Below are 52,795 nucleotides of genomic sequence, written 5' to 3' on the forward strand. Positions count from 1 at the left end.
ATCATCTGACGACGGACAATCCTCGCCGGATGGCGGCTCCTCCGGAATGCGCCGGTCCTTCGGTGGGAGCGACCTGGCGGTGGCCCGTGGGCATTCGGACATGGCTGGCTCCGGGAACAGTGCCGGGTCCGGTGCGATCCTCGGCCACTGAAAAACGAGCCTGCGGCGTCGGCCTTGATCTGGGTCAAAAGTCGGGGAGCCCCGCACTTGGCCGGCACCGAGCCTCCATTGATCTGTCTCAAGGCCCGGTGTCGCGGTTGTCTGAGGATGTCCAATCCGACGACGGCCCTAGCGGTCATGGGCCCGGCGGCCGAGATGGAGGTCACGATGACCACGTTCGACGAACGCGAGCAGGCCTTCGAGCGCCGCTTCGCGCACGACGAGGAGGTGCGCTTCCAGGTGCGCACCCGGCGCAACCTGCTCCTGGCGACCTGGGCCTGCGAGCGGATGCGGCTGGGGAAAGACGCGGCCGCGCGCTTCGTCGAGGACTTCACCGACCGGGGCGTCCTGACCGCCGACGAGCCACTGGTCGCCGAGTTCCAGGCTGACCTCAAGGCGGCGGGCGTCGAGGAGACGCTCCCAGCCCTGCGCACGGAAATGGAGCGCTGCGCCGCCATCGCCCGGGCCGAGCAGCGCGTCGGGCTTGCGCTGGATCAAGGCCGACCCGCCTAGGGCGCCCACACTCCCACCGCTGCGACCATGCCAGCCACCGGGAGAGATGCCATGACCGACAAGGACCTGCGCCGCGACGTGCTTGACGAGCTCGACTTCGACCCCAGCCTCGACGCGGCCGAGATCGGCGTCGCCGTCTCGGACGGGGTCGTCACCCTGACGGGCCACGTCGGCAGCTACGCCGAGAAGGTCGAGGCCGAGAACGCCGTGCGCCGCGTCAAGGGCGTGCGCGCCATCGCCCAGGAGATCCAAGTCCGGTACGCTGAGGCCAAGAAGATCGAGGACGACCAGATCGCCGCCCGGGCGCTCGCCATCATCGACTGGTCGGTGCACCTGCCGAAGCAGGCCATCCAGGTGAAGGTCGCCAAGGGCTGGATCACGCTCACCGGCGCGGTGCCCTGGCAGTACCAGGCAATGGGGGCCGAGGCTGCCGTGCGCAAGCTCTCCGGCGTCGTCGGCGTATCGAACCTCATCCAGGTCAAGCCCGAGGTCAGGCCCGCCTTGGTCAAGGACAAGATCCTGGAAGCGTTCAAGCGCGGCGCGATGTTCGAGGCCGATGGAATCAAGGTTCGGGTCGAGGGCGACAAGGTCACGCTGGAAGGTGCCGTGACGGCCTGGGCCGACCGCGAGGCGGCTGAGCGCGCGGCCTGGTCGGTGCCGGGCGTGCGAGCCGTCGAGGACCGCATCGTCGCCCTGAGCTGAGGAAATCCGCCATGTCTCATGGAACGCACGGCATTGATGCCATCGCTCCCCGGTTCGCGCAGCGTGCCGGCAATCCGGACGTCACGGCCAGGCTGCGCCGGGTGACCCTGACGCTGGCACGCTGCCCGGAGCATCCGGAGGGCAGCGCGGGCCGCGGCTACGACATCGTGGCCCCGCTCGGTCCCGACGGCCGCTTGGACACGGCGCTTTGGCACGAGGCCCGCGACCACTGCCGTGCCCGCCGCTTCTGGACGGGCGAGCCGGACCGGCACGGCCGGCTCGTGCACCGCGCCGGCGGCGAGGGCGGCGCCACTTGGCTGATCGACTACGAGGACTGGACGAACGAGGACGACGAGGCAGCCTACCGGCTTGGCACGCACGCCTTCGTCGAGGGCGAGTACGTCTCGATCCGCGAGGCGGGGGAGGAGGAGTACCGCACGTTCAAGGTCGTCCGCGTCGACGCGGCAGGCGTGGGAGGCCATCCATGATCCCGATGTCCCGAACCCTGCCGGCGGGATCTCCCCGCCCGGAACTGCCCTTGCCGGAGCCGGCATGGCTCGCCTTGTGGCGCGCCTTCTGGCTCGACTTGCCGGTCGCAGATACCCACAAGATTGGCCGCATGTCGTTGCGGTGCCTGCAGCCGCCGGCGGACTGGTCGAGCAAGACGGACACGCCCTGAACGTTGCCTCCGGCGTTTGGCCACGGCAGCCGTCCCTCGAAGTCCTCGACCAGCGGACCGGGGCCGTCATGTGCGGGGTCTTCCTGCCCGGCATGCCCCCTGCTGCAGGTTCGGCGGGAGGATCTCGTGGGTCACGTCCTGCCCCGTCTCGGCCTCGCGCACGCTGATCCTGACGCCCTGACGGATGAGCCGCTCGACGTCACGCGCCGACAGGTAAGCCTGGCTCTCGGGGTCGTAGAGCCTGCAACCGCTGTACCGTCTCAGGTGGCGAATGGATGAGGGCTTCCTGCGGGTCATTCTCACAAGGGCACGGACGAAGCCCCCTTCTGACAGCTTTCTTTAGTTGGAATAATTAAATTGTGCTTGCAAGTTGCGCAACGTCTTTGCCCCTTACGCGGCGGCTTGGCCGGGATCATCATCGCCCGAACGACAAGGGGTCCCGGCCGTTGTGGTTCTTAGCCAGAAAGCCGGCCATCGATAGGGCGATCTCGCGCTCCTCGTCCGCGGGCACGATCCGGACCTCGACCGCCGCCCTCTGGACTCCGATGTGTTCCTCGCAGCGGTCGTTGGCAGCCTCGTCAAGCGTCACGTTGGCGAAGGCTAGACCGCGGCAGACGGCGGCCCGAACCTGCGCCGAGTGCTCGCCGATGCCGCCAGTGAAGACGAGGGCATCGAGCCCGCCGAGCGCCGCGATGAGGGAGCCCGCCTCGCGCACGATCCTGTAGGCGAACAGGTCGAGGGCCTCGCGCGCCTCCGGAGCCCCGCTAGCCTTAAGCACCCGCACGTCGTCGCTGATGCCGGAGACGCCAAGGAGGCCCGAGCGCTCATTCAAGAGTTCGGCCACCGCGTCGGGGGTGAGGCCATGCTCCCGGATCAGGTGCAGCACCAAGCCCGGGTCGACCGCGCCGCTGCGGGTGCCCATCATCAGTCCGTCGAGCGTCGTGAAGCCCATCGTGGTGGCGACGCTGCGCCCGTCCCGGATCGCGCACAGGCTGGCCCCGTGTCCAAGATGGGCCGCCAGGACCCGGCCATGCGGAAACGTCCGGGCGACGTGGGCGTAGGACAGGCCGTGGAAGCCGAACCGCACGAGTCCCACGTCGATGAGGGCGCGCGGCAGCGGGTAGAGCTGCGCGAGCCTGTCCTGCGTCCGATGGAAGGCCGTGTCGAAGCAGGCGACCTGTGGCAGGTGCGGCCACGTCTCCGCGACCGCCCGGATGCAGGCCAGCGCCTGCGGCTGGTGCGCCGGCGCCAGCGGCACGAGCTGCTCCAGCGCCGCCATCACCTCCGCGTCGAGGCGCACCCGCGCCGCGTGGCGCAGGCCGCCATGGACGACGCGATGCGCCGCCGCGGTCGGGGCCGCGGGCAGCCGCGCGAACAGCCAGCGGGCGACGGTCGCATGGTCGTCTTCCGGGGGACGCTCGCCCTCCTGAGAGGCGCCGTCGACGGTGAGGTTCGGCTCATGCCCGATCCCGGCCACGTGCGCCCGCCAGGCCGGTGCGTCTGCCCCTGACCGGAACAGGGCACAGCGCAGGCTGGAGGAGCCGGCGTTGAGGACGAGGATCATCGCCCGGCCTCAGGCGATGATGGTCCAGTCGTCCACGGTCTCGCCCGGCCGGAGCTCCCCCGTGCCGGCTTCGGCCGGGCCGCACTGCATGATGTCGCCCTCGATGCGGCGGCGGTCGGGATGCTCGTGGGCATACCGCTCCGGCCAAGCCCAATCCCGCACCTCCGGCAGGTCGTCACCCGTCTGGCAGACGTACTCGCGGTGGCGGGCCAACGCGTCCCGGAGTGCCTGCTCGGCATGCTCGGCCCGCGTTCGCAACCCCGCGACGGCGCGCAGGGCGGCCTGCGCGAGGTGGAAGCGGTCGAGCCGGTTCAGCACGCAAATGTCGAAGGGCGTGGTGGTCGTGCCCTCCTCGATGAAGCCATGCACGTGGAAGTTGCCGTGGTTCGTGCGCTTGTAGGTCAGCCGATGGATGAGCCAGGGATAGCCGTGGTAGGCGAACACCACCGGCCGGTCGCGGGTGAACAGGCTGTCGAAGGTCGGGTCGTCGAGCCCGTGCGGGTGTGTCTCGCGCGCCGGGAGGGTCATCAGGTCGACGACGTTCACCACCCGGACACGCAGCTCCGGGACGTGGTGGCTTAGCCAGTGGACCGCCGCGAGCGTCTCTTGGGTCGGCACGTCGCCGGCACAGGCCATCACTACGTCGGGCTCGTCCTCGCCCTCGTTCGAGGCCCAGTCCCAGATCCCGGCACCGGCCGCGCAGTGCCTCGCAGCCTCGTCCAGGTTCAGCCACTGCAGCGCCGGCTGCTTGCCGGCCACGACGACGTTGATGCGGTCGTAGGTCCGCAGGCAGTGGTCCATGGCGCAGAGCAGGGTGTTCGCGTCCGGGGGCAGGTAGATCCGGGCCGTGTCGCCGCGCTTGTTCGCGACGAAGTCGATGAAGCCGGGATCCTGGTGGCTGAAGCCGTTGTGGTCCTGCCGCCAGACGTGGGACGAGAGCAGGATGTTAAGGGACGGCACCGGCCGACGCCAGGGCAGGTCGCGCGAGGACTTCAGCCACTTGGCGTGCTGGTTCACCATCGAGTCGACCACGTGCACGAAGGCCTCGTAGGTGGCGAACAGGCCGTGCCGGCCGGTTAGGACGTATCCTTCGAGCCAGCCCTCGCAGAGGTGCTCGCTCAGGATCTCCATGACGCGCCCATCCCGGGCGAGGTGGTCGTCGCCCGGCAGTACCGCCTCCTGCCACGCGCGGCCCGTCACCTCGAACACCGCGTCGAGCCGGTTCGAGGCAGTCTCGTCGGGGCCCATGATGCGGAAGTTGCGTGCCTCCGCGTTGAGGGTGAGCGTGTCCCGCAGGTACGCCCCGAGCGCGCGGGTGGCCTCGAACTTGGTGCGGCCGGGCTCTGGCACGGCGACGGCGAAGCGCCGGAGGTCCGGCAGGCGCAAGGGAGCGCTCTGGTGCGCGTTGGCGTGCGGGTTGGCCGAGAGGCGACGCTGTCCCTTCGGCGGCAGCGCGGCGAGGTCATGCACGAGCGAGCCGTCCTCCGCGAACAGTTCTTCGGGGCGGTAGGAGCGCATCCAGGCTTCCAGGATGGCGAGATGCGCCGGGTTTTCCCGCGTGGCCGCCACGGGCACCTGATGCGAGCGCCACGTCCCCTCGACCGGATTGCCGTCGACGGTCTTCGGTCCCGTCCATCCCTTGGGGCTGCGCAGCACGATCATGGGCCAGCGCGGTCGCCCGGCCTCGCTTCGGCCGGCGCGCCTCCGGATCTCTGCGACGGCGTCGAAGGCCGCGTCGAGGGCCGTGGCCATGGCTTGGTGCATCGGGGCCGGCTCGTCCCCCTCGACGAAGGTCGGCTCGTAGCCGTAGCCGACGAGAAGGCTCCGCAGCTCCTCCGGCGGCATGCGGGCGAGGACGGTCGGGTTGGCGATCTTGTAGCCGTTGAGGTGCAGGATCGGCAGGACCGTCCCGTCATGGCGGGCGTCGAGGAACTTGTTCGAGTGCCAGGCCGCCGCGAGCGGGCCCGTCTCGGCCTCGCCGTCGCCCACGACGCAGGCGACCGTCAGGCCTGGGTTGTCGAGGGCCGCACCGAAGGCGTGCGCCAGGGAATAGCCGAGTTCCCCGCCCTCGTGGATCGAGCCGGGCAGTTCGGGCGAGGCGTGGCTCGGGATGCCGCCTGGGAACGAGAACTGCCGGAACAGTCGGCCCATCCCCTCCGCGTCGCGCGCCACGTCCGGATAGATCTCGCCGTAGGTGCCCTCCAGGTACTCGTTGGCCACGAGCCCTGGCGCGCCGTGCCCGGGCCCCCAGACCGCGATCATGTCGAGGTCGCGCTGGCTGATGACCCGGTTCAGGTGGGCATAGATGAAGTTGAGGCCGGGCGTCGTGCCCCAGTGCCCGAGGAGCCTCGGCTTGACGTGCTCGGGCTTGAGCGGCTCGCGCAGCAGCGGGTTCCCCATGAGGTAGATCTGCCCGACCGACAGGTAATTCGCGGCGCGCCAGTAGGCGTCGATGCGCTTGAGGCTGTCCGGTCCGAGCGGCCCGGGCACGAACGCCGGTGCGCGTCCGTCGCCCCGACGACCGCCTTCGTGGCGCTCCCTCGTTCCAAGCGTCGCGTCCATGTCGGCCTCCCGGCGGAGCTGGTCTCGGCGTCGACCGTGCCGGCGGACGGGGCAGGCGGCGTTGAGGTGGATCAAGGCGCCCTCGGGGCGCGCCGCCAGGATGGCTCCCGTCAGAACGGCAGGAGCGAACGATGACCCTGGTGCTTCGAACCACCTACATCCAGACGGTGCGCCGCGTGCGGGTGCCGGTCAGGCTGGCGCCGCGAAACGACGCGGGCCAACGGGTGGTCGCGGACGGCTACCGCTACCGGAGCATCGGGAGCCTGCAGGCCCTGGCCCTGGCCATCGTGGCGTCGGCGGCGACGCCGGCGCTGCTTTGGCTGGTCCTCTGAGCATCACACCCAAACGAGGAGACGGGCGATGGACGACATCACCGTGCACCGGCACGTGCTCGACGAGCTGGAATACGCCCCAATGATCGACGCGGCGCAGATCGGCGTCACCGTCGAGAACGGCATCGTGACCCTGACCGGCCATGTCCGGAACTACGCGGAGAAGAGCATCGCCGAGCGCGTCGTACTCCGGGTCCGTGGCGTCCGGGGCGTGGTCGAGCGGATCGAGGTTCGTTACCCCGACAACCCCAGCATCGGCGACGAGGCCCTGGCCGAGCGCTGCGCCCGGGTGCTCGAATGGGACGTCCGCATCCCAGAGGGCTCGGTCACGCTGAAGGTCGCGAAGGGCTGCGTCACGCTCGAAGGGTGCGTGCCGTACTACCACCAGAAGGCGGCTGTCGATAAGGCCCTGCGCCGTCTCGCCGGCGTCACCGACATCGTCAACAGCATCGCCGTGAAGCCGCCGGCCCAGGCCGCCGAGGTCAAGTCCCGCATCCTCGCGGCTCTAAGGCGGAGCGCCCGGGACCCGGACACCATCCAGGTCCTGGTCGACGGCGACAGGGTGACCCTCGACGGCTGCGTCGAAGTCTGGCGCGAGCGCGAGCTCGCCGAGCGCGCCGCCTGGGCCGCGCCGGGCGTGCGCGCCGTCGAGGACCGACTGACGCTCGCCTGCTGAGGTTCGTCGATGCTGGCGATGGTGCTGCAGGGGGTCGGCGCCCCCCTGGTGCCCGAGGAGCGGCCGGCCCCGGAGCCCGGACCCGGCGAGGTCCGGATCCGGGCTCCGGGGCCTGCGCCGTCTGCCGCACGGACCTTCACGTCATCGACGGAGACCTGCCCCAGGCTGTCTACCCCATCGTCCCGGGCCATGAGGTCGTCGGCATTGTGGAAGCGGCCGGCGCGGGCGTAACGGCGCCGCTTCCTGGCAGCCGAGTCGGCGTGCCCTGGCTGGGACACACTTGCGGCCACTGCACCTACTGCAAGACCGACCGGGAGAACCTCTGCGACGCCCCCGGCTTCACCGGCTGCACGCGCGACGGCGGCTTCGCGAGCCACCTCGTGGCCGAGGCGGCCTTCATCATTCCGCTCGACCCGAGCCTGGACCCCGTCGCGACGGCACCGCTCCTCTGCGCCGGGCTGATCGGCTGGCGCACCCTGCAGATGGCCGGGGATGCCCTGAGCATCGGGCTCTACGGCTTCGGGGCGGCCGCCCACATCGTCGCCCAGGTCGGCCGCTGGCAGGGACGGCGCGTATTCGCGCTCACCCGCCCCGGCGACCGGGAGGCGCAGGAGTTCGCCCGCTCGCTCGGGGCGGTTTGGGCCGGGGGCTCGGACGAGGCGCCGCCCGAGCGGCTCGACGCCGCCCTCGTCTTCGCGCCCGACGGGAGCTTGGTGCCGGCGGCCCTCAGGGCCGTGCGCAATGACGGCTGGGTGGTCTGCGGCGGCATCCACATGAGCGACATCCCGGCCTTCCCCTACGACCTGCTCTGGGGCGAGCGGTCCGTGCGCTCGGTGGCCAACCTCACCCGCGAGGACGCCCGTACCTTCTTCGAGACCGCGCCGCAGGCAGGCATCGTCACCCGCACGCGCACCTACCGGCTCGCGCAGGCCAACGAGGCTATTGGGGCCCACCGCTCCGGAATTCTGCATGGCGCGGCCGTGCTCGTGCCCTGATGGCCGAGGTCAGCCGGGGCCCTCGCTCGCGTCCACTCCAGGAGCCTTGGACCGGCCGTGCCGGTTCGCTCAGAGTATTCGCACCAAAGGAGGCCATGGGTTTCGGTGTTGCCCGCGTTCGCGACGAGCCCTCGGGTTGAGCCACGTCAATGCGGGCGGGTCACGGACGGCCCTCCATGCCGCGGCGTTCGCCATGGAGGGTCGGCACGATGAACCCGCTGGCGCGGAAGCTGGAGCACTTCACCCGGTTGACGGCCGCAGACAAGGCGGTCCTCGACGACCTCGCGGCCCTCCCGCATCGAACCTATGCGCCGCACACGGACATCGTTCGAGAGGGCGAGCCGCCCAGGGTCATGCGCCTGATCCTCTCGGGCTGGGCCTGCCACTACAAGATGCTGGAAGACGGCCGGCGGCAGATCGTCGGGTTCGTCCTCCCCGGCGACTTGTGCGACCTGAACGTCCCGATCCTGCGTGCCATGGACCACGCGCTCGCGGCCATCACGGCCGTGAGCTTGGTGGAGGTCTCGACGGATACGCTCGGCGCCATGACGCTGAACCATCCGCGCCTGCTTCGGGGCCTCTGGTGGGAGACGCTGGTCAGGGAGGAGATCCTGCGCGAATGGACGCTGAACCTGGGGCAGCGGGACTCGCTGGAACGCACGGCCCATCTCCTCTGCGAACTTTTCGTACGCCTGGAATGCGTCGGGTTGGCTGACGGCCCGAAGTGTCCGTGGCCGCTCACCCAAACCGAGCTCGCCGACACCCTCGGCATCTCGACCGCCCACACCAACCGGGTCCTCCAGGAGCTGCGCACGCGAGGGCTGATCATCCTGAGGAACAGGACGCTGACCATCCCGGACCTCAAGGCGCTCCAGCGCGTCGCCCTGTTCAACCCGAACTACCTGCACCTAGAGCGCGAGGTCGCGTGAGGGCGCCCGAGGTTCCCGTTCGCCCTCACCGAAGGCTGGGGACCAGCCGGTAGCTCACCCTGCGCGTGTAGTCCCCGTACCCGGCAAAGTCGTTCCTCGGCGAGGCTGGCCGGGTTGCCCATCCAACCCTTAGTCCCTGCCCGGGCGAGAGCTCCACGGTCGCGCCCGAGCCGCCCCTAGGCCGGCCCAGCGACTTGATTCCCCGGCGCGGGCGGCGCCGGGTCCGTCAGCGCCTCCAGGCCAGTATGCGGCGCAGGACCGCGTCGTGCCACAGGTAATGGTGCGCCAGCGCGGCCGCGGAATGGAAGAGGGCAAGGGCCATCAGCAGGTGGGCGGCGAGGCCGTGCCAGCGCGTCAGCGGTTTCCGCCATTCCGGATCACCGAGCTTGGGCAGGTCGACGGGTCCGATCAGGTGGACGCCGCGCACGAAGGCGTTCGCGATGCCGAGGGCAACGATGAGCAGCAGCAGCAGGTACAGCGCCGCGTGGGTGCCCTTGGCCACGCGGTGCAGCGGCCCGGCATCCTCGATGGGCAGCCTGCGGCCGCCCGTTCGGCGCCACGCCATGAACGCGACGAGCACGACGGCGAGGACAAGTCCGAGGTCGAAATGCGCCGACCATACCCCCGAGCGCAAAACTCCCTTCGGCAGGAGGTCTTCCAGGAAGGTCCCGATCAACCAGAGCACGGTCACGAGGGCGGCTGTCAGCCAGTGCAGGGTGACGGTGCCACGGTCATAGCTGGGTTCTGTCGGTCGCATCGAGCGTTTGCCTTCGTCACGGGAATGGGACCGGCTCACCGGCGGAGCCAGACGGTGACGAGGCTCGCCACGAGGGCAGCGAGCCCGCAGGTCTCCCCGACGCGGCCGAACCCTGCCGCGGAAAGGGCGGCGACGGCTCCGGCCACCACGAGGACGATCCCGAGGACAAGCAGCCGGTCGATCAGCCAGTTCATGGTCATGGACCGGTTCGAGCCTCCGCGCCGCCGGCGTCCGCCGCCGCACGGGGCAGCGCCCGCTCGCCCTTGCCGCTAAGGAACCACAGGCCGGCCGTCTCGATGTCGCTCCCGCCGCGCATCCTCGGCCTGACGAGCCCCCGCGCGAGCAACGAGCGGATGGTGCGCATTTCCCAAGGGGCGAGCGAGACCAGGGGGCCGTCGCGATGCAGGCGCAGCAACATCGCCCGTTGCCCGGGGGTCAGGGCGCGCCAGCCGGCAGGTCTCCCTCGCGCTCTCATCTTGAATTAGAATTAGTGTAATCTACTCGGATTGCGCAAGTCGTTCCCCGGACAAATGGCGAGGCGGCGGGGCGGCCACCCCCGCCCGGCCGAAGGCGATGGTGGTGCTCACATGAGGGGATTTTCGGGGCTAATCCGGAGAATGCTCGGCGGGCATCCATGGCGGCCGCGCGCCTACCGCATGGTCCGCGACAGCGAGATCGAGCCCGGTGCCACTGCGGGAACCGTGGTCTACGAGCTGGCCGGATGGGATGTCGGCTGCGCGGCCGCCGATACCCAGGCGCTGGGGACGGAATGCCTCAGCGTGACGTTGAAGCCCGACGGATCGCCCCCGTTCTTCGTCGTCCCAGTACGGGACCTGTCCGCCTGCGCGAGGCCGGCGTCCCGTTGAGATGGATCAAGGCTTTGGCCGCCGCCGCGCGCAGGATCTCTCCGGCAAGCCGGTGAGCCCGGCAGCGGGAGGCGGTCATGAAGATCTCCAACGTCATGGTCTCGGTCGACCTCGGGGCCGCGGCCGCGGACCGGGTCCAGCTGGCGGCCGGCCTCGCGGAGCGGTTCGAGGCCAGGCTGATTGGGGTCGCCGCGCGCCCGGTCCTGGCCCCCATGCCGGTCGGCGACATGCTGGAGGTCGAGCGGGTCTGGGCCATCGAGGAGCGCCTGGCGGCCGAGCAGCTCGCGGAAGCCAAGGCCCTGTTCGAGCGCGAGGCCGGGGCCGCGGAGGGGACGGCCTGGCGCTCGGCGCCGGCCCAGCCCCTGGCCTACCTCGTCGGGCAGGCGCGGGCCGCCGACGTCGTGGTGGTCGGCCGGCAGGGGCCGGCAGACGGCGACCCGGGCCCGATGGGCGTCGCGGCCGGGGCGCTCCTGATGGAGGTCGGGCGGCCGGTGCTGGTCGCGCCGCCCGGCATCGAACGCCTCGCGGCAAAGCGGGTCGTGGTGGCCTGGAAGGACACGCGCGAGGCGCGCCGCGCAGTCCACGACGCGCTGCCGTTCCTGACCCGGGCCGACGAGGTCCTCGTCGCGGTGGTTGGCCCCGATGCCGACCGGGAGGGCGCCGAGGACGTGGCCGCCTATCTCTCCGACCATTCTGTGGCTGTCACCACGCACCTGCTGCGGAGCCCGGAGGTCAGCGCCGCGGACGAGATCCTCCGGTTCGCCGGTCGCGAGGAGGCGGACCTCGTCGTGATGGGAGCCTACGGGCACAGCCGCCTACGCGAGTGGATCTTCGGGGGTGCAACCCGTGACGTCCTGCAGACCACGCCCGTCTGCTGCCTGATGAGCCACTGATGCGTCCGGCAGCCCTCAACCTGATCGGCGCCCTCACGCTTCTGTCGAACCTGATGGCCGGCCCCGCCACTGCCTGGGACCGGCAGGTGAAGCAAGGCGAGACGCTCGCCCGGACCAACTGCGCCCGGTGCCACGCGGTGGGGCGCGTCGGAGGAAGTCCACTGCTCGCGGCGCCGCCCTTCCGTGAGTTGCACATGCGCTACCCCGTCGAGGATCTCGGCGAGGCGCTCGCCGAGGGCATCCGCACCGGACACCCCAGCATGCCCGAGTTCCGGTTCGACCCGGACCAGGTCGAGGCCCTGATCGCCTACCTGAAGACCCTGGAACGCTGAGCGAGGAGATCCCCGATGTTCCTGCGCTGCCTCCTCGTCCCGACCGCGCCCGGTCTCGACGCCACGCGCCGGCTCGACGCCGCCCTGCGCCTGGGCCGGCGCCTGCGGGCCCACATCGGCGTCGCCTTCATGGCGCCGGGCCCCGAGCACGTCATGGCCAGCATGGCGAGCCTCGTGCCGATGGACTGCGCGACCATCGAGGCCATCGCGCGGGGCGTGCGCGAGGCCGCGGCCGAGGGCAAGGCAGCCCTGGAAACCTGGTGCGAGCGCGAGGGTGTGGCGTTCATGCCGGAGGGCGACCGGCTCGACGCTACTTTCGTGACCTGGACCGAGCTCTCTGGCGAGGTCGAGCCTCTGCTCACCCTCGCCGGCCGGATCAACGACCTCGTCATCGTCGACCGCCCGAACCCGGATGAGCCCTTCACCGGCCGCGCGCTCGACACTGCCCTGTTCTCGGTCGGGCGCCCGACGCTCATGGTCGGTGAGAGCGTGCCCTACGACCTGCTCGACCACGTCGTGGTCGCCTGGAACGGCAGCCTGGAGGCGACGCGCCTGATCGGCCAGTCCATCACGCTGCTGCACGAGGCCGCCAGGGTCACTGTCGTGCATGCGCGCACCGATCGCTTCGAGGAGGCGCGGGCGGCCGACCTGTGCGCCTACCTGCGCTGGCACGGCATCGTGGCGGAGGCCGCCACCCTGGAGGTCGAGGATGGGACTTCGGTCGGCGCGGCCATCCTGGCCGAGGCGGGGCTGCGGAACGCCTCGATGCTGGCGCTCGGCGCCTACACCCACAGCCGCGTGCGCGAGTTCCTGCTCGGCGGCGTCACCCGCCATGTCATCGAGCACGCGCACATCCCAATGCTCATGGCCCACTGACCGACCGTGAGTGCAAGGAGGCGGAGCCGACGGACGCTCTAGCCCAGGCCTGTGCCTCCACTCGCCGCTGCAGGTCGTGGCAGTGCATATGCGGGGGCGCCGTGCCGCAGTCCAAGCTGCAGGTCTGGTGGGGCTTGCAGAACCACCGCAGGGTTCCGCTCTTCAGGCAGGAGCCGGAGCAGTGACGATGGGGCGCGTTTGCCGGCTCAACAAAGGTTCCTCTCGAATCGGGTGAGCCCGGCCTCGACTGTGCATGGATAGCCGATGCGCTCGCCATGACCGCGGCGAGGCCCAGTTGGGCAGCGCGTGCCGCGGCTGTACGCGCGACGGCGGACATCAGTGGCTCATCAGGCAACAGATAGGGGCATATGCCAGAAGGTCGCGAGTGACGCCGCCGAAGGCCCATTCGCGGAGCCGACCGTGGCCGTAGGCACCCGCGACGAGCAGGTCGGCGGCCTGCTCGGAAGCGGCGTCCACGAGGGCCTCGGAGGCTGCGGAGCCGCAAGCGTCCTTCCGGACGGACGTGGCGTAGACGTCGTGGACCTGCAGCAACCCGACGATGTCCTGCGGATCGGCCGCGCCGTCCCCGTCGTCGACGGAGATCACGACGACCTGGGACGCCCGCTTGAGGAAGGGCAGCGCGTCCCAGACCGCCCGGCGCGCCTCACGGGTGTCCTTCCAGCCCACTGCGACACGCTTGGCGTCGAGGTGGTCGACCTCGGGCGGCACCACCAGGACCGGCTGCCCGAGACGCATGACGAGGTCCCCCGGGTCGACCGAGAACAGCATGGTCCCGGGCTCGGTCTTGCGCCCGACCACGACAAGGTCGGCGGCGGCGGCCTGCGCGACGAGGAAGGGCAGCGGGAGCTCGATGTTGGAGCGCCACTCGACGCGGCTGCGATTGCCGGCCGCCTCCTCGAAGGCGGCGTGCGCCTGCCTGAGGTCATTCAGCACGGTCTCGTTCGAGGCGGTCAGCGCGTAGGCGCTCGCCGGCGTCGGTCCCACCGGCGGCACGGCGTAGGCCGGCGTTTCGGCCGCCACGCCGATCAGGCGGGCGCGGAACTCGTCGGCGAGGTGGCCGGCCAGGCGCACGCGGTCGCGCGCCTCCGTCGTCAGGTCCATCGCCACCATGATGCTGGCAAAGGTCATGGGAGGTCTCCGGCCGGCAGGCAAAGACGGGGTTGGGAATGCTTGATGGGTATGGTCCGGGACCACACCCATCCGGCGGGGCTCAGCCCAGCGTGAGGTGGTCCTCGACGGCGCGCACGCCCGGGGCCGACCACGCGGCATTCTCGGCGAGCTCGCGCTCGTACCAGGCGTTCACCTTGCCCTCCAGGACGACCTTGGCGTCCTTCACCGTCACCTTGATGGCGTCGGCCTCAAGCTCGGCGTTGCGCTTGAGCGCCGCCATGATCTTCGAGCGCACGTCGGGCACGCTCGCCTTCGGGGTCACCTCGATGGTGTTCATGATGCCGGCGACCCCTGCGAGGCGCCGGATCGCGCGGTAGGCCTCCTCCCGCTGGTACTGCCAGTCGACCTTGCCGGAGAGCGTCACCCAGCCGTTCTGGACCTTCACCTGCACGGCGCCCTTGGGCACGGTCACCGACCAGTCGAGCATCTGCACCGCGCGCTGGGCGATGTCCTCGTCGCGCGGCGGTGTCTCGCCGCCGAAGCGGACCTGGATCTCCTCCACCACCCCGCGCACGCCGCGCACCTTCTGGGCGGCCTTCTCGGCGGCGACGCGCTCGGTGTAGCTGCCGACGTGGCCGGTGAGCGTGACGATGCCGTTTTCCACGGCGACGCCGATGTGGGCGGCGTCGATGCTCGGGTCGAAGTCGAGCTCGTCGATGACGTTCTGGCGAATCAGCTTGTCGCCCATGGTCCGTCTCCTCGATGAGGCCCAGGTCGTACCTGGCCGGAGCCGACGCTAGGCGCGGCAGGCCGTCGGACATTGATCCAGCGCAAGCTCCTCTCCGGCCGCGATCCTACCCAGCATCGGGCAAGTCCGCGGGCAGCCCGGGACGGCGCAGGAGGCGGCCACGGCCGAGACCATGTCCCGGGCATCGAACAGCCGGTCGAACACGGGCACGTCCGCGAAGGCGCCCGGCACCCGGGCGTTGCCGGCGATCAGGGCGAAGGGGATGCCGCGCCGGCGCAGTGCGCAGGCGAGCGGAAAGCCAGGACCCCAGTTGAGGTCGACGCTCACCACCGCGAAGTCCGGGGGGCTTCGGTCTAGGCTCGCAGCGGCATCCTCGCAGGTGCCGTAGGGGCCGCTGACGGCGCAGCCGGCGCCAGTGAGCACGTCCTCCAGCCACATGCCCGGCAGCGCCTGAGGCTCGGCCACCAGGACGGTGGGTTGCCTCTCTCCGCCACATGCCTGCATCGCACGATTCCCGTTCCCGGTTGCGGTGCATGAAGAATGGACCGGGCGAGCCAAGCCGCCTTGCGCTGGATCAAGGGAGCGCGGCGGTGGCCAACATGGCGAGGACGGCGAGCAGCATGCAGGCCGTGGCGGTCCAGCCGAGCAGCCTGAGCGGACCGCGCACCGCGAAGGCGCCCATGATGTCGGCGCGCGCCGCCGCCAGCATCATTACGGCCATGACGGGGACCGCGATGACGCCGTTGACGACCGCACTCCAGTAGAGCGCGCGGATCGGGTCGACGGCACCCAGGCTGATGACCATGCCCACCAGCGTGGCGAGCGCCACCGTGCCGTAGAAGGCCCGCGCCTCCAGGAGGCGGCGGCCGAAGCCCACGGGCCAGCGCCGCGCCTCGCCGACCGCGTAGGCCGCCGAGCCCGCGAGCACCGGGACCGCCAGCAGCCCGGTCCCGACGATGCCGAGGGCGAAGACCGTGGCGGAGAAGGGGCCGGCCAGCGGGCGCAGCGCTTCCGCGGCCTGCGCCGAGGTCTGGATGTCGGTGATGCCGCGCGGGTGAAGAACCGCCGCGGTCGTGACCATGATGGCGAGCGCCACCAAGTTCGAGAAGGCCATGCCGACGAGGGTATCGACCTCGATGCGGTGGAGCGCGGCTCCGCCCTGCTCGGGCGCGTGCAGGAGGTCGCGCCGGCGTGGGTAGGCGTGCAGGTCCTCGGCCTCCTCGGCTGCCTGCCAGAAGAACAAGTAGGGGCTGATCGTGGTCCCGAAGAGGGCCACCAGCGTGGTCAGGCCGCCACCGCTGAGGTCGAGCTGCGGAACGGCCAGGGCCAGCCCGAGGTCCCACCAGGAGACGCGAGCGAAGATCACCACGCCCAGATAGGCGAACAGGCTCAGCGTCAGCCACTTCAGGACGGCGACGTAGCGGGTGTACTGCAGCACGAGCTGCATGAAGGCGCAGATGCCGGCGAACAGCACGACATAGAGCCAGCGCGGGCCCGGCAGCAGCAGGTTCAGGGCGTCCGCCATGGCGCCGAGGTCGGCCCCGAGGTTGAGGATGTTGGCCACCAGCAGGAGCAGGACGACGGACTGCAGCAGGCCATTCGGGTAGTGCTCGCGCAGTACGCCCGCGATGCCGTGGCCGGTGGTGCGCCCGATCCGGGCCGAGACCATCTGCACGGCCGCCATCAGCGGCAGGGTGTAGAGCATGGTCCAGCTGAGGCCGTAGCCGAGCTGGGCCCCGGCCTGGCCGTAGGTCGCGATGCCGCTGGGGTCATCGTCCGAGGCACCCGTGATCAAGCCGGGGCCGAGGACCCTCAGCAGGCGCGGCTTCGACGGCCCGACGGCGGGGCTCGGAACCTCCGGGTCGTCGGCCTTCTCGGCCGCGGGGAGGTGAGCGGTGCTCATGCGGCCGACTTCGACGGCGCAGCCTCCGCTCCGGGCCGGACCGTGCGCGCCACTCGCAGGGCGGCGGCGAGGTCGTCGCGGTCGGTGCCGTAGCGGTGGCACAGGTCTTCCAGCCACCGGGGCGGGGCGGCATCGATGTCCGGGATGTCGGAGAACGGGACGTGGTACATCCCGTCGAGGGCCTCGATCCCGTAGCCGGTGACCGCCCATTGCCGCCCCTGCCAGTGCACGGGTTCGGTGAGTTCGTGGCTCATCCCCACCTCCTCAGGCGGCGTGCTGGCTGAGTTCGACGACCTCGCAGGTGTCGGCCCGCAGTCGCCAATCGACGACGCCGTCGGCCTCGCAGAGCATCGCCTTGGCCGCGTAAGCGGCTGCGACGTCCGAGCGGGCGTGGACCACCGCCTGCCGCTGCAGGATGCGATGGTCGTGGCCGGTGTCGTCCAGGACGGTTTTATGGAAGGTGACGAGATACTCGTGCATGGTTCGCCTCCGCTTGCTGGTTGGGGCGAAACCTGGGGCCGGCCGGGGTGGCCGGCCTTGATCCAGCGCAAGGCCACCGGCGCTCAGGTGCCGGTCGCCGGCGGGAAGAGGCGCTCGCGGCCGGGCTCGCCGTCCGCCGGACGGTGGGCCTTCGCGGCGCGGTGGGCGCGTGCCTTGCCGTGCATCGGCCAGTAGCGCTCCATGGCGAGGTAGGTGAACGAGGCCGACCAGCCGATCAGGAGCAGGCCGTTTAGCGCCTCGACGCCGGTCAACAGCCGGGCATGGCCGACCGGCGCGTGGTCGCCGTAGCCGAGCGAGGAGTAGGCCACCACCGAGACGAAGAGGCAGTCCTCGAAGCTCTCGATGGGCACGCCCGAGAAGGCACCGAGCCCGAGCCGCAGGACGAGGAGCCAGTAGGCGGCGGCGTAGATCCAGACCGCCACCGTATGCCCGACGAAGGCGGCGAGCACCACGGCGACGATGCGCCAGCGCGGCGGCACGGGCAACTCGGCGAGGTGCTCCGAGGTGAGGCGGAGCGTCTCGTAAAGCACCAGGATGGTGACCGCGACGAGCACGACGCTGGCGGCCAGGACGACGAGCATGGTTCCGGTCCGAGGAAGGAGCCTGTGGTGAACCTGCCAAAGCGTCCGGGAGCCGCCTTGACCTGCCTCAAGGCCGCGGGATGCCCGCCCGTCACGCCGTGATCCAGATCAAGGCGGACCTCCATCCGATGCCGTCCCCTGCCGGCCGGCGACCCTGTCGCGCGCCCCGAGCCAGGAGGCGGTCATGGCGGACATCCACGTAGCCGAGGGTCTCTGGACCACAGGCATGCTGCCCGAGGGCGTACTGGAGCGCTGGCTTGTCGCGGACGGAACAACTGTGCGGGCCGGCGAGGCCGTGGCCGCCGTGCGCATCGGCGAGGCGTTGCACGACATCGTCTCCCCCGCCAGCGGCCGCCTGGAGGTGCTGGCGCCGGCGAGCGAGGTGGTCGACCCCGGCTGCATCATCGCCGAGGTCCACGCCTGAGTTCCCGCGGCGGGCAAGCGCCCGTCGGCGGCCGCGACGACAATGCCAATCGAACATGGTGGAGGCAGGTCATGTCCCAGGCACGTATGCGGGTCACGCCCTCTCCGGGCTGGGGCACGGACGAGATCCTCGTCGGCGCCCTCGAACACCTGGCCGGTACCGCGCTGGTGTTGGCCGCCTGGGTCCTGGTCTTCGCCGACCAAGGCCCGGCCGCCTTCTCGGCGCTGCTGCCGGGCTTGGTGATCCTCTCGCTCACGGGGATCAACCAATTTCGTTTCCGCCCGTCCTTCGAGCGCGCGGTCGCGCTCGCCGGGGCATGGACGGTCCTGGCGCCGTGGCTCCTCGGGTTCGCAGTTAACGACGCCGCGACCTGGGCGCACGTTACCGCGGGGGCCGTCGCCATAGGCGCCGCCCTGACCCGCCTCAGGATCGCGAGGGCTTCATGACCGCTCCCTCGCCACGGCGGTCCGGAACCCTCGCACTGGGCAGCCTGCTCGCTGCCTTCGTCGGCTCCCCGGTCATGGCCGGTGGGATCGAGGACCGCCGCGTTCGTGGCTGGACCATTGCCACGCAGCTCTGCAGCCAGTGCCACGTCATCGGCCGCGGGTCGCAGGCGGGCGAGTTTTCCGGCCCCGCCTTCCTGCGGGTCGCCAACATGCCTTCAACGACGGGGCCGGCCCTCGCGGTTTTCCTGCAGAGCCACCACGAACGGATGCCGAGCCTGCGCCCCGACCGCGATGAGATGGACGCGGTCATCGACTACATCCTCAGCCTGAAAGGGCCTTAGCCTCACGTCCGTGAGCCTGGGATATTTACGGAGCGGCCGTGATGAACGAGATGACGGTTCAGCCCACGGTCACGCTTCCGGCCCTGCAGGTATCCCTGGACGGCCTCGGGGCCGGGCAGGCCCTGCGCCTGACGAACGCGGATTGCGACCGCCTGTTCGGCGTCGACGACGCGCTCCTCGGCCGGGTACGGAACTTCGCGCTGGGCCACGGCTGCATCGTGGTCTGGGACGAGGAAGGTCTGACCTTCTGCCGGCAGCCTCATGCCACCTGCTGCAAGCCCCTCGGCTAGGCCACCGCGCCCATAGCGGAGACCCGTCGGCATGCTGCCCTATCCCGTGCTCCTGGCCGACATCGGCGGCACCTACGCCCGCTTCGCCATGCTCCCCGCGCCGGGAGCATGCCCCGGCCCGATCCGGAAGGTGCCGACAGCCGGCTTCCCCGGGCCCATCGCGGCCCTGCAAGCCTACCTCGACGGTCCGGGGACGCCGCGGCCGCGCTCCGCCTTCCTCGCCGTCGCGGGGCGCGTCGACGGGTACGCCACGCGCATGACCAACGCGCCCTGGCTGTTCGACCTCGGCGACATCGGCGTCGCCCTCGGGCTGGAGGCGGCGCGGCTGGTCAACGATTACGTGCCGCAGGCGGCCGCCTTGCACGTGCTCGACGAGGCGAACGCGGCCGACCTGGCGCGGATCGGGCCCGTCGCGGCCGGAAGGGGGCCCCGCCTCGTCCTCGGGGCAGGCACCGGCCTCGGCGCCGCGGCCCTGGTGCCGGCGGGCGACCGCCTCCTGGTCCAGACGACCGAGGCCGGCCATGTCGGCTTCGGCCCGTGCGAGCGCGACGAACTGCCGTGGCAGGCCCTGATGCCGGCGGAGGGGAGGCTTACCGCCGAAGCCCTGCTGTCCGGTCCCGGCCTCGCCAAGCTCGCGCGGGCGCTGGCGGCGGGGCGCGGCGTGGCCGCCTGGCAATCGCCGCCGAAGGTGCTCGAAGCGGCCAATGTCGGCGACCCGCTCGCGCGGGAGGCCGTCCGTCAGTTCGCGCGCCTGCTGGGCCGGTTCGCCGGCGACCTCGCCCTGATGTTCTCGGCGACGGGCGGGGTCTACCTGGCCGGCGGGATCGCGCCGCGTATCGTCGAGGCCCTGAAGGGGGAGGCGTTCCGGGACGCCTTCGAGGACAAGCCCCCGTTCAGCGAGGTGATGCAGGCCATCCCCCGCTTCGTGATCACGAGGCCCGAGCCGGCCATCGACGGCCTGGCGGCGCTCCTGCGCGCGGCGGACCGATTCCTGTTCCCCGGCCAGGACTGGCGGGCTTGAGGCAGATCAACGCCGACCGGCACGGGCGCTCGCATCCTGTTGTTGCCCGTTCCGGGTCGAGGGAGGCTCCCGTGTCAATTGCCAGCATCATGGTCGCGGTCGACGACGGGCGCCACGCCAGGACGCGGGTCCGTCTCGCCGCGGACCTGGCTCACCGCCTCGGCGCCCGCCTCGTCGGGGCCGCCGCCTGCATGCCCGACTACCCGCAGGGCTACGGCGAGACCGCCGTGCCCATGGGCATGGTCATCGAGGAGATCCGCCAAGCCGCCCTCGACAGGTGCGCAGCCGCCGAACAGGTCTTCCGCCATGGCTCCTGCCTGAACGACTGCGTCGAGTGGCGCTCCGACATCGCCGGTCCGGTCCCGTTCCTGGCAGGGCAGTCCCGGGCCGCGGACCTCGTCGTGGTCGGTCGCTACGCCGAGGACGAGGGCGTCAGGCCGGGCATGGCCGTCGACCTCGGCGACGCGCTCATGGGCCTGGGCCGCCCCGTCCTCGTGGTTTCGGCCGGCATCGAGCACCTGGAGGCTAGGCGCATCGTCGTCGGCTGGAAGAACACGCCGCAGACCCGCCGGGCGCTCTCGGACGCCTTGCCCCTGCTCAGGCGCGCGGAGGCGGTCCAGGTGCTTCGAATGACGGACGACGGGGACCGGGCGGAGGTGGACGACGTCGTCCGCTACCTCGCCCTGCACGACGTCAACGCCAGCGGGCATCTGGCGGCGCGCTCGGGCTGGAGCGTCGCCGAGGACCTGCAGAAGGCCGTCCGCGCGATCGACGGGGACCTTATCGTAACGGGCGGCTACGGCTACAGCCGCCTACGCGAGTGGTTCTTCGGCGGGGTCACGCGCGACCTGCTGAGCGAGACGACCGTCTGTTGCCTGATGTCCCACTGAGGAGGTCGCTACAGTCGTGACCACCCGGTCCTATAGGCGCGCGTCTGCTCTCGGTCGATGACCAGCCCTTCGAATGGCTGACGGCAAAGGTCAGCTCATGGCGCATTACTGACTGGTGCGTGTCGGGCGCACTCAGGCCGCCCGCCGCGGCGCCTCGGATTTCCGTTACAGATCCCCGAAGTAACGGGGGGGCTATCCGGCCAGGGTCGAGAAGGAGCCCGGACGCGTCCCGAGCATTCGACGCCCAGGGATCCAGTAACCCTCTCGCCAAGCGCAGCTGGACAGGGAGCCTGGACCCTGAATCTATAGGCCTCCTGAGAGAGGGAGGCGGACATGAGCCACGGGCATGCAGTGACGGGCGAGGTCGGTACCGGCCTGCTCAACGCCCTGCTCGCCGCCGACGGGGCCGCCAAGGCTGCCCTTGAGCGGGCCGCGTGGGACCGTGCCGAGGCCCGGTCGGAGGCAGCCGTCCACCGCCTCGGCCAGGCCCTCCTGGCCTCCCGCGCCCGTGAGGCCGAGCTCGCCCGCCAGCTCGCCGCCGCCCGCGCTGAGGTGGCCGGCCTGAGGATCCGGGCGTCCAAGGCGGAGGCCCGCCGGCCTGCCAGGCGCGCCTGAGAAATCGTCGGCGCCCCTCGCTTTTTCGCTTGCGGCTTTCCCGGTGCGCCTACGCGGGGCCGCAGAGAGACGCACATGGAACGCACGTCGGCCCCGCGCGGGCGCACGTCGGACAACCAAAAGGCCCGCAGGTCACCCCGGCGGGCCTCGTTGCTTTCGGGGGCTGGGGCGGCCTAGGCGACCCTGGCCTGCCTCGCCCTGACGCCCTCGACGTGCGCGAGCAGGTCGGCCATCGCGCGGTCCGCGGGCGTCCCCCGGTAGGGCCAGTGGAATGCGGGCGCGGACGCGTCCACATCGGCCGCCTGGGGATGTGTCACGGGCTCCGCGGACACGTCCGCGTCGTGGGAGCCAGGCAGCCCGGGGACGCGTCCGCGCCCGGCGGCGAGGGCCTCGGCCTGATGGGGGAGCGTCCGGGCGAGGACGGTCAGCTCGTCCGGCGAGAGGGAGTGCAGCCACGTCGCGACCGGCACCGGCAGGCCGGACAGGTCGACAGGGTCGCCGCCGGCGGTCAGGTGCCGGGCGTGCATGACGAGCGCGACGCCGACCGGGTGCGTCGCAGGGACGCCGGCGACAGTCGGCAGCCTCGGCGCGGGGACGGCCGCGGCAGCGTCGAGATATTCCTCGGCCGCGACGGCGGTGGGCAAGACGGGATCCGGCCGGACGCCCGCGACAGTCCGGAGGACCCAGCGGCCGCCCTCCCACACGAAGACCAGGGGCGCGAGGGCGACGGCGGCGAGGGCGGCGAACAGGCGGGCAAGGGAACGCATTGGAGATCTCCTGTCGGGGGCGACGCTTTGATGATCGCCTCGCCCCCGCAACCCACAATCACGCCGCCGCGGCCGCCGCGAGCAGGTCGGGCAGGTCGAGGCCGAACACCCTGAGCGCCAGCTCCGGGGGGAGCTGCTTGCGGTGCGTCCGGAGCGCCCGCAGCGCGTGCGAGGCGAGCACGGCATTCAGCGCCGGGAGGCCGGCGAGGATGTGCCCCCGGACCGTGCTGTTCCGGCCCCATCCGGACTTGTTGACGACCGAGGCCCGGTCCGCGTCGCGGGCGGTCAGGAGCCGGCAGCCCTCATGCGCCGCGGCCTGCACCTCCGGCAGGGCGGCCCGCTCGGCCTCGGGCTCGTACGGGATCTCCATCGCGCGCATCGCGCGGTCGATGTTGGCCTGCGCGCGCACGACGAGGTCGAGCAGGTGCTCGCTCTGGTAGCGCTCCAAGCCAGCCGGTCCCCTGGCGATGCGACGCTCCGCGAGCTCGACGTCGTCGCGCACGGCCCACGCCCACCCCTGCGTCCGCAGCGACTCGCGCGTGGCGGCGATGGCGCGCTCCGCGAGGGCGAGGTCCTCGGCCCTCCGGCGCTCCGCCGCGGCGGCCGCCTGGGCGCGCTCGCGAGCGACCCGCTCTCGGTGGGCGGCCAACCCCCGGGCGGCCGTGTTGAGGAGGACGGCCGCCTGCTCGCGGTCGTAGTCCGGCCCTTCCCAGAGGCAGGGCAGGCCGGACCTCATGCGATCGTGCGAGAACCCGATGGCCTTCAGGTGGCGCCCCTCGGGGCCGGCGAGCGCGTCGTCGTAGTCCTGCGACGGGGCCTCAGCCGTCCAGAGGCACTTCAGGACGCCCGACACGCGCAGCTCGCGCGGCGGCTGCCACTCCAGGCCCAGGCCCTCCGGCGGCCCCTGCCAGTCCCGCGTCGTCCTGTACAGCTCCGGCATCGCGTCCTCCCTGTGCTGTGCCGCGACTACGGCACATGACGAATGCTAGCACTCGCGGGGGCAGCCGCAAGATCTCGTTCAGTCCTGGTGTCAATTTTGGACCCCAACCGGATGCTCATTAAATGAGTAAATTCTGAGTGCTCCATGCTCATCCAGTCGTCCGCGTTAAGTTTGTGCCCTCAACTCCCCTTTCGTCATCTGACGAACGTGCTTGAATGCTTGGGCGCGGCGTCGCGCGTCGATTCGTGGAGGGGTCTATGCGGGTGTGGAGGGAGGTCGGCTCGGGCGTGACGGCGGCGCAAGTCCGCCGTGTCGTCGCGAGCACGGTGGGCGTCGGCGCCGTCGCGCGCCGGCTGGGCGTCGCGGAGTGCACGGCGCATCGCTGGGCCGGCCTGGCGGGCGTGAGCATCGTACCGCGGCCCCGAACGGAGCGCATGCCCGGGCGCCAGCTCGTGTCCGACGCCGCCGTGCGGGACGCCATGCTCGGCCCACTCTCGCTCCGCGCCGCCGTCGAGCGCGCGCCCTCCGCCGCCCGCTGGGCCCGGCGCCACGGCGTCGGACCCGGCTACCTCGCAGACGTGCTTTCGGGCCGCCGCCCGCCGGGCGCGAAGATCCTGTCGGCGCTCGGCATCGGCCGGGCCTACGTGAGGGGGCGCCCGTGACCGACCGCGACGCCGCCGTCCTGGCCGCCCTGCGCGCCGTCCCCGCGGGCGCGCTCCCGATGCACCTGGCGCCCGGCCTCGGGCTCGGGGTCAAGCAGGTCTCGACCGTCCTGCAGCGCCTGCGCATCGCCGGCCTCGTCCGGTTCGAGGCGCCCCGCTGGACCGCCATCGAGGAGCCCCGCCCGTGAGCCCTCCCCTGCTCGACGGCCTCGACGCTCTCGTCGGCGCCGCCCTGCGTGAGCGCCTCGTCGCCGCCCTGGCGGCCGCCCTGGCCGCCGCCGCCGGCGACCCCGCGCACCCCCTCGTCGCCCGCGTCCGCGCTGCCGGGCGAGGCGGCCGCCCCGGCGCCGCGCACCCCGATCCGCCGCGTCCCCGCACCCGCCCCGAGGTCCCATGACGACGCCCCCGCCGGACCCGCCGCGCCTGAGGCTCGTGCCGGGGCCGCCCCCGGGATCCCCGCCGCCGGCGCGGCCGCGGCCCCGCCCGCCATCATCGATCCTCGGGCCGGCCTCGTGCGAGCGCCGGTGGCGGCCGGCGGACCGGCGTCCGTGGCCGGACGCGGAGCGCTGGCCGCGCTGAGGCGAACGTCGGCGGCCGCGGCGGACGGCCCGCCCGAGACGCCGGAGCGGACCGTCCCAGCGAGGCCGGGCGTCCCGCCGTCCCGCCCGCAGGCCCGTCGGCCGGTGCCGCAGCTCGCGCCGCCGCCCCCTCGCCGTCGCCCTGGCGGCCGCCGAGGCGCGCGCTGCCCGCCGTCCCGCCGCCGTCCCGGGCGAGATGACCGCCGAGGACATCGCGTGGCTGCACGCGCTCCCCGACTACGAGCCCCCGGCCGCCCCGGCGCCGGCGCGCCGCCCCACGGACGGCGCTTGGCTCCGCGACCTGCTCATGCAGGCGAGGTGAGCATGGCCGCCGTCACCGCCCCCGCCTTCACCCGGCCGATCCGCCGCCGCATCCGGTGGGGCTACGGCCGCACGGTCATCCGGCCGGGCCACAGCGACCTGGCCGGGCTGCGCCGGTTCCCGGTCGAGACGTGGCACCCGATGAACGTCATCCTCGCGCCGCTCCCGGACCCGTGGCGCGAGGACCTCTACCTCTCCTCGCCCCTCCGCGACGCCACGCCGGCATGGGCCGCGCGCGTCACGGACGACGAGACCGGCGACCTCGTCGGCCTGCTCGTCGAGACGCCGCCCGGCGCCTGGCCCGCCCACGCCTGGCACCGGGGCGAGCTCGCCGCCGACGGCCACGCCGCGGGAGCCGGGGGCGGCCGCTACGCCGCCGTCGACCGGGAAGCGCGCCTCATCGTCGGCGAGTGCGCGGTGAGCCTGGACTCGGCCCTCGACGCGCTGTGCCGGACCGTGCGCCGCCGGCGCGAGACCCCCGAGGACCTCGCCGCGCTGGAGGGACTGCAATGACGCCCGCCGACCTCGCCCCCGCCGGCCGCCTGCTCTCGGGCAGCGACGAAGAGTGGAAGCGCCCGCTCGCCCGGATGCTCGGCGCCATGCACCCCGACGGCCCCCGCGAGAGCCTGGATCCCCGCGGCGTCGACCGCTGGGCGTCGGGCGCCCGCGAGATCCCCGGATGGGTCGGGCCCGCCGTCGCGCGCCTGCTCACGGACCTAGCGGACAGCCTGGAATTCGAGGCGGCCGCCGCTCGCGCCGTGGCGGTTAGGGTTGCCGCGGGTTGAACGAGCCTCATCGCATTTGACGCGATTCCCGACGGGTCGATTCACGCGCGCCTGCTACGCCGTCCCCGTCGAGAGCGAGGAGGGCGGCATGCCTGAGGATTACACGGTCGAATGGCCGAAGGTGCCCGGGGCTAAGTATATGCACCTCGCCGACATCGGCTGGGGCTGGTGGCGGCCCATGCCGGTCGTGCTCGAAGAACACAGCGATCCTTGGGCGCACCGGCTCTACGCGCAGAGCCGACTGCCACAGGCAGTGCATCCCGAGCGCCGCCCACGGCAGGGCCTCCTCGTCCTCAACCCGGACCCGGCCCTCGACCAGAGGGAGCGTGAGCTCGCGCTCATCCTCCGCATGCCCCGAGACCCGCCGGGTGAAGAGCACCGGCTCCGATACCGTTGCCTGTACCTCGACGACCGCCATCCCGACCCGGGGATGCCGTGGGAGGACTGGCTCGTCGATAACCGGCGTTGGATCGCCATACGGTCGGACTGGCGGGTCGTTCGCGCGACGACGACCCGCGCCGAGGCCATCCGACATGCCCTCCAACCGCACCGGAAGTGGGTGTCATCGCCGGCCCCGGAGCGGGAGGCCGAGCCCGAGGGCGAGGACCTGGTCGAGCTCGGGATCGTCGCCGAGGCTCATCTCGGGCGGGGCTAGCCCCTGTTCCGCGCCCGGGCGACCTCCTCCGGCACGGTGTCGCTCAGGGCCATCGCATCCACGATGTTCGAGAGCGACACCGGCCGGTAGCTCCAGACGTCGACGCCTACGTCGCAGGACTGCGTCGTGCCCGGCAGCGTGCCGTGCACGTGCCCGTACAGGTGCAGGCTGCCCCGGAACGCCCGCGGCCAGCTACGCATGGGATAGTGGCACAGCACCAGGTGCCGCCCCTCGACCGAGATCTCGCGGATCCCGTCGTGCTGCTCCGCCCAGGGGAGCTTGCGCGACCGCTTGTCGTGGTTGCCAGCGACGAGGCACTTGCGCCCGTGCAGCCGGCGGAAGATGCGCTCGGCCGCCTCGGCCGGGCCCAAGGCGAAGTCGCCCACGTGGTAGACGGTGTCGGCGGGCCGGACGGTCGCGTTCCAGGCCTCGACCAGCGACGCGTCGTGCTCGGCGATGGACGAGAACGGGCGCCGGCAGGCCGGGATGACCCCGGCGTGCAGGAAATGCGTGTCGGCGGTGAACCAGGTGTCGGGCACGGAGGCCTCCAAAAATCGGAGGCCGGCGTCGCGCGCTCAGGGCCTCCGGGATGTCGGGACGGGCGGCGGGGCCCAGGGTTTTCGGGACATCGGGAAGGTCTCAGGCGGGGCAGGAATCGTGACGATCGCAGCTCGCGGCGTGGCGGTCCAGCGCGGGCTCGCGGCAGGGTGAACGAATGCCTGGCCGGGGCGGTCTGGTGGGACAAACCTAAGGCGGATCCGGGATTCTGCCTTAGGTTTGTACCGTGGGCTCCCTCCCCTTCTGCCTAGCGCGTGCAGCCAGGAACCCGGCCCGCACCTCGTCGAGGTCGAACTTCGCCTTGCCGGCGTGCTCCTCGACTAGGTCCCACCACGCCCTCATCGCGGGCCGCTTCAGGTCCATGCGGTCGTCGTCGACGTAGTGCCGCTCGGACACGTTGCCCGACGCGACGCCCTCGGCGTGGTCGATGATCATGTCCAGGACCGACGGCGCCAGGCCCAGGGCCCGGCGGCCATGCGAGCGCAGGGCGCGGCGCAGGTCGTGCGGGCTAGTGTCGACCGGGAGCGCCGCGAGCAGGTGCGTCAGCGCCGATTCGGACAGGTAGCCGACCGGCGCGCCGGCGCGGCGCGGCCGCATCCCCGGGAACAGCCACGGCCCCTCCCCGAACTGCCCCCGGACCGCCGCCCAGACCGGCGGCGGCAGCGGCACCGCGTGGTGCGCCTGCGCCCGGCCCGTCTCGCCCGTCTTGCGCCGCACGGGCGGCAGGCGCCACACGCCCCAGCCATCGCCGGCATCGGAGAACTCGTCGAGCCGGGCGGACACGATGGCGTGCCGGCGCTGGACCGTCGCGACCAGGAGCAGCACCGCGGCGGCCAGGCGAGGGTCGAGCAGGTCGGTGCGGGCGAGCGCCACGAGCAGCCCGACGCGCTCCATCGTCGGCCAGCGCACCTGCTGCCGCGGCGCCTCGCCCTCGCGCGCCTTCGGGCGCTTGGGCCGCTGCAGGTCGTCGAGGTGGCCCTTGGCGACGCCGCTGTCCCGCCTCGGCCCCGGCGTCGCAAGCCAGCCGTAGAAGTGGCGCAGCCGCACGAACAGGGCCTCGGCCTGGCGGTGGTGCGAGCGGTTCTTCGCGGCCAGCACCGTCGCCAGGTCGTCGGGCGTGACGGCCGCCACCGGCATGCCGGCGAACCGCTTGAGGACGGGGTGGCGCAGGTTCTTGCGCGCGTCTTCGTGGGCGGCCTTGCGCCACTCGGGCTCGTGGGCGGCGAGGTAGGCGGCGACGGCCTGATCGTACGTCCAGCCCCGGGGCCGCGGCGGGGGCGCGGGCGTCGGGTGGTGGTAGACGTTCTTCGGGAACACCTCCTCGATCCGCATGAGGCCGAGCTCGGCCAGGCGCCGGTTGAGCCAGAGCAGGGTCGGCCAGCCGTTGCCGGAGCGAAGCAGGTCCATGGCCTCCCCGGCGACCTGGCGGGCCTGGGCGACGGTCAGCCGCTCCACCGGCCCGAGGTCAAGGCGTACCGTCCTCTTGAGGCGCTCCGCCTTCCAGCCCCACGATATCGTCCGGGGCGAGACCCGCAGCAGCAGGCCCGGGGCGCGCAGGTCGCGGACGTCGACGGCCGGCACGCCGGGGCGCTGCTCCTCCCGGCACCGGGTGATGAATGTCCCCGTGATGTCGACCGGCCCGCGGGGCGGCCAGTCGATCCGGGCGCGGGCCGGTGCGGCCTTCTTCGCAGCGGGCTTGGCGCGGGCCATTTGGGCGGGATTCCTTGGGCGGCTTTGGGCGGGGCCGCGAAAATCACCCGGCCGGGGCCCGCCGTCGAGGGAAAACCGCCGCCGCTGGCTAAGTCCCTGTGGATGCTCGCGGAAGTTAACGCCCGTTAGCTACACGTTCCTGGCACCAGAAGCCGCCCAAAACCGGTCGGGAAGCTGACTCTTAATCAGCGGGTCCTAGGTTCGAACCCTAGTGCGCCCACCAATCCTTCTCATTCCAAGGACATTCCGGTGTGGGCTCCGCGGTGACGCGGCTGCGCGCCGGTCGGCCCAGTCCCCTGCGCAAGCCGGTCGCTCCGGCGTAGGGCCGGTCGGCTCGCCCCTTGGGACGAGCCACAGTCGTCTCAGTAGCGAGCGCCGTCGCCGCCGCTCACCCGCCACACGGTCTTGCCGACGTCGTCGGAGACCAGGAGCGCGCCGGTCTTGTCGAGGATGACGCCCACGGGGCGCCCCTGCGCCTTCTCGTCGGCGTTGAGGAAGCCGGTGAGCACGTCGACCGGCTGGCCCGCGGGCTTGCCGTCCTTGAAGGGCACGTAGATCACCTTGTAGCCGCTCTTCGGCCGGCGGTTCCAGGAGCCGTGCTGGGCGACGAACAGGCCGCTGCGCCAGGTCTCCGGCAGCTTGGAATCCATCGAGAAGGCGATGCCGAGCGAGGCGGTGTGGGTGCCGACGGCGTAGTCCGGCGCGATCGCCTTCGCCACGAGGTCGGGGCGGGGCGGCTGCACCCGCTCGTCGACGTGTTGGCCCCAGTAGCTCCAGGGCCAGCCGTAGAAGGCCCCGTCCTGCACGGAGGTGATGTAATCGGGCACGAGGTCGCTTCCGATCTCGTCGCGCTCGTTGACCGCCGTCCAGAGCTTGCCCGTCACCGGCTCGAAGGCGAGGCCGTTCGGGTTGCGCAGGCCCGTCGCGTACTCGCGCATCGCCTTGGTAGCGATCGTGTACTCCCAGATCGCGGCCCGGCCCTTCTCCTTGTCGAGTCCGTTCTCGGCGACGTTGCTGTTCGAGCCGACGGTGACGAAGAGCTTCGCGCCGTCGGGGCTGGCGATGACGTTCTTCGTCCAGTGGTGGTTGATGCCCGCGGGCAGGTCGACGACCTTCTCCGGCTTCGCCGTGATCTCGGTCTGGCCTGCGGCGTAGGGCACCTTCACCAGGGCGTCGGCGTTGGCGACGTAGAGGTCGCTGCCGACGAGCGCCATGCCGAAGGGCGAGTGCAGGTCCTTCAGGAAGACGTGGCGCTCCTCGGCGACGCCGTCGCCGTCCTTGTCGCGCAGGAGCACGATGCGCTCGGGGCTCTTCACGCCGGCCCCGGCGGAGGCCTTCACCTTGTCGGCCACCCAGTCGGCGATGCCCGTCGAGGGGTCGCCGGTCTCGGGCTTGTTGGCCTCGGCCACGAGCACGTCGCCGTTCGGCAGGAGGTAGAGCCAGCGGGGGTGGTCGAAGCCCTCGGCGTAGGCCGCGACCTGAAGGCCCGCCGCGGGCTGGGGCTTGGCGCCCTTCTCCCAGCGGGCAACGCGGGCGATGTTGACGGTCGGCATCAGGGTCGGGTTCGGCGCGGGGAGCTGCGGGTTCGCGCCCTCGCCGGCGGCCGCGCTCAGCGTCGCCTTCTCCGGATAGACGATGAAGCGTACGAAGGCCGCGCCGCCTGCGAGGATCAGCGCGAGGGCCGCGAGGCCGAGTTTCGATCGGGTCCGCATGGTGTCCTGTCCGGCTTGGAGCGTCTTGCCGGGTCAAGCGCCGAGGACGCCTTTGGCTCCCCCGCCCGCGAGGGACAGAGCGCCGCGCCGCGGGACCGTCAGGCCAGCGGCACGCCGAGCCTGCGCGCCGCCGCCTCCAGCCGCGCGCGGGCGACCTCGCTCGCCGGCGCGACCATGTAGCCGGAGGCGAGGTCGCCGAGCATGAGCGACGCCTCCCGGGGACCCGTGCGCCAGCGCAGGCCGACCAGCGCGCAGAGTACCGCGTCGAGCCTGTCCTGATCGGGTTTTCGCGGGACGGGGAGGGCGGCGAGCGCCTCCGCCCACTCGGGGAGCCCCTCTACGGCCTCCTCCCGGCCGATCCGCGCGACCGCGCCCGCCACCGCCCGCCAGCCGGCCATCGCGAAGGTCTTGCGCCGGGCCGGGTTGTAGCGGGGGCCGAGCCGACGCCCGCAGAAGGCGGGATCGAGGGAGGGCAGCGCCAGCGCCGGGAACACCTCCATCAGGTAGAGGCCGGATGCCGCGGAGCGCGAAGCCTCCGGGTCCTCCACGGCGCCGAGCGCATCGCGAAACCGCCAGATCGGCGCACCGTCGCCGAACATCGCGGCCTTGCCGCGGTTGGCCGGCTGCACGCCGCCGCCGAGCCAGGAGATCAGCGAGGCCGCCGCCCGGTCCGCCGGCCGCGTGCCCGTCGCGTTCGGCACGATCGTCGGCTGGTCGATGGCCACGATCCGGAGCGGCGCCGTCTCGGCGGCGATCGAAGCGAGCGCCCCCTCGAAGGAGGCCGGTGCCGGCGGCACGAGGCGGCGCCGTCCCCGCGTATCGACGCGGATCGCGCAGAGGGCGCCCGGCGCGCGGGGGTTGTCGACCCAGGCCGAGTCGAAGCCGAGGATGCTGAGCGCCGGGTCGTCCTGCGCCGTCATCGGAGGCTTCAGGCCGCCGGTTCCTCGTCGTGATGGTGGCGCAGCTCCGGCGCGCCCTTGTCGGGCTCCATCTCGGCGGGGGGCGTGCGCTGGCTGGCCTGCCGGCTCGAATCGACGAAGAGGCGGGCCTCGCCCTCCTTCAGGCCGAGGCTGCGCAGGGCGTAGAAGGTCATGCCGAGGGCGAGCTCCCGCTCGCCCATCAGCACCAGCCCGACGCCCTGCTCCTCCAGGCGCAGGCGCTCAGCCTCGCTGTGGGTGCGCACAAGGGTGTCGATGCCGGGGTTCGCCTCCCGCGCCTTCTCGATGATGCGGCCGGTGTTGTGGGAATCGGGCGTGGCGATCACCAGGAGGCCGGCGTTTGCGATGTCGGCGGCCTCGAGGATGCCCGGCGCCGCCGCGTCCCCGAAGATCGCGTCGCGCCCCTGCTTGCGCAGGTCGACGATGCGGCGGCGGTCCCGGTCGATGACCACGGTCGGCAGGTTCCAGGTCGCCAGCGCCTCGCCGATGCTGCTCCCGACCCGGCCGTGGCCGATCAGCACCGCGTGGCCGCGGCGGTCGTGCACCCCTTCCGTGACGCTGAGCGCCTCGGCGCCGCTGCGCTCGAAGCGGGCGGCGAGCCGCGGATTGTCCGCCACCGCCCGCTCCAGGCGCGCGGCGAGCGCGAAGATCAGCGGGTTGAGGGTGATCGAGAGCAGGGCGCCTCCGAGGATGAGGTCGCGGCCCTCCTCCGGCAGCAGCTTCAGGGAGAGGCCGAGCCCGACGAGGATGAAGGAGAACTCGCCGATCTGCGCGAGGCTCGCGGCGATGGTGAGCGCGGTGCCGAGCGGATGCTTGAACACGAGCACGATCGCGATGGCGGCGAGCGACTTGCCGATCAGGATGACGCCCAGCACCGCGAGGACGGCCAGCGGCTCGCGGATCAGGATGCCGGGGTCGAACAGCATGCCGACCGACACGAAGAACAGCACCGCGAAGGCGTCCTGCAGGGGCAGGGAATCGGCCGCCGCCTGATGGCTGAGGTCGGATTCGGCGAGCACCATGCCCGCGAAGAAGGCGCCGAGCGCGAAGGAGACGCCGAACAGCTCCGCCGAGCCGAAGGCGATGCCGAGCGCGAGCGCCAGCACCGCCAGGGTGAAAAGCTCCCGCGAGCCCGTGCGCGCCGCCTGATCGAGGATCCAGGGCACGACGCGGCGCCCGCCCACCAGCATCACGAAGGTGAAGACGCCGACCTTGGCGAGCGTCAGCCCCAGGGTGAGCCAGATGCTGCCGCCGCCGGCGGCCTGGGCGGCGCCCTGGCCGGGCTGTCCCCCGAGGCTCGGGGCGAGCGCCGGCAGCAGCACGAGGGCCAGCACCATGGCGAGGTCCTCGACGATCAGCCAGCCGACGGCGATGCGGCCGCGGTCGCTGTCGAGAAGATTGCGCTCCTCCAGCGCCCGGAGCAGCACCACGGTGCTCGCCACCGACAGCGCGAGCCCGAAGACGAGCCCTGCGCCGATTCCCCAGCCCCAGAGCAGCGCCAGGCCCCCGCCCATGGCGGTCGCCACCGCGATCTGCACCACGGCGCCGGGCAGCGCGATGGTGCGCACCGCCATCAGGTCCTTGATCGAGAAGTGGAGGCCGACGCCGAACATCAGCAGGATGACGCCGATCTCGGCGAGCTGCCCGGCGAGCTCGCTGTTGCCGACGAAGCCCGGCGTGTAGGGGCCGACGAGCACGCCCGCCAGAAGGTAGCCGACCAACGGCGGCAGCCGCAGGCGCTGCGCGACCATGCCGCCGATGAAGGCCAGCACCAGGCCGAGGGCGACGATGGCGATCAGCTCGGTGGCATGCGGCACGGGTGTCGGCTCTCCTGCTCGGTCGCGCGGGCGCGGCACCCCTCGCGGACGGGTCGTCGGCATGCGCCCCGAACGACCGCCCGGCGGGGACGGAGGACGGACGCGCGTCGCGACGAGGCTCTATGTGGCAAGGTCTTGCCACCCGCTGACCGTTCCCCCGAAAGGAGACGCGACGCGGGCTTGGGACGCGACGCTCAGATGAGGGAGGAAGGGCAGGGGCTGCAAGTCTTTCGCACGGCCTTGATGACGCCCGCGTGCGTTTCCGCGCCTCGCGAGCCCTTTCCGGTACGGTTTCGGCCGTCGGCCGCCCGAATTTTCACGCGTCGGCAACCGGGATTCCCCGAACTCACCCTCCCGTGACGGGGTATCGCGCCCCTGGCGGTGGCACGCTGCCGCGGTTCGGGCTATGGGGCGTGGAAGTCCCTCGTCTGCCGCGAATGCCGATCGCCACGCCCTCAGCCGTCAGCGATCCAGCCCGCCTCGCCGCGCTGGATGCGTACGCGATCCTCGATACCCCTCCCGAGGCGGGATTCGACGACATCGTACATCTGGCCTGCCGGCTCTGCGACGTGCCGGTCGCCCTGGTCAGCTTCGTGGCCGCCGATCGGCAATGGTTCAAGGCGCGGGCCGGCTTCCCCGACTGCGAGACCAATCTCGGCAGCTCGGTCTGCGCCCACGCGCTGACCCATCCCGACCGGGTTCTGGTGATTCCCGACCTGACCGCCGACCCGCGCACCGCCGGCAACCCGCTCGTGACGGGCGAGCCCTTCATCCGCTTCTACGCCGGGGCCCCGCTGGTCTCACCGGAAGGCCACGTCCTCGGCAGCCTCTGCGTCATCGACCACCGGCCCCGCCCCGATGGGCTGAGCGAGACCCAGACCGAGGATCTCGTCCTCCTCGCCCGGCAGGTGATGGCGCAGCTCGCCCTGCGCCGGGCGGTGCTGGCGCGGGACTTCCTCCAGATGGAGGAACTGCGCGCCTTCACCGTCCGCGAGGCGCTGCGTGACACCCAGACCGCGCTGGCCGACGCCGACGGCGACCTCGACGGCGTGCTGCGCGCGGTGGTGGACGGCGCGATGCGGGCCGTCCCGGCGGCCGAGGGCTGCGTGGTCGAGCTCATCGACGGCGACCATCTGGAGTATCGGGCCGTGGCCGGCTCGCTCGAGCCGCACCGGGGCCTTCGCGTGCCGCTGGGCGGCAGCCTCGCCGGGCAGTGCGCGACGAGCCGCACCCCCCTGCGCATGGCCGACGCCTATACCGACCCCTACGTGCGGCGCGATCTCGTCAAGCGTCTCGGGCTGCGCTCCGCCGTGGTCGCGCCGATCCTGCGCGGCGACGTCGCGCTCGGTGTCCTGAAGCTGCAATCCTCGCGGGTCGACGCCTTCACCGACAGCGATCTCGTCCAGGTCGGGATGTTCGCGAGCGCCGCGACGACCGGCCTCGGCGCGGCCGGGACGCGCCGGCAGATGCGGGCGCAGGACGCCTACTGGCGCAGCCTGTTCGACCGTCTCGTCGAGGGCTTCGTGGTCGGCGAGATCGTGCGCGACGCGGGCGGCCGCGCCGTGGACTGGCGCTACGTCGAGGTCAATCCGGCCTGGGGCAACCTCGTCGGGATCGAGGCCGCCGCCGCGGTCGGACGCACCGTGCGCGAGGTGCTGCCGGGGATCGAGGAGGCGTGGATCACCGACTTCGCGCAGGTGGTCGAGACCGGCGAGCCCGCCACCTTCACGCGCCCGGTCGGCGTCCTGCGGCGCTGGTACGACGGCCGCGCCTTCAGGCTCGAGGGCGACCGCTTCGGCGTGATCTTCATGGAGGCGACCGGGCGCGTCCAGGCGGAGGGGCGCCGCAACGCGCTCCTGGCGCTCGGCGACGAGCTGCGCGACCTCAACAGCATCCCGCACATGACCCGGATCGCCGCCGAGATCGTCGGGCGCGCCCTCGACGCGACCCGCGCCGGCTTCGGCCGCATCGTCGGCGACGTCGAGCACATCGACATCGAGCCCGACTGGACGGCGCCGGGCACGGCCAGCATCGCCGGCCGCCACCGCTTCGAGGATTACGGCGACATCCGCGGCCATCTCCGGCGCGGCGAGCCCCTCGTGATCGACGATGTCGCCACGGACCCGCGCACGCGGGACGGGGCCGCGGCCTGGGAGGCGGTGGGGATCAGGTCGCTCGTCAACATGCCGGTGCGCGAACGCGGCCGCACGGTGGCTGTGTTCATCGTCCACGACATGCATCCGCGGGTCTGGGCGCCCGAGGAGCTGGTGTTCCTGCGCAACGTCGCCGACCGCGTCGAGGCCGGCGTCGCGCGGGTGCGGGCCGAGGAGAACCAGTCGGTCCTGAACCGGGAGCTCGCCCACCGGCTGAAGAACACGCTGACCGTCGTCCAGTCCATCGCGTCCCAGACCCTGCGGGGCGTCACCGAGCGCGACCGCGTCGAGACCTTCGAGCGCCGGGTGCTGGCCCTGTCGCGCGCCCACGACGTGCTTCTCGAGAGGAACTGGTCGACCGCGCGGCTGCGCGCCGTCACGGAGAACGTGCTGGCCATGCAGGCCGATCTCGGCCGCTTCGCGTTGGAGGGACCGGACATGGAGGTCGGCCCGCAGGCGGCGCTCTCGCTCTCGCTGCTGCTGCACGAACTGGCGACGAACGCGCTGAAATACGGCGCCCTCTCGGCGGAGAGCGGCCGGGTCCGCATCAGCTGGCGGACCGAGGACGCCCGCGAGCCGGTGCTGATCCTCGGCTGGGTCGAGAGCGGGGGACCGCCCGTGACCCCTCCCGGCGGCCGGGGCGGCTTCGGGTCGCGCCTCATCCGGATGGGGTTGCTCGGAACGCGCGACGCCCGCCTCGGTTTCGAACCCGAGGGACTGCGCGCGGAGTTCCGCGCGCCGCTGGCGGACGTCCAGGGACAGGTTCACTGATCACGCATGGCCCAACCGCGACCGCCCGACCCGCCCGCCGTGCTCGTCGTCCAGGACGAGCCCATCCTGATGCTGGCCATGGCCGGCTACGTGGAGGAGGCCGGCTGCGAGCCCGTCGAGGCGACGACCGTCGCCGAGGCGATCCGCCTCCTCGAGACGCGCTCCGACATCCGCACGGTCTTCACCGATCTCGACATGCGCGGCTCGACGGCCGGCATGAACCTCGCCCTGGCGATCCGGGATCGCTGGCCGCCGATCGAGCTGCTGCTGCTCTCCTCCCAGCCCTGGAAGACCGAGGAGCTGCCCGAGCGCGGCATCGTGCTCGGCAAGCCGTTCGACCCGCGCAAGATCATCGCCGCGATCCGGAAGTTCGCTCCCTGACGGCGGCGGCCGGTCCGCGTTCGCGGCCGAGATTGCCCGCCGCCCTTCGGGTGCCATATGCCGGGCGCGGAGGCGCCGCCTCGGCTCCAGGCAATCGGGATCGGACAGGATGCAGATCGCCACGCCCTACCTGATGTTCCTCGGCGACGTGCCGGACACGCTCGCGGCCAAGACCGCCTACGGCATCGTCGACTGGCGGCCGGAATGGTGCGTCGGGCAGCTCCGCATGCCGGGCTGCGCAGCCGATCTCGGGATTCCCGACCTCACCCTGCCGCAAGCCGTCGAGCGGGGCTGCCGCACCCTCGTCGTCGGGGTCGTCAACGCCGGCGGCGTGCTGCCGGATCACTGGATCGCCGAGATCGTCGCGGCCCTGGAGGCCGGGCTCGACGTGGCGAGCGGCCTGCACGTGGCGCTCTCCTCCGTCGAGCCGATCGCCAAGGCGGCCGCGGCGAACGGCCGGGCGCTCCACGACGTGCGCCTCTCGGCCGAGCGCTTTCCCACCGGCAAGGGCACCCGCCGTCCGGGGCGCCGGCTCCTCACCGTCGGGACGGACTGCTCGGTGGGCAAGAAGTACACGGTGCTGGCGCTCGAGCGGGCGATGCGCGAGCGCGGGCTCGACGCGGATTTCCGCGCTACGGGACAGACCGGCGTGTTCATCTCCGGAAAGGGCGTGGCCATCGACGCGGTGGTGGCCGACTTCATCTCCGGGGCCGTCGAGTCGATCTCGCCCGCCGCCGATCCTGGGCACTGGGACCTGATCGAGGGGCAGGGCTCGCTGTTCCATCCCTCCTTCGCCGGCGTCAGCCTCGGGCTCCTGCACGGGGCGCAACCCGACGCCTTCGTGGTCTGTCACGAGCCGACCCGCACCCGGATGCGGGGCGTCGAGCATCCGCTGCCGACGATCCGGGAGGTGATCGACCTGACGGTGCGGCTCGGCCGGCTCACCAATCCCGGCATCCGCGCAGTCGGCATCGCCGTGAACACGCAGGCGCTGGAGGAGGACGAGGCCCGCAAGCTTCTTTCCGCCCTCGCCGACGAGCACGGCCTGCCCGCGACCGATCCGGTCCGCTTCGGCGTCGACGAAATCGTCGAGCGGCTGACCGCGGAGTATCCGGAGCCGCGCCCGTGAGGCGGCTGACGGTCGCCGTCGAGCGCTTCCCCATTGCCGGCGCCTTCACCATCGCCCGCGGCAGCCGCACCGAGGCGGTGGTGGTCTGCGCGCAGGTCGAGGAGGGGGGCGTCACGGGCCGGGGCGAGTGCGTACCCTATCCCCGCTACGGCGAGAGCGTCGAGGGTGTCGCGGCGGCCATCGAGGCGCAGGCCGAGGCGGTGGCCGGCGGCCTCACCCGCACCGAGCTTCTGGAGCGCATGAAGGCGGGCGCGGCCCGCAACGCCCTCGACTGCGCGCTCCTCGATCTCGAAGCGAAGCGATCCGGCCGGCGGGCCTGGGAGGTGCTCGGCCTCGGCGCGCCGGTGCCGGCGACCACCGCCTACACGCTGAGCCTCGGCGATCCGGCGAGCATGGAGGACGCGGCGCGCAAGGCGGCGCACCGGCCGCTCCTCAAGGTGAAGCTCGGCGGCGAGGGCGACCCGGAGCGAATCGCCGCCGTCCGCCGGGGCGCGCCGGAGGCCCGCCTCATCGTCGACGCCAACGAAGCCTGGCGGCCGGAGACCCTTGCAGCGAACCTCGCGGCCTGCGCGGCGGCCGGCGTCGGGCTCATTGAGCAGCCGCTGCCCGCGGGCGAGGACGCGCTTCTCGCCACCATCGACCGCACCATCCCGATCTGCGCCGACGAGAGCCTGCACGACCGCGCCGGCCTCGACGCGCTCGCCGACCGCTACGACGCCATCAACATCAAGCTCGACAAGGCCGGCGGTCTGACCGAGGCAGTGATGCTCGCCCACGAGGCCCGCGCCCGCGGGCTCGCGCTGATGGTCGGCTGCATGGTCGGCACCTCGCTCGCCATGGCGCCGGCCATGCTGATCGCCCACCACGCGGCCTACGTGGACCTCGACGGCCCGCTGCTGCTGGCCCGCGACCGGGAGCCGGGCCTGCGCTTTGAGGGCAGCACCATCCACCCGCCCGAGGCGGCGCTGTGGGGGTAGGCCCTACTCCGCAAGGTCGAGGCAGTGCCGGCCCTCGCGGTCGTCGATCTCGATGACCCAGAGATCCGGGTCGAAGCGCACCTCCTTGGCGAGCCGCTCCTCGGCATCGAGGGGCGAGACTTGCGCGAGGAGGCGCGCGAACAGGCGGTCGCCGCTGTCCGCCTCGGTGAAGAGGGCCTGCGGGGCCGGGCCGTAGAGATCGGCGCTGCCGTCGAGACGGTCGACCTTGGCGAAGATCGCGCCGGCCTCCGCCGCGCCCCGGCGGCGCAGCACCGCCGGAATTCCGGCGTCGTTCAGGCGGCGCAGATGCGCGGAGACGAAGAAATCGGAGCGCAGGCGGGGCATGGCGCCTCGATGGCGCGCCAGCGCGCGCCTGTCCACCGCGCCCGCACCTATCCGGTGACGCCGGAGCGGGCGGCGAGCTCGCGGAGCGTCCGGCCGGCGGCCTCGCCGCGCACCGGCAGCTTGCGGTCGCGCTCGAACTTCTCGATCGCCGCGCGGGTGGCCGAGCCCATCACGCCGTCGGGCTTGAGCGGGCCGTAGCCGAGCTTGGCCAGAGCCTTCTGGGCTTGAATCACCGCCCGGTCGGGCTGCGGATTGACCGAGGCGGTGGTGTCCTCGCCCCGGATGATCTCGGCGATCGGGTCGGGCTTGCGCGGCGGCTCCTTCACGACCGGGGCCGGCTCTGCCGGGACTTGGCGCGGGACGGGCGCCGCCGGGGGCGCCTCGGCGAGGCGCGGGCGCGCCGTCTCCTTCGGCGCGTCCTTGATCACCATCTTCGGCAGGATCGGCGCCGGGTGGCGGCCGTTCTGCGAGCCCAGCGCGTTGACGGCGACCGCCGCGGTGGCGGCGAGGGCGGCGAGCGATCCCACCACCTCGCCCGGATGGCGGCGGCACAGGCGCGCGAAGCCGGCGAGGGCGGCGAGCCCCGTCCGGAGCGAGGTTCTGAACGCGCCGGAGGCCGGCGGGCGGGACGTCCGCTTCGGCCGGCCGGAGGCGCGCATGTCGCCGGGGACGGCGATGTCGCGGGGGTCGCGGGGTCTCGTCTGCTCGCGCATGGAGGCTCCTGTGCTCAGCCGGCCCGGAGGAGGGCGGCGGGGACCGGGCCGCCCGCCTCGGAGGCCGGCCGGACGGGGATCGGATCGGCGTCGAACAGGCCGAGCGGCCGGCGCGCGAGGCGCTCCACCCGGGCCGGCGCGTGCCGCACGGCGGTGGTGATCGGCGCGGGCGCGGCCGGAGCGTCGGCGGTCCGCGCCTCCGCCGGCAGGCTCACCGTGACGGTGGTGCCGGCGCCGGCCCCGCTTTCGAAGGCGATGGCGCCCCCGTGCAGGCCGATGAGCCCGCGGACCACGGAGAGGCCGAGGCCGGTGCCCTCCTGGGTGCGGGCATAGCCGCCGCCGGCCTGGAAGAACGGCGTGCCGACGCGGGCGAGGTCCGCCTCGCCGATGCCGGCGCCGGTGTCGGCAACGACGATGTCGAGACCGGTGCGGGTGCGCCGCAGGCTGACCTCGACCTGGCCGCCGGCGGGGGTGAATTTCACGGCGTTGGAGACGAGGTTGATGAGCACCTGCCGGCAGGCGCGGGGATCGGCGACGATCTCCACGGGGCGCTCGTCGAGGGGGCGCACCAGGCGCACGCCCGCGGCTTCCGCCTTGAGGCGCATGAGGTCGCAGCAGGCCCGCACCAGGGCGGCGGCGTCGACCGTCTCCGGCGCGTACTCGAAGTTGCCGCTCTGGATGCGGCTCATGTCGAGGAGGGTGTTGACGACCTCGAGCAGGTGCTGGCCCGACTCGCCGATGATGCCGGCGTATTCCCGCGCCCGCTCCGGCCCGATCGCCATGGCGCCCTCGCCGGCGAGCAGCTGCGAGAAGCCGATGATGGCGTTGAGCGGCGTGCGCAGCTCGTGGCTGACATTGGCGAGGAAGCGGCTCTTCACCTCGTCGGCCCGCTCGGCCTCGGCGCGGGCGCGCTCCAACTCCTCGGCCCGGTGGTGGCGCTCGCTGACGTCGCGGGTCACGGCGACGACGCGGGCCTCGCCGGCGCCCTCGACCCGGTGGGCGCGCATCTCGACATGGACGAGGGCGGCGGCCTCGCCCCGCGTTCCGGGCTCGACCTGGAGGCGAAGGCTCACCGTGGCGGGCTGGCCGCTCGCCGCGACGCCGCTGATCGCCTGGAGATAGGCAGGGCGGTCGGCGACGTTCACCCGCTGCATCAGGCCGTGGCCGCGCAGGGCCTCCGCCGGGGCGCCGGTGAGGCGGCTCGCCGAAGGGCTCGCCTCGACGACGCGGCCGTTCAGGTCGTGCCAGGTCACGAGGTCGTCGATGGCCGAGAGGAGCAGGTTCGCGCGGCGCTCCGCGTCCCGGCGCCCGGCGCGGCAGGCGGCCTCGTGGCGCTGGTGCTGCAGCGCCTGGGCGAGGAGATGCGCCACGGCGCCCAGCGCGAAGACCGGCATCGCGACGAGCGGAGACAGGGGGAGGCCGGCCCCCGCGACGCCCTGCGGGGCGCCGAGCGCCAGGGCGAGGATCGCGGCGGCGACCGCGGCGCAGGTGGCGAACGTCGCCCGGCGCGAGCCCGAGAGCACCGCCTCGAGGGGGATCACCGCCATCCAGACCAGAACCGCGGAGCCGAGGCCTCCGGAGAGGGCGGCCAGGCAGGCGACGAGGCCGGCGAGCCCGGTCGCGGACACGGCATGCGCCAGCGGCAGGCGGCCGGTGCGGGAGAGAAGGGCGGCGGCGCAGATCGGCAGGAACAGGCAGCCCGCGGCCACCGCTTCCACGAGGGAGGGCACGCCCCGCCAGAGCAGGTAGGGCGGCAGGCAGGCGAGGACGCCGGCCCCGGCGACGAGACGCGTCGCCAGGAAGCGCTCGTGACGGTGGCGGCGGGCAGCGTCGTCGCCGACGGAGTCGTGGACCAGACCCGCGGAGCGGCGGTCGAGAAGTGCGACGAGGGCTGTATCAATACGCAAGACTGGCACGCGCAGCGCGTCGAGACCGTGGTCGATCCGTCGGCGCCCCTCGAGAACGACTTCGAAAGACGGCTATGACCCTCGCAGAGCCCACTTAAGCGAATGTTGCGTCGCGGGCCCCGCCGCCCCGGATGCTTTCCGCAACGTTATCGGTGCGCGCCGCTGATCTTTCCAAAGACATTTCCTCAACCATGTCGCGCGATGTCTCGACCGCCGTTGACACTCGCTTCACGCAAGCTCGCGAGCCTGCCGGCCGAACGCGTCCCGTCCGAAGAAACCCGTCCGCGAGGCCGGCCCATGTCCTTTCTCCTGCGTGCCGCCCTGGTGATCGGGGCGCTGTCCTACTGCGCGATGCTGCGCTCCGGCACGGAGCCGCGCCTGCCGCACGCGCCGGACGTCGCCGCCGCGTTGCCCGCGGCGGGCGCGCTGCCGAGCCTGTGGGAGGCGCTGCCGCCGACCGAGCGCGAGCGGCTGGTGCGGGCGGGGGCGGCCTCGCTCCTCCCCGCGTCGCAGGCGCAACCGGAGACCACGGCGGTGCTCGCCCCCTCGCGGGACACGCTCGCCGAGGCGGACCGACGGCCGGCGTGGCGCGGCGCCGTCCGCTGAGGTCCTCAAGCCGTCCCGGAAAGCGCTAGGAGGCCGGCTGGCGAAGGCGGCCGGGCAGGGCGGGACGCGCGGGGGCCGCCCGCTCCGGCTGGCGGGGCTTGGCCTCCGGGGCGTGGTAGGGCCGGTGCGTCTCGGGCCGGGCCGGGCGCTCGGAGACCGGCCGGTCGCAGATCGCCGAGACGAGGTCGCGGGCGGCGGGCCGGCTCGTGGTCCGGAACAGCTTCACGAGGTCGAAGACGCGGCCCGCCGAACGGGCGACGGTCTCATTGAGGGTCAGGAAGACGTAGACCGCCTCCTCCTCGTCGAGCCCCGCCGCCCTGAGCGCCAGGGTGAGGAGGTCGTAGCGCGTCCCGGCGTCGGGCGCCGCCCGGAGGAAGCCCGTGGGCAGGCCGAGGGCCTCGGCGAGGGCGCCGACGAAGCCGGTCACATCGCGGGCGGCCGAGAACTGGGTAAGGACGCGGCCGAGGTCGCGGGGCGCGGGCGCGGTCGGCCGCAGCGCCGCCACCGCCTCGACCGCCTGCACGATGCCGGCGCGCCGCTCGGCATCGGCGAGAAGGAACAGGGGCGCGAGGGTCGCCGCGGGCAGATCGGTCCGGGCGAGGAGGGCGCGGGCGAGCTCGGCGTTGCCGCGGGCGCGGGCCACGAGGCTCTCCGCTGTGTCTGAGGCCAGCGCCAGCCCGGCGTTGCGGGCGAGCGTCAGGTCGATCGAGACGTCGCCCTCGGCGGTGAGCGCGGCCTGCGCACTGCGGCCGAGATCGGTGCGGCGGGCCAGCGCTCCTTCGAGGGGCGTGCCGTCCCGATGCGCGGCGGCGAGCAGGGTCTCGCTGAGGTTCGGGGTAAGCGCCACGACGGCGTCGCGCACCGGGCCACCGCGCTCGGCGAGCCGGGCCAGCACCGCCTGCGGCGTCTCGGGGCAGGGCGCCAGCTTCTGCGCGACGATGAGCGCGGTGTCCTCGTCGACCGTCGGGATCAGCCCGCAGGCCAGGGCCTCGAAGGCCTCGACCGCGGCGCGATCGCGCGCCGCCGCCTGCAGGAAGAGGTCCGCCTGGACGCGCAGGATGACCGGCTTGAGGTCGAGATGCTCGACCCGCGACAGTTCGATGAGGCCGGACAGGTCCGGCGCATCCTCGGCGGATGGGGGCATGGCACTCGGGTACGCAAGGGACGCTTTGGGTAAGCGAAGGGTTATCCCGTTTGCGTGAACCCACCCTTAAGCCGCCCATCCGGCGGCCGTCCTGACCTGCCCCAGGCCGGGACTCCGAGGCGTCAGGCGGAGGCCGCGGCCATCTTCGCCGGGATGTCGGCAGGCTTGTCGCCGGCCGCGGGCGGCACGGGCTCCGCCGAGGCCGGACCGACCAGGACCGGTCCCGCGGGCACGACCGGAGATTCCTCGACCGGCATCGTCTTGGAAAAGTCGTCCTCGGGCCCGGCGATCAGGTTCGGCGGCGCCTTCCACTCGAATGCGTCGAGGCGACCGCTCACCGGGGAGACCGGCGCCCAGGTCTCCGAGGCGACGCCGTCGGCGATCCAGAGCGGGTCGCGGGGTGCGCGCACGGCGCGGGCCAGCCACTCGCGGGTGCGTCCGGAGCCGGCACCGTGCTCGGCCTCCTCGATACGAGCCATCATCAGGCAGGTGCGCACGGTGGGATGGTCGGCGATGAGCGGCTGGAGCACGTCGCGGGCCTGGCCGAACTCGCGGGCGTCGAGGGCGGCGCCGGCCACCGCGAGCCGCGCCTCGGGGTTCCAGGAGCTGAGCTTGGCGAGCGTCTCGGCGCGGCCGAGGCGGTCGCGCACGGAATCGCCGGTGCGCAGGCCGAGATAGGTGCGGGCGAGGTCGGGATGAGGGTTCGCCTTCCAGGCCCCTTCGACGATTTTGGCGGCCTTCTTGAGGTCGCCCCGGCGGGCGAGGAGCCGCCCGGCGATGCAGGCGGCGGGCACGAGATCGGGGGCGAGCTTGACCGCGGAGAGCGCCCGCTCCGCCGCGACCTCGGGGTCGCCCGCCTCGAGGCGTTGGGCGGAGGCCGTGAGCAGCACCGCCCGCTGGCGACGGGCGACGGTGCGCTCGGTGAGGCCGAGGGAGCCGCGCCGCTCCACCGTCTCCAGGGCCCCGCTCCAGTCGCCGTCGGCGCATTGTGCCTCCAGCATCGCCTCGTTCGCCCAGGTGACGCTCGGCGCCAGCCGCGCGGCCTCGGCGGCGTAGGCGCGGGCGGCGGCCTCGTCGTCCCGGCGGCGGGCCTCCACGAACAGGCCGCGCAGGCCGAGCACGCGGGTCTCGGGCTCGTCGGCCATGCGGCGGAAGGCCAGCTCCGCGCCCTCGCGGTCGCCGGAGATCTGCGCGGCCTGCGCGCTGAGGAGCAGGGTGAGGGGCTCGGGCCCGAGCAGCCGCTCGGCGTCGTTGGCATGGCGGCGGGCGGCGAGCGGGTCGCCGGAGCCGACGGCGACCATGCCGCGCGACAGCGCCGCGAAGCCCTTGGCCCGGCGCCGCTCGCGGGAGCCGCGCACCAGGGTCTCCGGCAGCACGATCACGCCCTTCACCACCGCCCAGATCAGGCCGATGGCGACGGCGACGATCAGCACCCCGACGAGGGCGATGCCGAGGCTGGTGGCGATCTCGTAGCCGTTCCAGACCACGGTGACGGTGCCGGGCCGGTCGGCGATCCAGACGGCGCCGAAGGCGGCGATGGCCAGCAGGGCCAGGAAGGCGAGGGCGCGCCACATGGTGTCAGGAACTCCTGTCGGCCGCGCCGAAGCGGCGTGCGGCCGTGGGGGAGGGGTCGGTAGGAAGCGTCGTCGGGAGCTTGCGTTCCCGGGCGCCGTGCGAAACGTCGGGAACGCCGCCCGGCGGCGCCCCCGTGGAGGCGGGATCGAGCGCGTCCATCGGCCCTAGCGGCCGGCCTCGGCGGGGGCGCCGATGGCCTTGAACGCGTCGGCCGAGAGGCCGGCGGCGGCGCTGGCGGCGGCGGCGCGCGCCTTGAGCCTGGCCCCAAAGGCGGCGGCTTCCGTGCGGGCGGCTTCGGGCAAGGCGTCGAAGGCGGTAGCCGCCTCGGCGAGCGCGCCGCGGTCGAGGGCGGACTGGACGCGGGCGGCCGGGTCCGGCTCCGAGCCCGATTCCGTGGCCGGCGCGTCGACCTTGCGGATCTGCACGATCGATTCCGCCATGCTGTAGAGGCGCTGCGTAATGTCGCCGGTCTCGGCCACGGTGCGGGCCTGCTCGGCCTTGCGGCGGTTGGCGATGCGCTCGGCGATCGGCCGGAACTCCGCCGCCAGCGCCGCCGAGGTCGGGGCGCCGGACGTGGCGAAGGGCGCGAGCGCGTCGAGACGGCCCGCATCCGCGTCGCCGAGGCCGCGCAGCGCCGTCAGGCTGTCGGCGTAGGGCAGGCCGGCGCGCAGCGCCACGCCGATCCGGTCGGCGGCCACGACCCGCAGGGCGGCGCGCAGGCTCGCCGCGTCGGGACGCTGGGACACCGCCTTATCGAGGGCGGCGAGGCGCGTGCCCTGCTCCTCGATGCGGCGGTCGGCGGCGCGGGCCGCCTCCTGCGCCTCCGCCTTGCCGGCATCGGCCGCTTGGCGCGCCGCCGCGGTGGCGGCCTGGACGGACTCGGTCGCCGCCTTCACGCGGGAATCGAGGGATTGCTGGAGCGCGTCGAGGCGCTGCCCGAGGGCCTCGTCGGCCTTGGCGGCGCGGTCGGTCTCGCCCTGGAGCGCCGCGAGACGGGCGGGCAGATCGGCGACCTCGGGGCTTGGCCTCGGCGCGGATTCCAGGGCCTTCAGGCGGTCCTCCAGCGCGGCGACGGCGCCGGACTGTACGGCGGTGACGGGCGCGTTCGCCGGCTGCTCGCGGCCGGGCTCCTCCTGAAGGGCGGAGACCCGCTGGTCGAGGCTGTCGAGCCGCGCGGCGAGATCGGAGGGGAGGGCGGCCGGCGCGCCGCCGCCGGATTCGTTGCCAGCGCGCGCCAGGGCCTGCTTGGCGCTCGCCTCGGCGGCGCGCACGGCCTCCGGCAGCGGCTTCAACGCGGATTCGTTAGCCGCGACGCGCTTGTCGATCGCGCCGAGCCGCTGCTCGACCTGCGCGAGGCGCGGGTCCTCGCCCGGTCCGCGGGCCTGTTCGAGCCCGTAGAGCAGGCCGGCGCCGAGGACGCCGCCGAGGAGCGCCGCCGCCGCGACGCTGCCGAAGCCGGCACCCGAGCGCACCGGGGCCGCCTCCGCCGTGGCGGCGACGGGGGTCTCCGGGGGCGTCTCCGCCGCGTGCGATGCCGCGTGCGCCTTGCCGTCCTCGCTCTTCGCGGTGGGGGCATCCGGCACGCGCTTGGCGCGCAGGTCGATGATCGGGCCGTCGTCGCCGCGGGCGCTGCCGGCCGGCGTGCTGCCGGCGAAGCCACTGCGTGGGGCGTCCGGCTTCGCGCCGGGCTTCGCCTCGGACGTCCTTGCCGCAGAGGCGGACGCGGCGCCCGACTTGGTCGGTCCGATCCCGAGCTTCTCCGAGGGCGAGGCGCCCGGCGGCATGCCCCGCCCGGTGGCGCCCGGATAGCTGGGTTTGCCACCCGCGTTGGAAGTCGCTGCGGTCGCCGTCTTCGGGCCGGCTGCAGAGGCGCTAGCTGCGGAAGAAGCACTGTTCTGGACGTTGGGGGCGGCCGCCTTCGGCGATCCCGCGCCGGCGGACGGTGCCGACGAGGCCGCGCCGGCTGCTGCCTGGCTGCCGGCCGACGCGTTCCGGCTCCCGCCGGGCTGGGTGTTCTGGTTCGAGGGCTTGCCCGGGCCGCTGCCCTTGCCGGAACCGTCCTTGTCCTGGCCCTTGCGGTCGGCGTCGCGCGGCGGTGCTGTCACGGCCCATCTCTCCCTTCTCGGCATCGTCCGGCGGGACGATGCCGGCGGCGGCTCCGGCGGCGCCGCGCCTCTCCTAGCACCGGCGGCCTCGCGGGAGCGAGGGCCAGCGCGCGATTGTCGTCACGCGAGGCCTGCGAGGAGGTCGTCCTCGCTTGGCCGTGCCGGCACGAAATGGATCGGAAGGCCCGCCGCTTCCAGTGGGGCGGCGACATCCGCCGACAGGCAGACATGCCGGAGCCTCGCGAAGCTGTGTTCGAGGCCTGCGTCCCGCGACAGTCTCAGGGCCGTCCCGGCGCTGCGGCGGGAGTAGTGGAGCGCCGCGTCGACCTCGCCCCGGCGGAGCGCCGTGGCGGCGGGTTCCGGCAGCACCGGAACGGCCGCGGCCTCGTAGACGATCCAGGCCGTGAGGGTGTGGCCGGAGGCAGCGAGGCTCGCCGCCGGCTCCGCCTTGCGCTCCCGCCCGGCGGCGTGGAGAAGCCGCGCGCCCGGGGGCATCCGTTCAGCGATCAGGGCGGCGAGGGCGGCGGCGTCGCCCTCCGCCGTCTCGACGGGGCCGAGGCCCGCACGGCGGGCGCGCTCCGCCGTGCGGCGTCCCACCGCGTAGACCGGCAGGCCGGCGAGCCGGGCGGCATCGGCCTCCGTCAGGGCATCGGCGGCGTTGGCGCTGGTGATGACGAGGGCATCGAACCAGCCGTCCGGCAGAGGCGCCCCGGTCGGCCGCACCGCGAGGACCGGGGCGACGAGGGGCGCGTGGCCGAGCTCGCCGAGCCGGGCGGCGGTGCGCGCGGCGGCGGGCTCGGCGCGGGCCACCCAGACGCGCAAGGGGCTCAGTCCGTGAGACGCAGGGACACGCGGTGCCCGGCGCTTCCGCCCGGCGCCAGCAGGCGCTGCGAGGTGCGCTCCGACAGCTCGCCGGAGAAGCCGGCCCGATCGGCGTGACCCGTCCAGCATTCGAGGGAGAGGAAGGGCGCGGATGGCTTCGTCCAGACGGCGAGATGAGGGAAGTCCTCGGCCTCCAGGGCGATCGCCCGGCCCCCCGGCGCCTCGAAGCGCATCGTGCGGCTGCGGGCATCGAGGAAGACTAGGGCCTCCTTGAACAGGTCCGGATCGAGCGGCAGGCGGGCGCCCTCCATGGGGATCGGCCGCGTCTCGGCGGCGATCAGGCCGCCGGGCGCGATCTCGGGCACCCGCGGGGTCTCGGGATGCTCGAAGACGACCGCGTAGCCGCCGCCCGCGCGACCTTCGCCTTCGGCGAAGGGCCCGGGAAACGGCCAAGGGAAGGCCGGGTGGAAGCCGACCGCGTAGGGCAGGGGCCGCGCGTCGCGGTTCTCGACGCGCAGCGTGAAGTCGAGCCCGCTCGGGCGCACGCGGGCCGCGATGTCGAGGCGGAAGGCGAAGGGATAGTGCGGGCGGGTCTCCGGCCCGTCCTCCAGGCGCAGCGTCACGGAATCCGCAGCCTGCGCCACCACCGCGAAGGGCAGGTCGCGGGCGAAGCCGTGCTGGGCCATCGGGTAGGCGATGCCGTCGACCCTCACCGCGCCGTTCGCGGAGGCGCCGACCACGGGGAAGAGCCAGGGGGCGTGCCGGTTCCAGTGGGCCGGGTCGCCGCTCCAGAGATACTCCGTCCCGCCGACGCGCCAGGAGACCGGCTCGGCGCCGGTGAGCGCGATGCGCGCGGTCGTGCCGTCCGAGGCGGCGAGGTCGATGGTTCCGCTCATGCTGCTCTCGCCCCCCGGTATCGGCGCCACGCCTCGAAGGTCACGAGGGGCCAGAGGCCGACCGCGTGGTTATGGGTACCGGCAAGGTGCGCGTCGAGCATCGCTCGCACGCGGGCCCTGTCGAGGAGCCCGCCGCCGGTGTCGGACGAGCCGAGGAGATCGCCGGCGTAACTCCGCAGCGGCCCGCGCAGCCAAGCGGCGAGCGGCGGCGCGAAGCCCTGCTTGCGCCGCTCGAACAGGTCGCGTGGCACGTGGCGGGCGAGCACGTCCCGCAGGGGACGCTTCGGCGCGCCGTTCACGAGCATCGTCTCGGGCAGGCGCCAGGCGAACTCGACCACGCTGCGATCGAGGAGGGGCACGCGGGCCTCGAGGCCGACGGCCATGCTCGCCCGGTCGACCTTCGCAAGCACGTCGTCGGGCAGGTAGGCGAGGCCGTCGAGCCGCCGCATCCGCGAGAGCAGCGGCAGAGCCTGCGGCTCAGGTGGCGCGGCGAGGCCGGGCACGCCCAGCGCCAGGGCCTGCGCATCCGGATTGAGGGTGAGAAGCCGCCGGTAGAGGTCGAAGCCGGTGCCTGGAAGCTGATGCGCGGCCTTGCGCAGGCGGTCGGCGGCGTCCGGCCCGCCCCAGGGCGGCGGCAGGGCGCGGGCGAGGTTTCTTGCGACGGGGCTCGGCAGCGCGAGGATCGCAGCCGACGCCGCCTGCCGCAGCGGGCGCGGCACGGGCTCGATCCGCCGGGCGAAGCGGGTCGCCAAGCTGTAGCGATCGTAGCCGGCAAACAGCTCGTCGCCGCCGTCGCCGGAGAGGGCGACGGTGATGCCGGCGGCCCGCGTCGCCGCGCAGAGGAGATGCGTCGGCAGGCCGGAGGGGTCGGCGAGCGGCTCGTCGAAGATCTTCGGCAGGCGTTCGACCAGGGCCAGGGCCTGCGCCTCGCCCACCGGCACCGTGGTGTGCTCCGTGCCGAGATGGCGCGCGACGAGCGCCGCGTGCGGGCTCTCGTCGAAGCGCGGGTCCTCCGTGAAGCCCGCCGCGAAGGTCTTCGGCCGCCCGCCGCCCGCCGCCATCAGCGCCACGATGGTCGAGGAATCGATGCCGCCGGAGAGGAAGGCGCCGAGCGGCACGTCGCTCAGCATCTGCCGGCGTACGGCGGCCCCGAGGAGCCGCTCCAGCTCGTCGGCGGCCTCCTCCTGCGTGCCGGCGAAGGGATCGGCGCGGCCCGCTTCGATCGCGTCGTCGAGGCGCCAGTAGGCGCTCTCGGCCGGCACCTCGCCGGGCCGCCAGGAGAGGAGGTGACCGGGACGGAGCTTGCGCACGCCGGAAAAGATCGCGCCGGGGGCGGGGACATAGCCGTGGGCGAGCAGGCTCGACAGGGCGGCCGGGTCGACCGTGGCGGAGAAGCCGGGGCAGGCTTCGAGCGCGGAGAGCTGCGAACCGAAGAGCAGGCGCGGACCCTCGGCCGCGTAGAACAGCGGCTTCACGCCCATGCGGTCGCGGGCGAGCCAGAGCCGGCCCTCCGCCCTATCCCAGGCCGCTAGCCCGAAGATGCCCTCGACGCGCTCCAGGGCGCCGCCGACCCCGTGGCGGGCGATCAGCTCGACCAGCACCTCCGTGTCGGAGGTGCTGCGGAAGGCGTGGCCGTCCGCGGCGAGCGCCGGGCGGTGGAAGGCGGCATCGTAGAGCTCGCCATTGTAGGAGAGCGCCCAGCGCCCGTCGCCCGAGAGCATCGGCTGGGCGCCGGCCTCGCTGAGGTCGAGGATCGACAGGCGCCGGTGCCCGAGGGCGACAGGACCCTCCGTCCAGACGCCGCGCCCGTCCGGGCCCCGGTGCGCGAGGGCGTCGGCCATGCGGCCGGCGGCCTCGGCCAGCGCCTCCGGCGAGCGCTGCGGGTCGACCAGCCCGGCGATCCCGCACATCTCAGGCGCTCTCCGCTCGCGCCAGCCCCGGCAGGATCGCGCCCGGCGGGCCGGAGGCGACGAGGCGGCCGGCCTCCAGCACGTGCACGGTGTCGGCGCGGGCGAGGCTCGCGAGGCGGTGGGCGACGAGGATCAGGGTGCGGCTGCCGGACAGTTCGGACAGGGCTTCCATCAGCGCGGCCTCGGTCTCGCCGTCGAGAGCCGAGGTCGCCTCGTCGAACACGATCACGTCGGGCTCGTGGTAGAGGGCGCGGGCGATGCCGATGCGCTGGCGCTGGCCGCCGGAGAGCCGCGCCCCGCGCTCGCCGACGCCCGCGTCGTAGCCTCCGGGAAGCGCCGCGACGAAGGCATGGGCGCCGGCGAGCCGCGCGGCCCGCTCGACGGCGGCCCGGTCCGGCGCCTCGACGCCGAGCGCGATGTTCTCGGCGACGCTGCCGTCGACCAGCACGATCTCCTGGGGCACGTAGCCGATGCGGTTCTGCCAGGCGGGGAGCGCGGCGGGATCGAGGGGACGGCCGTCGACGAGCATGCGTCCGCGCGTCGGGGTGAGCACGCCGAGGACGAGGCTCGCCAGCGTCGACTTGCCCGAGCCCGTGCGCCCGACGAGCCCGACCGTCGAGCGGGCGGGGATGGTGAGGTCGATCCCAACGAGGGCCGCCCGGCCGGGCTCGTAGTCGAAGCCCACCCCCTCCAGGCGGATGTCCCGCGCGAAGGGCAGGCGCTCCGGCGTGCGGGGCGCCGGTGGGGCCTCGCCGGAAAGCTCGTCCACCACGAGGCGCACCGCCGGCAGGTAGAAGCGCAGGAGCGAGACCGAGGTGAAGATGTTCTGGAAGGCCGGCAGCATCCGGTAGCCCGCAAAGGCGAAGAGGCCGAGAAGCGGCAGGATGCCCGCGGTGTCGAGCCCCTGCGAGAGGGCGAAGAGGACCACGACCACGACGCCGCCGAAGGCCAGCGCCTCGATGACGAAGCGCGGCATCTGCCCGGTGAGCAGGCTCGCGGCGGTGGCGCTCGCATAGGCCTCGGCAGGCGGGTCGAAGCGGGTGGCAAAGGTCTCGGCGCGCCCGTAGAGCTTCAGCTCGGTCAGCGTTGCGAGCGTCTCCTGCACGATCCGGTGGCGGCGCTCGTTGTCCGCGACCGCTCTGCTCCCAAGCCGGCCGAGGCGGGCGCGCATCCCGAGATAGAGCGCCACGTAGAGCCCGCCGAAGCCGGCCCCCAGGATCAGCGCGAGGCGCGGCGCGTAGGCGACCAGGAAGGCGGTCACCGCCAGCGCGGAGACGGCGCGGCTCGCGATGACGGTCGCCGGCGTCAGCACACCGACGACGAGGCGGTCGGTCTCGCTGAGCACGTTCTTGGCGAGCTCGGCGCTGTTGGCGCGGGCGAGGAACAGCCGGTCGCGGGCGATGTAGCGGCCGAGCAGCCGCCGCGAGAGCCCGTAGCCGACCCGGTGAGTGAACAGCAGCTGCCGGTAGGTAAGCCAGGCGTTGGCGACGCTCGTCGTCAGGATCGCGGCGAGCGCCCCCCCGCCCGCGGCGAGCAGGAAGACGCGGTCGTCGGCGAGCCCCAGCCATTGCCGGGCGGCGGCGAGGTAGGGCACGCGCTCGGCCGCGCGTGGGTCGCCGACGAGGGTCAGGAACGGCACCACCGAGGCGACGCCGACCACCTCCAGCAGCGCGGCGAGCGCCAGCCCGACGACGATCAGCCAGAGCTGGCGCCGCTCGTCGGCGCGCAGCGCCTGCACGAGGTCTCTCAGGGCCTGCATAGGAGGGGGCTAAGCGTGGTCATCGGGCAGGGAGCCGCATAGGCCGCCGCCGGGCGTGTGTCCATGAAGCGGATCAGCCGGCGTCCGCCCAGCCTGTCCCGGTCCAGAGGCGCACGGTGACGGTGGCGAGGCCGTCCTCGATGCGGATGCGGTTGTAGGCGTTGGGCTCGTTGCCGCGCAGCCGCGTCGAGGTGGCCGAGCCCGCCTGCACGGCCAGCAGCCGGCCGCGGCCCCCCTGCATGCGGGCGGCGTCGACCGCGACCCGCTCCGTCCCTTCGCCGTCGGCTTCCGCGAAGCGTGCGTAGTGGCGGTGAAGGTGGCCGGCGAGCGTCAGGCCGACCCCGTGGCGGCGGAAGGCGGCGAGCGCCTTGTCGGCGCGGCCGACGAGGCGGGCCTCCTCGTCCCAGGGCGGCGGCATGAAGGGATGGTGGCC

The 52,795-nt window shown here is 73.1% G+C and carries 61 protein-coding genes and 1 pseudogene (1 of these 62 cut by a window edge); 31 read left to right on the top strand and 31 right to left on the bottom strand.

Features of this window, described 5'->3' with window-relative positions:
* Nucleotides 1-327 precede the first annotated feature (327 nt).
* From MFF04_RS18910 to MFF04_RS18925, 4 genes are read left to right on the top strand one after another with little or no spacing between them, the layout of a single operon-like run.
* Nucleotides 328-672 (top strand): DUF1476 domain-containing protein, encoded by a 345-nt coding sequence (locus MFF04_RS18910; RefSeq protein ID WP_026105329.1) that lies wholly within the window; start codon nt 328-330, stop codon nt 670-672.
* A 51-nt stretch (nt 673-723) separates the two neighbouring features.
* Nucleotides 724-1,374, top strand: coding sequence for a BON domain-containing protein (locus tag MFF04_RS18915; protein WP_183666367.1), 651 nt, complete (start codon nt 724-726; stop codon nt 1,372-1,374).
* An 11-nt stretch (nt 1,375-1,385) separates the two neighbouring features.
* The gene (locus MFF04_RS18920) at nt 1,386-1,862 is read left to right on the top strand and encodes a hypothetical protein (RefSeq protein ID WP_017483122.1); all 477 of its coding nucleotides are present in this window, start codon (nt 1,386-1,388) and stop codon (nt 1,860-1,862) included.
* Nucleotides 1,859-2,053 carry a hypothetical protein gene (locus tag MFF04_RS18925; RefSeq protein ID WP_043376513.1) on the top strand — a complete coding sequence of 65 codons (195 nt, stop codon included), beginning with the start codon at nt 1,859-1,861 and terminating at the stop codon, nt 2,051-2,053. The genes MFF04_RS18920 and MFF04_RS18925 overlap by 4 nt, the downstream gene beginning before the upstream one ends.
* Nucleotides 2,054-2,119: 66 nt before the next feature.
* On the opposite strand, the gene MFF04_RS18930 is transcribed toward MFF04_RS18925, so the two are convergent.
* The 3 genes from MFF04_RS18930 to MFF04_RS18940 all read right to left on the bottom strand — a co-directional run bounded on the left by MFF04_RS18930 (nt 2,120) and on the right by MFF04_RS18940 (nt 6,179).
* Nucleotides 2,120-2,350 (bottom strand): polyhydroxyalkanoate synthesis regulator DNA-binding domain-containing protein, encoded by a 231-nt coding sequence (locus MFF04_RS18930; RefSeq protein ID WP_017483120.1) that lies wholly within the window; start codon nt 2,348-2,350, stop codon nt 2,120-2,122.
* A gap of 118 nt (nt 2,351-2,468) precedes the next feature.
* Nucleotides 2,469-3,617: an acetate/propionate family kinase gene (locus tag MFF04_RS18935; RefSeq protein WP_183666366.1), complete on the bottom strand. Its 1,149-nt coding sequence runs from the start codon at nt 3,615-3,617 to the stop codon at nt 2,469-2,471.
* 9 nt (nt 3,618-3,626) lie between these two features.
* Nucleotides 3,627-6,179 (bottom strand): phosphoketolase family protein, encoded by a 2,553-nt coding sequence (locus MFF04_RS18940; RefSeq protein ID WP_017483118.1) that lies wholly within the window; start codon nt 6,177-6,179, stop codon nt 3,627-3,629.
* A gap of 131 nt (nt 6,180-6,310) precedes the next feature.
* Here MFF04_RS18940 and MFF04_RS18945 point away from each other — a divergent pair, with 131 nt between their 5' ends.
* From MFF04_RS18945 to MFF04_RS18960, 4 genes and pseudogenes are all read left to right on the top strand, one after another.
* Nucleotides 6,311-6,511, top strand: coding sequence for a hypothetical protein (locus MFF04_RS18945; RefSeq protein ID WP_017483117.1), 201 nt, complete (start codon nt 6,311-6,313; stop codon nt 6,509-6,511).
* A 28-nt stretch (nt 6,512-6,539) separates the two neighbouring features.
* On the top strand, nt 6,540-7,187 hold the full coding sequence (locus MFF04_RS18950) for a BON domain-containing protein (RefSeq protein ID WP_017483116.1): 648 nt from the start codon (nt 6,540-6,542) through the stop codon (nt 7,185-7,187).
* Nucleotides 7,188-7,196: 9 nt separating this feature from the next.
* Nucleotides 7,197-8,182 (top strand): annotated as a pseudogene (locus MFF04_RS18955) (zinc-dependent alcohol dehydrogenase family protein).
* 209 nt (nt 8,183-8,391) lie between these two features.
* Complete coding sequence (locus tag MFF04_RS18960; protein ID WP_017483115.1) at nt 8,392-9,111, top strand: Crp/Fnr family transcriptional regulator; 720 nt, start codon at nt 8,392-8,394, stop codon at nt 9,109-9,111.
* A 226-nt stretch (nt 9,112-9,337) separates the two neighbouring features.
* Here the strand turns inward: MFF04_RS18960 and MFF04_RS18965 are convergent, their stop codons facing one another.
* The 3 genes from MFF04_RS18965 to MFF04_RS18975 are packed head-to-tail and all read right to left on the bottom strand — an operon-like array spanning nt 9,338 to nt 10,286.
* Nucleotides 9,338-9,868: a cytochrome b gene (locus MFF04_RS18965; RefSeq protein ID WP_017483114.1), complete on the bottom strand. Its 531-nt coding sequence runs from the start codon at nt 9,866-9,868 to the stop codon at nt 9,338-9,340.
* Between the two features lie 35 nt (nt 9,869-9,903).
* Entirely contained in the window at nt 9,904-10,068 is a 165-nt protein-coding gene (locus MFF04_RS18970) for a hypothetical protein (protein WP_017483113.1), read from the bottom strand.
* Nucleotides 10,065-10,286, bottom strand: a complete 222-nt coding sequence (locus MFF04_RS18975) for a hypothetical protein (RefSeq protein WP_017483112.1) — start codon at nt 10,284-10,286, stop codon at nt 10,065-10,067. Before MFF04_RS18975 ends, MFF04_RS18970 begins: the two co-directional genes overlap by 4 nt.
* A gap of 238 nt (nt 10,287-10,524) precedes the next feature.
* On the opposite strand from MFF04_RS18975, the gene MFF04_RS18980 reads away from it, so the two are divergent.
* From MFF04_RS18980 to MFF04_RS18995, 4 genes are all read left to right on the top strand, one after another.
* Entirely contained in the window at nt 10,525-10,734 is a 210-nt protein-coding gene (locus tag MFF04_RS18980) for a hypothetical protein (protein WP_157228087.1), read from the top strand.
* A 77-nt stretch (nt 10,735-10,811) separates the two neighbouring features.
* Nucleotides 10,812-11,627, top strand: a complete 816-nt coding sequence (locus MFF04_RS18985) for a universal stress protein (RefSeq protein ID WP_017483110.1) — start codon at nt 10,812-10,814, stop codon at nt 11,625-11,627.
* The gene (locus tag MFF04_RS18990) at nt 11,627-11,959 is read left to right on the top strand and encodes a c-type cytochrome (protein ID WP_017483109.1); all 333 of its coding nucleotides are present in this window, start codon (nt 11,627-11,629) and stop codon (nt 11,957-11,959) included. The genes MFF04_RS18985 and MFF04_RS18990 overlap by 1 nt, the downstream gene beginning before the upstream one ends.
* Nucleotides 11,960-11,974: 15 nt before the next feature.
* Nucleotides 11,975-12,835 (top strand): universal stress protein, encoded by an 861-nt coding sequence (locus tag MFF04_RS18995; RefSeq protein ID WP_017483108.1) that lies wholly within the window; start codon nt 11,975-11,977, stop codon nt 12,833-12,835.
* 336 nt (nt 12,836-13,171) lie between these two features.
* Here MFF04_RS18995 and MFF04_RS19005 read toward each other — a convergent pair whose 3' ends face one another.
* The 7 genes from MFF04_RS19005 to MFF04_RS19035 all read right to left on the bottom strand — a co-directional run bounded on the left by MFF04_RS19005 (nt 13,172) and on the right by MFF04_RS19035 (nt 17,699).
* Complete coding sequence (locus tag MFF04_RS19005) at nt 13,172-13,984, bottom strand: universal stress protein (RefSeq protein WP_017483107.1); 813 nt, start codon at nt 13,982-13,984, stop codon at nt 13,172-13,174.
* Nucleotides 13,985-14,066: 82 nt separating this feature from the next.
* Nucleotides 14,067-14,714, bottom strand: a complete 648-nt coding sequence (locus tag MFF04_RS19010; protein ID WP_017483106.1) for a BON domain-containing protein — start codon at nt 14,712-14,714, stop codon at nt 14,067-14,069.
* Nucleotides 14,715-14,762: 48 nt separating this feature from the next.
* A complete protein-coding gene (locus tag MFF04_RS19015; RefSeq protein ID WP_026105328.1) occupies nt 14,763-15,218 on the bottom strand; it encodes a response regulator in 456 nt (151 codons plus the stop codon).
* 70 nt (nt 15,219-15,288) lie between these two features.
* Nucleotides 15,289-16,617 (bottom strand): NRAMP family divalent metal transporter, encoded by a 1,329-nt coding sequence (locus MFF04_RS19020; protein WP_183666364.1) that lies wholly within the window; start codon nt 16,615-16,617, stop codon nt 15,289-15,291.
* Nucleotides 16,614-16,871, bottom strand: a complete 258-nt coding sequence (locus MFF04_RS19025) for a hypothetical protein (protein ID WP_017483103.1) — start codon at nt 16,869-16,871, stop codon at nt 16,614-16,616. The genes MFF04_RS19020 and MFF04_RS19025 overlap by 4 nt, the downstream gene beginning before the upstream one ends.
* Before the next feature lie 10 nt (nt 16,872-16,881).
* Complete coding sequence (locus tag MFF04_RS19030; RefSeq protein ID WP_017483102.1) at nt 16,882-17,097, bottom strand: hypothetical protein; 216 nt, start codon at nt 17,095-17,097, stop codon at nt 16,882-16,884.
* 83 nt (nt 17,098-17,180) lie between these two features.
* Entirely contained in the window at nt 17,181-17,699 is a 519-nt protein-coding gene (locus MFF04_RS19035; protein WP_017483101.1) for an ion channel, read from the bottom strand.
* 184 nt (nt 17,700-17,883) lie between these two features.
* On the opposite strand from MFF04_RS19035, the gene MFF04_RS19040 reads away from it, so the two are divergent.
* The 7 genes from MFF04_RS19040 (at nt 17,884) to MFF04_RS19070 (ending at nt 21,726) form a co-directional block, all read left to right on the top strand.
* Entirely contained in the window at nt 17,884-18,123 is a 240-nt protein-coding gene (locus MFF04_RS19040; RefSeq protein WP_017483100.1) for a biotin/lipoyl-containing protein, read from the top strand.
* A gap of 71 nt (nt 18,124-18,194) precedes the next feature.
* Nucleotides 18,195-18,569, top strand: a complete 375-nt coding sequence (locus MFF04_RS19045) for an SPW repeat protein (protein WP_017483099.1) — start codon at nt 18,195-18,197, stop codon at nt 18,567-18,569.
* A complete protein-coding gene (locus MFF04_RS19050) occupies nt 18,566-18,910 on the top strand; it encodes a c-type cytochrome (RefSeq protein ID WP_017483098.1) in 345 nt (114 codons plus the stop codon). Before MFF04_RS19045 ends, MFF04_RS19050 begins: the two co-directional genes overlap by 4 nt.
* Before the next feature lie 41 nt (nt 18,911-18,951).
* Nucleotides 18,952-19,200, top strand: coding sequence for a hypothetical protein (locus MFF04_RS19055; RefSeq protein WP_017483097.1), 249 nt, complete (start codon nt 18,952-18,954; stop codon nt 19,198-19,200).
* Nucleotides 19,201-19,231: 31 nt separating this feature from the next.
* Nucleotides 19,232-20,221: a glucokinase gene (locus tag MFF04_RS19060; protein ID WP_017483096.1), complete on the top strand. Its 990-nt coding sequence runs from the start codon at nt 19,232-19,234 to the stop codon at nt 20,219-20,221.
* Nucleotides 20,222-20,292: 71 nt separating this feature from the next.
* Nucleotides 20,293-21,111, top strand: coding sequence for a universal stress protein (locus tag MFF04_RS19065; protein ID WP_026105327.1), 819 nt, complete (start codon nt 20,293-20,295; stop codon nt 21,109-21,111).
* A 333-nt stretch (nt 21,112-21,444) separates the two neighbouring features.
* Nucleotides 21,445-21,726, top strand: a complete 282-nt coding sequence (locus MFF04_RS19070; RefSeq protein ID WP_017483094.1) for a hypothetical protein — start codon at nt 21,445-21,447, stop codon at nt 21,724-21,726.
* A 173-nt stretch (nt 21,727-21,899) separates the two neighbouring features.
* Here the strand turns inward: MFF04_RS19070 and MFF04_RS19075 are convergent, their stop codons facing one another.
* The gene (locus MFF04_RS19075; RefSeq protein ID WP_017483093.1) at nt 21,900-22,493 is read right to left on the bottom strand and encodes a hypothetical protein; all 594 of its coding nucleotides are present in this window, start codon (nt 22,491-22,493) and stop codon (nt 21,900-21,902) included.
* 58 nt (nt 22,494-22,551) lie between these two features.
* Nucleotides 22,552-23,433: a hypothetical protein gene (locus MFF04_RS19080; RefSeq protein ID WP_017483092.1), complete on the bottom strand. Its 882-nt coding sequence runs from the start codon at nt 23,431-23,433 to the stop codon at nt 22,552-22,554.
* Nucleotides 23,434-23,690: 257 nt separating this feature from the next.
* Here MFF04_RS19080 and MFF04_RS19085 point away from each other — a divergent pair, with 257 nt between their 5' ends.
* The 7 genes from MFF04_RS19085 to MFF04_RS19110 all read left to right on the top strand — a co-directional run bounded on the left by MFF04_RS19085 (nt 23,691) and on the right by MFF04_RS19110 (nt 26,434).
* Nucleotides 23,691-24,095, top strand: a complete 405-nt coding sequence (locus MFF04_RS19085; protein WP_017483091.1) for a hypothetical protein — start codon at nt 23,691-23,693, stop codon at nt 24,093-24,095.
* Complete coding sequence (locus MFF04_RS19090) at nt 24,092-24,283, top strand: hypothetical protein (RefSeq protein WP_017483090.1); 192 nt, start codon at nt 24,092-24,094, stop codon at nt 24,281-24,283. The genes MFF04_RS19085 and MFF04_RS19090 overlap by 4 nt, the downstream gene beginning before the upstream one ends.
* On the top strand, nt 24,280-24,492 hold the full coding sequence (locus MFF04_RS19095; protein ID WP_017483089.1) for a hypothetical protein: 213 nt from the start codon (nt 24,280-24,282) through the stop codon (nt 24,490-24,492). The genes MFF04_RS19090 and MFF04_RS19095 overlap by 4 nt, the downstream gene beginning before the upstream one ends.
* A gap of 377 nt (nt 24,493-24,869) precedes the next feature.
* A complete protein-coding gene (locus MFF04_RS21960; protein WP_017483088.1) occupies nt 24,870-24,995 on the top strand; it encodes a hypothetical protein in 126 nt (41 codons plus the stop codon).
* 2 nt (nt 24,996-24,997) lie between these two features.
* Entirely contained in the window at nt 24,998-25,507 is a 510-nt protein-coding gene (locus MFF04_RS19100) for a hypothetical protein (protein ID WP_017483087.1), read from the top strand.
* Nucleotides 25,504-25,779 (top strand): hypothetical protein, encoded by a 276-nt coding sequence (locus MFF04_RS19105; protein ID WP_017483086.1) that lies wholly within the window; start codon nt 25,504-25,506, stop codon nt 25,777-25,779. The genes MFF04_RS19100 and MFF04_RS19105 overlap by 4 nt, the downstream gene beginning before the upstream one ends.
* Nucleotides 25,780-25,867: 88 nt before the next feature.
* Nucleotides 25,868-26,434 carry a hypothetical protein gene (locus MFF04_RS19110; RefSeq protein WP_157228086.1) on the top strand — a complete coding sequence of 189 codons (567 nt, stop codon included), beginning with the start codon at nt 25,868-25,870 and terminating at the stop codon, nt 26,432-26,434.
* On the opposite strand, the gene MFF04_RS19115 is transcribed toward MFF04_RS19110, so the two are convergent.
* From MFF04_RS19115 to MFF04_RS19135, 5 genes are all read right to left on the bottom strand, one after another.
* Nucleotides 26,431-26,973 carry a metallophosphoesterase family protein gene (locus MFF04_RS19115; RefSeq protein ID WP_238254715.1) on the bottom strand — a complete coding sequence of 181 codons (543 nt, stop codon included), beginning with the start codon at nt 26,971-26,973 and terminating at the stop codon, nt 26,431-26,433. The two genes, MFF04_RS19110 and MFF04_RS19115, sit on opposite strands and share 4 nt — an antisense overlap.
* Before the next feature lie 232 nt (nt 26,974-27,205).
* The gene (locus tag MFF04_RS19120) at nt 27,206-28,702 is read right to left on the bottom strand and encodes a tyrosine-type recombinase/integrase (RefSeq protein WP_017483083.1); all 1,497 of its coding nucleotides are present in this window, start codon (nt 28,700-28,702) and stop codon (nt 27,206-27,208) included.
* Nucleotides 28,703-29,064: 362 nt separating this feature from the next.
* Complete coding sequence (locus MFF04_RS19125) at nt 29,065-30,414, bottom strand: PQQ-dependent sugar dehydrogenase (protein WP_238278144.1); 1,350 nt, start codon at nt 30,412-30,414, stop codon at nt 29,065-29,067.
* Between the two features lie 98 nt (nt 30,415-30,512).
* Complete coding sequence (locus MFF04_RS19130) at nt 30,513-31,334, bottom strand: DUF429 domain-containing protein (RefSeq protein WP_238278146.1); 822 nt, start codon at nt 31,332-31,334, stop codon at nt 30,513-30,515.
* Nucleotides 31,335-31,342: 8 nt separating this feature from the next.
* Nucleotides 31,343-33,169: a monovalent cation:proton antiporter-2 (CPA2) family protein gene (locus MFF04_RS19135; protein ID WP_238278148.1), complete on the bottom strand. Its 1,827-nt coding sequence runs from the start codon at nt 33,167-33,169 to the stop codon at nt 31,343-31,345.
* 413 nt (nt 33,170-33,582) lie between these two features.
* Here MFF04_RS19135 and MFF04_RS19140 point away from each other — a divergent pair, with 413 nt between their 5' ends.
* From MFF04_RS19140 to dgcA, 4 genes are all read left to right on the top strand, one after another.
* A complete protein-coding gene (locus MFF04_RS19140; protein ID WP_373320125.1) occupies nt 33,583-36,093 on the top strand; it encodes a GAF domain-containing protein in 2,511 nt (836 codons plus the stop codon).
* 6 nt (nt 36,094-36,099) lie between these two features.
* The gene (locus MFF04_RS19145; RefSeq protein WP_238278150.1) at nt 36,100-36,474 is read left to right on the top strand and encodes a response regulator; all 375 of its coding nucleotides are present in this window, start codon (nt 36,100-36,102) and stop codon (nt 36,472-36,474) included.
* Nucleotides 36,475-36,583: 109 nt separating this feature from the next.
* The gene (gene dgcN, locus MFF04_RS19150; RefSeq protein WP_238278152.1) at nt 36,584-37,603 is read left to right on the top strand and encodes an N-acetyltransferase DgcN; all 1,020 of its coding nucleotides are present in this window, start codon (nt 36,584-36,586) and stop codon (nt 37,601-37,603) included.
* Nucleotides 37,600-38,580 carry an N-acetyl-D-Glu racemase DgcA gene (dgcA, locus tag MFF04_RS19155; protein WP_238278154.1) on the top strand — a complete coding sequence of 327 codons (981 nt, stop codon included), beginning with the start codon at nt 37,600-37,602 and terminating at the stop codon, nt 38,578-38,580. Before dgcN ends, dgcA begins: the two co-directional genes overlap by 4 nt.
* Before the next feature lie 3 nt (nt 38,581-38,583).
* Here dgcA and MFF04_RS19160 read toward each other — a convergent pair whose 3' ends face one another.
* From MFF04_RS19160 to MFF04_RS19170, 3 genes are read right to left on the bottom strand one after another with little or no spacing between them, the layout of a single operon-like run.
* A complete protein-coding gene (locus tag MFF04_RS19160) occupies nt 38,584-38,925 on the bottom strand; it encodes a DUF1491 family protein (RefSeq protein ID WP_238278156.1) in 342 nt (113 codons plus the stop codon).
* Nucleotides 38,926-38,972: 47 nt separating this feature from the next.
* Nucleotides 38,973-39,638: a peptidoglycan-binding domain-containing protein gene (locus MFF04_RS19165; protein ID WP_238278158.1), complete on the bottom strand. Its 666-nt coding sequence runs from the start codon at nt 39,636-39,638 to the stop codon at nt 38,973-38,975.
* 14 nt (nt 39,639-39,652) lie between these two features.
* Nucleotides 39,653-41,554 carry a PAS domain-containing sensor histidine kinase gene (locus MFF04_RS19170; protein ID WP_238278160.1) on the bottom strand — a complete coding sequence of 634 codons (1,902 nt, stop codon included), beginning with the start codon at nt 41,552-41,554 and terminating at the stop codon, nt 39,653-39,655.
* Between the two features lie 288 nt (nt 41,555-41,842).
* On the opposite strand from MFF04_RS19170, the gene MFF04_RS19175 reads away from it, so the two are divergent.
* The gene (locus MFF04_RS19175) at nt 41,843-42,151 is read left to right on the top strand and encodes a hypothetical protein (protein ID WP_238278162.1); all 309 of its coding nucleotides are present in this window, start codon (nt 41,843-41,845) and stop codon (nt 42,149-42,151) included.
* Between the two features lie 25 nt (nt 42,152-42,176).
* Here MFF04_RS19175 and MFF04_RS19180 read toward each other — a convergent pair whose 3' ends face one another.
* The 8 genes from MFF04_RS19180 to MFF04_RS19215 form a co-directional block, all read right to left on the bottom strand.
* On the bottom strand, nt 42,177-43,295 hold the full coding sequence (locus MFF04_RS19180) for a DUF2336 domain-containing protein (RefSeq protein WP_238278164.1): 1,119 nt from the start codon (nt 43,293-43,295) through the stop codon (nt 42,177-42,179).
* Between the two features lie 122 nt (nt 43,296-43,417).
* A complete protein-coding gene (locus tag MFF04_RS19185; RefSeq protein ID WP_238278167.1) occupies nt 43,418-44,869 on the bottom strand; it encodes a heme biosynthesis protein HemY in 1,452 nt (483 codons plus the stop codon).
* Nucleotides 44,870-45,034: 165 nt separating this feature from the next.
* Nucleotides 45,035-46,975, bottom strand: a complete 1,941-nt coding sequence (locus tag MFF04_RS19190; protein ID WP_238278169.1) for a COG4223 family protein — start codon at nt 46,973-46,975, stop codon at nt 45,035-45,037.
* Between the two features lie 120 nt (nt 46,976-47,095).
* Complete coding sequence (locus tag MFF04_RS19195; protein ID WP_238278171.1) at nt 47,096-47,797, bottom strand: uroporphyrinogen-III synthase; 702 nt, start codon at nt 47,795-47,797, stop codon at nt 47,096-47,098.
* 5 nt (nt 47,798-47,802) lie between these two features.
* Nucleotides 47,803-48,693: an aldose 1-epimerase family protein gene (locus MFF04_RS19200; protein ID WP_238278173.1), complete on the bottom strand. Its 891-nt coding sequence runs from the start codon at nt 48,691-48,693 to the stop codon at nt 47,803-47,805.
* Entirely contained in the window at nt 48,690-50,603 is a 1,914-nt protein-coding gene (asnB, locus tag MFF04_RS19205) for an asparagine synthase (glutamine-hydrolyzing) (protein ID WP_238278175.1), read from the bottom strand. Before asnB ends, MFF04_RS19200 begins: the two co-directional genes overlap by 4 nt.
* Nucleotide 50,604: 1 nt before the next feature.
* Nucleotides 50,605-52,362 carry an ABC transporter ATP-binding protein gene (locus MFF04_RS19210; protein WP_238278177.1) on the bottom strand — a complete coding sequence of 586 codons (1,758 nt, stop codon included), beginning with the start codon at nt 52,360-52,362 and terminating at the stop codon, nt 50,605-50,607.
* A 73-nt stretch (nt 52,363-52,435) separates the two neighbouring features.
* Nucleotides 52,436-52,795, bottom strand: the final stretch of a protein-coding gene (locus tag MFF04_RS19215) for a metallophosphoesterase family protein (protein WP_238278179.1). It continues 456 nt past the right edge of the window; the window shows 360 of its 816 coding nt (coding positions 457-816); the start codon falls outside the window, past its right edge; the stop codon is at nt 52,436-52,438.

The organism is Methylobacterium jeotgali (genome assembly GCF_022179345.1).
In the GTDB taxonomy this organism is placed as follows: domain Bacteria; phylum Pseudomonadota; class Alphaproteobacteria; order Rhizobiales; family Beijerinckiaceae; genus Methylobacterium; species Methylobacterium jeotgali.

Bases quoted from the DNA above. Each gene is read 5' to 3' on its own strand.
- MFF04_RS18910 (WP_026105329.1), top strand. From the start codon at position 328: ATGACCACGTTCGACGAACGCGAGCAGGCCTTCGAGCGCCGCTTCGCG.
- MFF04_RS18915 (WP_183666367.1), top strand. From the start codon at position 724: ATGACCGACAAGGACCTGCGCCGCGACGTGCTTGACGAGCTCGACTTC.
- MFF04_RS18920 (WP_017483122.1), top strand. From the start codon at position 1,386: ATGTCTCATGGAACGCACGGCATTGATGCCATCGCTCCCCGGTTCGCG.
- MFF04_RS18925 (WP_043376513.1), top strand. From the start codon at position 1,859: ATGATCCCGATGTCCCGAACCCTGCCGGCGGGATCTCCCCGCCCGGAA.
- MFF04_RS18930 (WP_017483120.1), bottom strand. From the start codon at position 2,350: ATGACCCGCAGGAAGCCCTCATCCATTCGCCACCTGAGACGGTACAGC.
- MFF04_RS18935 (WP_183666366.1), bottom strand. From the start codon at position 3,617: ATGATCCTCGTCCTCAACGCCGGCTCCTCCAGCCTGCGCTGTGCCCTG.
- MFF04_RS18940 (WP_017483118.1), bottom strand. From the start codon at position 6,179: ATGGACGCGACGCTTGGAACGAGGGAGCGCCACGAAGGCGGTCGTCGG.
- MFF04_RS18945 (WP_017483117.1), top strand. From the start codon at position 6,311: ATGACCCTGGTGCTTCGAACCACCTACATCCAGACGGTGCGCCGCGTG.
- MFF04_RS18950 (WP_017483116.1), top strand. From the start codon at position 6,540: ATGGACGACATCACCGTGCACCGGCACGTGCTCGACGAGCTGGAATAC.
- MFF04_RS18960 (WP_017483115.1), top strand. From the start codon at position 8,392: ATGAACCCGCTGGCGCGGAAGCTGGAGCACTTCACCCGGTTGACGGCC.
- MFF04_RS18965 (WP_017483114.1), bottom strand. From the start codon at position 9,868: ATGCGACCGACAGAACCCAGCTATGACCGTGGCACCGTCACCCTGCAC.
- MFF04_RS18970 (WP_017483113.1), bottom strand. From the start codon at position 10,068: ATGACCATGAACTGGCTGATCGACCGGCTGCTTGTCCTCGGGATCGTC.
- MFF04_RS18975 (WP_017483112.1), bottom strand. From the start codon at position 10,286: ATGTTGCTGCGCCTGCATCGCGACGGCCCCCTGGTCTCGCTCGCCCCT.
- MFF04_RS18980 (WP_157228087.1), top strand. From the start codon at position 10,525: ATGGTCCGCGACAGCGAGATCGAGCCCGGTGCCACTGCGGGAACCGTG.
- MFF04_RS18985 (WP_017483110.1), top strand. From the start codon at position 10,812: ATGAAGATCTCCAACGTCATGGTCTCGGTCGACCTCGGGGCCGCGGCC.
- MFF04_RS18990 (WP_017483109.1), top strand. From the start codon at position 11,627: ATGCGTCCGGCAGCCCTCAACCTGATCGGCGCCCTCACGCTTCTGTCG.
- MFF04_RS18995 (WP_017483108.1), top strand. From the start codon at position 11,975: ATGTTCCTGCGCTGCCTCCTCGTCCCGACCGCGCCCGGTCTCGACGCC.
- MFF04_RS19005 (WP_017483107.1), bottom strand. From the start codon at position 13,984: ATGACCTTTGCCAGCATCATGGTGGCGATGGACCTGACGACGGAGGCG.
- MFF04_RS19010 (WP_017483106.1), bottom strand. From the start codon at position 14,714: ATGGGCGACAAGCTGATTCGCCAGAACGTCATCGACGAGCTCGACTTC.
- MFF04_RS19015 (WP_026105328.1), bottom strand. From the start codon at position 15,218: ATGCAGGCATGTGGCGGAGAGAGGCAACCCACCGTCCTGGTGGCCGAG.
- MFF04_RS19020 (WP_183666364.1), bottom strand. From the start codon at position 16,617: ATGAGCACCGCTCACCTCCCCGCGGCCGAGAAGGCCGACGACCCGGAG.
- MFF04_RS19025 (WP_017483103.1), bottom strand. From the start codon at position 16,871: ATGAGCCACGAACTCACCGAACCCGTGCACTGGCAGGGGCGGCAATGG.
- MFF04_RS19030 (WP_017483102.1), bottom strand. From the start codon at position 17,097: ATGCACGAGTATCTCGTCACCTTCCATAAAACCGTCCTGGACGACACC.
- MFF04_RS19035 (WP_017483101.1), bottom strand. From the start codon at position 17,699: ATGCTCGTCGTCCTGGCCGCCAGCGTCGTGCTCGTCGCGGTCACCATC.
- MFF04_RS19040 (WP_017483100.1), top strand. From the start codon at position 17,884: ATGGCGGACATCCACGTAGCCGAGGGTCTCTGGACCACAGGCATGCTG.
- MFF04_RS19045 (WP_017483099.1), top strand. From the start codon at position 18,195: ATGTCCCAGGCACGTATGCGGGTCACGCCCTCTCCGGGCTGGGGCACG.
- MFF04_RS19050 (WP_017483098.1), top strand. From the start codon at position 18,566: ATGACCGCTCCCTCGCCACGGCGGTCCGGAACCCTCGCACTGGGCAGC.
- MFF04_RS19055 (WP_017483097.1), top strand. From the start codon at position 18,952: ATGAACGAGATGACGGTTCAGCCCACGGTCACGCTTCCGGCCCTGCAG.
- MFF04_RS19060 (WP_017483096.1), top strand. From the start codon at position 19,232: ATGCTGCCCTATCCCGTGCTCCTGGCCGACATCGGCGGCACCTACGCC.
- MFF04_RS19070 (WP_017483094.1), top strand. From the start codon at position 21,445: ATGAGCCACGGGCATGCAGTGACGGGCGAGGTCGGTACCGGCCTGCTC.
- MFF04_RS19075 (WP_017483093.1), bottom strand. From the start codon at position 22,493: ATGCGTTCCCTTGCCCGCCTGTTCGCCGCCCTCGCCGCCGTCGCCCTC.
- MFF04_RS19080 (WP_017483092.1), bottom strand. From the start codon at position 23,433: ATGCCGGAGCTGTACAGGACGACGCGGGACTGGCAGGGGCCGCCGGAG.
- MFF04_RS19085 (WP_017483091.1), top strand. From the start codon at position 23,691: ATGCGGGTGTGGAGGGAGGTCGGCTCGGGCGTGACGGCGGCGCAAGTC.
- MFF04_RS21960 (WP_017483088.1), top strand. From the start codon at position 24,870: ATGACCGCCGAGGACATCGCGTGGCTGCACGCGCTCCCCGACTACGAG.
- MFF04_RS19100 (WP_017483087.1), top strand. From the start codon at position 24,998: ATGGCCGCCGTCACCGCCCCCGCCTTCACCCGGCCGATCCGCCGCCGC.
- MFF04_RS19105 (WP_017483086.1), top strand. From the start codon at position 25,504: ATGACGCCCGCCGACCTCGCCCCCGCCGGCCGCCTGCTCTCGGGCAGC.
- MFF04_RS19110 (WP_157228086.1), top strand. From the start codon at position 25,868: ATGCCTGAGGATTACACGGTCGAATGGCCGAAGGTGCCCGGGGCTAAG.
- MFF04_RS19120 (WP_017483083.1), bottom strand. From the start codon at position 28,702: ATGGCCCGCGCCAAGCCCGCTGCGAAGAAGGCCGCACCGGCCCGCGCC.
- MFF04_RS19125 (WP_238278144.1), bottom strand. From the start codon at position 30,414: ATGCGGACCCGATCGAAACTCGGCCTCGCGGCCCTCGCGCTGATCCTC.
- MFF04_RS19130 (WP_238278146.1), bottom strand. From the start codon at position 31,334: ATGACGGCGCAGGACGACCCGGCGCTCAGCATCCTCGGCTTCGACTCG.
- MFF04_RS19145 (WP_238278150.1), top strand. From the start codon at position 36,100: ATGGCCCAACCGCGACCGCCCGACCCGCCCGCCGTGCTCGTCGTCCAG.
- dgcN (WP_238278152.1), top strand. From the start codon at position 36,584: ATGCAGATCGCCACGCCCTACCTGATGTTCCTCGGCGACGTGCCGGAC.
- MFF04_RS19160 (WP_238278156.1), bottom strand. From the start codon at position 38,925: ATGCCCCGCCTGCGCTCCGATTTCTTCGTCTCCGCGCATCTGCGCCGC.
- MFF04_RS19165 (WP_238278158.1), bottom strand. From the start codon at position 39,638: ATGCGCGAGCAGACGAGACCCCGCGACCCCCGCGACATCGCCGTCCCC.
- MFF04_RS19175 (WP_238278162.1), top strand. From the start codon at position 41,843: ATGTCCTTTCTCCTGCGTGCCGCCCTGGTGATCGGGGCGCTGTCCTAC.
- MFF04_RS19180 (WP_238278164.1), bottom strand. From the start codon at position 43,295: ATGCCCCCATCCGCCGAGGATGCGCCGGACCTGTCCGGCCTCATCGAA.
- MFF04_RS19185 (WP_238278167.1), bottom strand. From the start codon at position 44,869: ATGTGGCGCGCCCTCGCCTTCCTGGCCCTGCTGGCCATCGCCGCCTTC.
- MFF04_RS19200 (WP_238278173.1), bottom strand. From the start codon at position 48,693: ATGAGCGGAACCATCGACCTCGCCGCCTCGGACGGCACGACCGCGCGC.
- asnB (WP_238278175.1), bottom strand. From the start codon at position 50,603: ATGTGCGGGATCGCCGGGCTGGTCGACCCGCAGCGCTCGCCGGAGGCG.
- MFF04_RS19210 (WP_238278177.1), bottom strand. From the start codon at position 52,362: ATGCAGGCCCTGAGAGACCTCGTGCAGGCGCTGCGCGCCGACGAGCGG.